At 47.1% G+C, this 57,671-nt stretch carries 50 protein-coding genes (1 of these 50 cut by a window edge); 41 read left to right on the top strand and 9 right to left on the bottom strand.

Annotated features, from left to right (window positions below):
• Positions 1–145 precede the first annotated feature (145 nt).
• A complete protein-coding gene (locus MH117_RS09370; RefSeq protein WP_239328379.1) occupies positions 146–3,319 on the bottom strand; it encodes a penicillin-binding protein 1A in 3,174 nt (1,057 codons plus the stop codon).
• Between the two features lie 277 nt (positions 3,320–3,596).
• The gene (rpsD, locus tag MH117_RS09365) at positions 3,597–4,196 is read right to left on the bottom strand and encodes a 30S ribosomal protein S4 (protein ID WP_239328378.1); all 600 of its coding nucleotides are present in this window, start codon (positions 4,194–4,196) and stop codon (positions 3,597–3,599) included.
• A 501-nt stretch (positions 4,197–4,697) separates the two neighbouring features.
• Between rpsD and MH117_RS09360 the strand changes: the two genes are divergently transcribed.
• From MH117_RS09360 to MH117_RS09340, 5 genes are all read left to right on the top strand, one after another.
• Positions 4,698–6,662 (top strand): GGDEF domain-containing protein, encoded by a 1,965-nt coding sequence (locus MH117_RS09360; RefSeq protein WP_239328377.1) that lies wholly within the window; start codon positions 4,698–4,700, stop codon positions 6,660–6,662.
• 125 nt (positions 6,663–6,787) lie between these two features.
• Positions 6,788–7,600 (top strand): hypothetical protein, encoded by an 813-nt coding sequence (locus MH117_RS09355; protein WP_239328376.1) that lies wholly within the window; start codon positions 6,788–6,790, stop codon positions 7,598–7,600.
• A 111-nt stretch (positions 7,601–7,711) separates the two neighbouring features.
• Positions 7,712–8,827: an aminopeptidase gene (locus MH117_RS09350; protein ID WP_239328375.1), complete on the top strand. Its 1,116-nt coding sequence runs from the start codon at positions 7,712–7,714 to the stop codon at positions 8,825–8,827.
• 132 nt (positions 8,828–8,959) lie between these two features.
• The gene (locus MH117_RS09345; RefSeq protein WP_028545041.1) at positions 8,960–9,205 is read left to right on the top strand and encodes an HPr family phosphocarrier protein; all 246 of its coding nucleotides are present in this window, start codon (positions 8,960–8,962) and stop codon (positions 9,203–9,205) included.
• Positions 9,206–9,344: 139 nt separating this feature from the next.
• Entirely contained in the window at positions 9,345–9,641 is a 297-nt protein-coding gene (locus MH117_RS09340; RefSeq protein WP_239328374.1) for a DUF1507 family protein, read from the top strand.
• Positions 9,642–9,825: 184 nt separating this feature from the next.
• Here MH117_RS09340 and cax read toward each other — a convergent pair whose 3' ends face one another.
• A complete protein-coding gene (gene cax / locus MH117_RS09335) occupies positions 9,826–10,878 on the bottom strand; it encodes a calcium/proton exchanger (protein WP_481857261.1) in 1,053 nt (350 codons plus the stop codon).
• Between the two features lie 224 nt (positions 10,879–11,102).
• Here cax and MH117_RS09330 point away from each other — a divergent pair, with 224 nt between their 5' ends.
• Positions 11,103–11,489: an Asp23/Gls24 family envelope stress response protein gene (locus tag MH117_RS09330; protein WP_239328372.1), complete on the top strand. Its 387-nt coding sequence runs from the start codon at positions 11,103–11,105 to the stop codon at positions 11,487–11,489.
• 21 nt (positions 11,490–11,510) lie between these two features.
• Here the strand turns inward: MH117_RS09330 and ftsW are convergent, their stop codons facing one another.
• Positions 11,511–12,737, bottom strand: coding sequence for a putative lipid II flippase FtsW (gene ftsW / locus MH117_RS09325; RefSeq protein ID WP_239328371.1), 1,227 nt, complete (start codon positions 12,735–12,737; stop codon positions 11,511–11,513).
• A 35-nt stretch (positions 12,738–12,772) separates the two neighbouring features.
• Positions 12,773–13,120 (bottom strand): YugN family protein, encoded by a 348-nt coding sequence (locus MH117_RS09320; protein ID WP_239328370.1) that lies wholly within the window; start codon positions 13,118–13,120, stop codon positions 12,773–12,775.
• A 225-nt stretch (positions 13,121–13,345) separates the two neighbouring features.
• On the opposite strand from MH117_RS09320, the gene MH117_RS09315 reads away from it, so the two are divergent.
• From MH117_RS09315 to MH117_RS09275, 9 genes are all read left to right on the top strand, one after another.
• Positions 13,346–14,551: a M20 metallopeptidase family protein gene (locus MH117_RS09315; protein WP_239328369.1), complete on the top strand. Its 1,206-nt coding sequence runs from the start codon at positions 13,346–13,348 to the stop codon at positions 14,549–14,551.
• Positions 14,552–14,609: 58 nt separating this feature from the next.
• Entirely contained in the window at positions 14,610–15,035 is a 426-nt protein-coding gene (locus MH117_RS09310) for a CBS domain-containing protein (RefSeq protein WP_239328368.1), read from the top strand.
• 296 nt (positions 15,036–15,331) lie between these two features.
• Complete coding sequence (locus MH117_RS09305) at positions 15,332–17,023, top strand: DNA repair helicase XPB (protein ID WP_239328709.1); 1,692 nt, start codon at positions 15,332–15,334, stop codon at positions 17,021–17,023.
• Positions 16,989–19,085, top strand: coding sequence for a helicase-associated domain-containing protein (locus MH117_RS09300; protein WP_239328367.1), 2,097 nt, complete (start codon positions 16,989–16,991; stop codon positions 19,083–19,085). The genes MH117_RS09305 and MH117_RS09300 overlap by 35 nt, the downstream gene beginning before the upstream one ends.
• Before the next feature lie 31 nt (positions 19,086–19,116).
• Entirely contained in the window at positions 19,117–19,557 is a 441-nt protein-coding gene (locus MH117_RS09295) for a YlbF/YmcA family competence regulator (RefSeq protein WP_239328366.1), read from the top strand.
• Positions 19,558–19,630: 73 nt separating this feature from the next.
• Positions 19,631–19,894, top strand: coding sequence for a YlbG family protein (locus MH117_RS09290; protein WP_028545050.1), 264 nt, complete (start codon positions 19,631–19,633; stop codon positions 19,892–19,894).
• 234 nt (positions 19,895–20,128) lie between these two features.
• Positions 20,129–20,566, top strand: a complete 438-nt coding sequence (locus MH117_RS09285) for a hypothetical protein (RefSeq protein ID WP_239328365.1) — start codon at positions 20,129–20,131, stop codon at positions 20,564–20,566.
• A 150-nt stretch (positions 20,567–20,716) separates the two neighbouring features.
• A complete protein-coding gene (locus MH117_RS09280; RefSeq protein ID WP_239328364.1) occupies positions 20,717–21,628 on the top strand; it encodes a selenium metabolism-associated LysR family transcriptional regulator in 912 nt (303 codons plus the stop codon).
• On the top strand, positions 21,629–22,528 hold the full coding sequence (locus MH117_RS09275; RefSeq protein WP_239328363.1) for a PHP domain-containing protein: 900 nt from the start codon (positions 21,629–21,631) through the stop codon (positions 22,526–22,528).
• 83 nt (positions 22,529–22,611) lie between these two features.
• Here MH117_RS09275 and MH117_RS09270 read toward each other — a convergent pair whose 3' ends face one another.
• Complete coding sequence (locus MH117_RS09270) at positions 22,612–24,408, bottom strand: Rqc2 family fibronectin-binding protein (protein ID WP_239328362.1); 1,797 nt, start codon at positions 24,406–24,408, stop codon at positions 22,612–22,614.
• 237 nt (positions 24,409–24,645) lie between these two features.
• Here MH117_RS09270 and MH117_RS09265 point away from each other — a divergent pair, with 237 nt between their 5' ends.
• The 19 genes from MH117_RS09265 (at position 24,646) to spoVM (ending at position 46,783) form a co-directional block, all read left to right on the top strand.
• Positions 24,646–27,456 carry a calcium-translocating P-type ATPase, SERCA-type gene (locus MH117_RS09265; protein WP_239328361.1) on the top strand — a complete coding sequence of 937 codons (2,811 nt, stop codon included), beginning with the start codon at positions 24,646–24,648 and terminating at the stop codon, positions 27,454–27,456.
• Positions 27,457–27,662: 206 nt separating this feature from the next.
• The gene (dapF, locus tag MH117_RS09260; RefSeq protein WP_239328360.1) at positions 27,663–28,508 is read left to right on the top strand and encodes a diaminopimelate epimerase; all 846 of its coding nucleotides are present in this window, start codon (positions 27,663–27,665) and stop codon (positions 28,506–28,508) included.
• A 201-nt stretch (positions 28,509–28,709) separates the two neighbouring features.
• Entirely contained in the window at positions 28,710–30,629 is a 1,920-nt protein-coding gene (locus tag MH117_RS09255; protein ID WP_239328359.1) for a bifunctional homocysteine S-methyltransferase/methylenetetrahydrofolate reductase, read from the top strand.
• A gap of 32 nt (positions 30,630–30,661) precedes the next feature.
• Positions 30,662–31,546 (top strand): YicC/YloC family endoribonuclease, encoded by an 885-nt coding sequence (locus MH117_RS09250; protein ID WP_239328358.1) that lies wholly within the window; start codon positions 30,662–30,664, stop codon positions 31,544–31,546.
• A gap of 32 nt (positions 31,547–31,578) precedes the next feature.
• A complete protein-coding gene (gene remA / locus MH117_RS09245) occupies positions 31,579–31,839 on the top strand; it encodes an extracellular matrix/biofilm regulator RemA (RefSeq protein WP_005548256.1) in 261 nt (86 codons plus the stop codon).
• A 13-nt stretch (positions 31,840–31,852) separates the two neighbouring features.
• Positions 31,853–32,419 carry a guanylate kinase gene (gene gmk, locus MH117_RS09240; protein WP_239328708.1) on the top strand — a complete coding sequence of 189 codons (567 nt, stop codon included), beginning with the start codon at positions 31,853–31,855 and terminating at the stop codon, positions 32,417–32,419.
• Between the two features lie 82 nt (positions 32,420–32,501).
• Complete coding sequence (gene rpoZ / locus MH117_RS09235; RefSeq protein WP_028545060.1) at positions 32,502–32,708, top strand: DNA-directed RNA polymerase subunit omega; 207 nt, start codon at positions 32,502–32,504, stop codon at positions 32,706–32,708.
• A 416-nt stretch (positions 32,709–33,124) separates the two neighbouring features.
• Positions 33,125–34,381, top strand: a complete 1,257-nt coding sequence (coaBC, locus tag MH117_RS09230) for a bifunctional phosphopantothenoylcysteine decarboxylase/phosphopantothenate--cysteine ligase CoaBC (RefSeq protein WP_239328357.1) — start codon at positions 33,125–33,127, stop codon at positions 34,379–34,381.
• A 70-nt stretch (positions 34,382–34,451) separates the two neighbouring features.
• Entirely contained in the window at positions 34,452–37,085 is a 2,634-nt protein-coding gene (priA, locus tag MH117_RS09225) for a primosomal protein N' (protein ID WP_239328707.1), read from the top strand.
• A 192-nt stretch (positions 37,086–37,277) separates the two neighbouring features.
• A complete protein-coding gene (def, locus tag MH117_RS09220) occupies positions 37,278–37,754 on the top strand; it encodes a peptide deformylase (protein WP_239328356.1) in 477 nt (158 codons plus the stop codon).
• A gap of 4 nt (positions 37,755–37,758) precedes the next feature.
• Positions 37,759–38,721, top strand: coding sequence for a methionyl-tRNA formyltransferase (fmt, locus tag MH117_RS09215; protein ID WP_239328355.1), 963 nt, complete (start codon positions 37,759–37,761; stop codon positions 38,719–38,721).
• Positions 38,718–40,106 carry a 16S rRNA (cytosine(967)-C(5))-methyltransferase RsmB gene (gene rsmB / locus MH117_RS09210; protein WP_343224450.1) on the top strand — a complete coding sequence of 463 codons (1,389 nt, stop codon included), beginning with the start codon at positions 38,718–38,720 and terminating at the stop codon, positions 40,104–40,106. Before fmt ends, rsmB begins: the two co-directional genes overlap by 4 nt.
• A gap of 223 nt (positions 40,107–40,329) precedes the next feature.
• Positions 40,330–41,382, top strand: a complete 1,053-nt coding sequence (gene rlmN, locus MH117_RS09205) for a dual-specificity RNA methyltransferase RlmN (RefSeq protein WP_239328354.1) — start codon at positions 40,330–40,332, stop codon at positions 41,380–41,382.
• Between the two features lie 5 nt (positions 41,383–41,387).
• A complete protein-coding gene (locus MH117_RS09200) occupies positions 41,388–42,155 on the top strand; it encodes a Stp1/IreP family PP2C-type Ser/Thr phosphatase (RefSeq protein ID WP_239328353.1) in 768 nt (255 codons plus the stop codon).
• A complete protein-coding gene (pknB, locus tag MH117_RS09195; RefSeq protein WP_239328352.1) occupies positions 42,152–44,377 on the top strand; it encodes a Stk1 family PASTA domain-containing Ser/Thr kinase in 2,226 nt (741 codons plus the stop codon). The genes MH117_RS09200 and pknB overlap by 4 nt, the downstream gene beginning before the upstream one ends.
• A 34-nt stretch (positions 44,378–44,411) precedes the next feature.
• Positions 44,412–45,329, top strand: a complete 918-nt coding sequence (gene rsgA / locus MH117_RS09190) for a ribosome small subunit-dependent GTPase A (protein WP_239328351.1) — start codon at positions 44,412–44,414, stop codon at positions 45,327–45,329.
• A 1-nt stretch (position 45,330) separates the two neighbouring features.
• The gene (gene rpe, locus MH117_RS09185) at positions 45,331–45,993 is read left to right on the top strand and encodes a ribulose-phosphate 3-epimerase (RefSeq protein WP_239328350.1); all 663 of its coding nucleotides are present in this window, start codon (positions 45,331–45,333) and stop codon (positions 45,991–45,993) included.
• Between the two features lie 25 nt (positions 45,994–46,018).
• Positions 46,019–46,279, top strand: coding sequence for a hypothetical protein (locus MH117_RS09180; RefSeq protein ID WP_239328349.1), 261 nt, complete (start codon positions 46,019–46,021; stop codon positions 46,277–46,279).
• A 423-nt stretch (positions 46,280–46,702) separates the two neighbouring features.
• Positions 46,703–46,783 carry a stage V sporulation protein SpoVM gene (spoVM, locus tag MH117_RS09175; RefSeq protein ID WP_036696910.1) on the top strand — a complete coding sequence of 27 codons (81 nt, stop codon included), beginning with the start codon at positions 46,703–46,705 and terminating at the stop codon, positions 46,781–46,783.
• A gap of 182 nt (positions 46,784–46,965) precedes the next feature.
• On the opposite strand, the gene rpmB is transcribed toward spoVM, so the two are convergent.
• On the bottom strand, positions 46,966–47,154 hold the full coding sequence (gene rpmB / locus MH117_RS09170; RefSeq protein WP_239328348.1) for a 50S ribosomal protein L28: 189 nt from the start codon (positions 47,152–47,154) through the stop codon (positions 46,966–46,968).
• A 183-nt stretch (positions 47,155–47,337) separates the two neighbouring features.
• Between rpmB and MH117_RS09165 the strand changes: the two genes are divergently transcribed.
• The 6 genes from MH117_RS09165 to MH117_RS09140 all read left to right on the top strand — a co-directional run bounded on the left by MH117_RS09165 (position 47,338) and on the right by MH117_RS09140 (position 54,400).
• Complete coding sequence (locus MH117_RS09165) at positions 47,338–47,697, top strand: Asp23/Gls24 family envelope stress response protein (RefSeq protein ID WP_239328347.1); 360 nt, start codon at positions 47,338–47,340, stop codon at positions 47,695–47,697.
• Between the two features lie 54 nt (positions 47,698–47,751).
• Positions 47,752–49,479 carry a DAK2 domain-containing protein gene (locus MH117_RS09160; protein ID WP_239328705.1) on the top strand — a complete coding sequence of 576 codons (1,728 nt, stop codon included), beginning with the start codon at positions 47,752–47,754 and terminating at the stop codon, positions 49,477–49,479.
• Between the two features lie 48 nt (positions 49,480–49,527).
• Complete coding sequence (locus MH117_RS09155; RefSeq protein ID WP_239328346.1) at positions 49,528–50,400, top strand: DegV family protein; 873 nt, start codon at positions 49,528–49,530, stop codon at positions 50,398–50,400.
• Positions 50,401–50,419: 19 nt separating this feature from the next.
• On the top strand, positions 50,420–52,468 hold the full coding sequence (recG, locus tag MH117_RS09150; RefSeq protein ID WP_239328345.1) for an ATP-dependent DNA helicase RecG: 2,049 nt from the start codon (positions 50,420–50,422) through the stop codon (positions 52,466–52,468).
• A gap of 161 nt (positions 52,469–52,629) precedes the next feature.
• Positions 52,630–52,917: a stage VI sporulation protein F gene (locus MH117_RS09145; protein WP_239328344.1), complete on the top strand. Its 288-nt coding sequence runs from the start codon at positions 52,630–52,632 to the stop codon at positions 52,915–52,917.
• A 196-nt stretch (positions 52,918–53,113) separates the two neighbouring features.
• A complete protein-coding gene (locus MH117_RS09140) occupies positions 53,114–54,400 on the top strand; it encodes a globin-coupled sensor protein (RefSeq protein WP_239328704.1) in 1,287 nt (428 codons plus the stop codon).
• 87 nt (positions 54,401–54,487) lie between these two features.
• Here MH117_RS09140 and MH117_RS09135 read toward each other — a convergent pair whose 3' ends face one another.
• The gene (locus tag MH117_RS09135) at positions 54,488–55,183 is read right to left on the bottom strand and encodes an SOS response-associated peptidase (protein WP_239328343.1); all 696 of its coding nucleotides are present in this window, start codon (positions 55,181–55,183) and stop codon (positions 54,488–54,490) included.
• A 476-nt stretch (positions 55,184–55,659) separates the two neighbouring features.
• On the opposite strand from MH117_RS09135, the gene MH117_RS09130 reads away from it, so the two are divergent.
• The gene (locus tag MH117_RS09130) at positions 55,660–57,489 is read left to right on the top strand and encodes a DNA/RNA non-specific endonuclease (protein ID WP_239328342.1); all 1,830 of its coding nucleotides are present in this window, start codon (positions 55,660–55,662) and stop codon (positions 57,487–57,489) included.
• Positions 57,490–57,614: 125 nt separating this feature from the next.
• Here MH117_RS09130 and MH117_RS09125 read toward each other — a convergent pair whose 3' ends face one another.
• Positions 57,615–57,671, bottom strand: partial view of a YhjD family protein gene (locus MH117_RS09125; protein ID WP_239328341.1) — the final stretch only. It continues 426 nt past the right edge of the window; the window shows 57 of its 483 coding nt (coding positions 427–483); the start codon falls outside the window, past its right edge; its stop codon occupies positions 57,615–57,617.

Here is a 57,671-nt window from a genome sequence, read left to right as displayed (position 1 = left end):
CATTATATAGCTGAGTCATTTGACAGCTATATAATGTGTGTCTTTTTATATTGGCTTGAGGAGGGACTAGCGCATAAAAAAAGTGGCTGAGCGCCTAGATTTAGGCTGCTCAACCACTTGCTCAGCAGTGCTGCATGTCTTGCTGCTATTTTTCAACGTTAACTTGTCTTGAGCCCTTGGATTCGCCCTTACTGTTAGCCGCGGTTACATAGTACCACCCTGATGGGTTCATCGTAATCATTTCGAATTCAGGAATCGGCACAGAGCCGATTCGTTCGTACTTGCCATCACGAGCAGCACTATAATACACGTGATACTCCGTCGGGCTGTTATTGGAAGCTTTCCAAGCCAGACTTACACCAAGATCCGTTAACTTCGCTCTTAGTTGAGCAGGGGCATCTGGTAACTCAGCAACTGGTGGAGATTGATCTCCCGGTTGTTGAGTAGAGCCGTTGCCCCCAGTCTCTGGTGTAGTCTGGTCGCCTGGCTCTGCAGCTTCTCCACTGCCTGGTGGAGTTGTTTGTCCTCCTGAGCCTGGTGTGCCAGTACCGCTTGAAGGTGGTGTAGTACTGCTGCCTCCACCCAAAGTAACAATAGCGGATGGAGCCGACTCTTTGCCTACAACGTCAACAGCAGTCACATAGAAGCTGTAGTTATTGCCAGCTGATACATAATTGGTGAACCGAGTGTCATCGCCTGATAACACAGTTGCATCCATCTTCTGATAAGCCCCACCATTTAAAGAACGGTATAAACGATAACCAACGACATCCCCCTGCGGGCTCTTACTAAATGATATACGCGCGGATGTACTGTTGATTGATTCTGACCGAACGGACGTTGGTGCGCTAGGTGCCGCTCCGTCATCTTTGCGTGGGTCTTTTTGGGATGGAGCATCCAACTTGGCATCTGCAGGCAGATAGTTATCCAATGAACGTCTTCTGCTGCTTGACGACAACCGATCTAAACCTCTGCGAAGCTCTTCAATCAACTCTTGAATTGGCTTCTCCCGTTTCACAACAACTTGTTCATGAGTGAAGTCATCAGGAGTAGCCGGATTAGGAATGTAATTGACTCCGTTATAGGTAATATACTTCATCATAACGAGCGCATCTTCTTCTTTGGTAGGAATATACTTGCGGTTGAAGATATCGGTTACTAGACGATTGGCTGCTCTCGTTAGTGCGTTAGGCAGCTTGCCGCTGAAGCCTGACACGGTCATCCTAACAATTCCATCCGGACGTTCAAAGTTCTTGTTGTGAAGCAGGCCAGGCTTCGCCTTCATTACTTCATTCATCACTTTGGACCATATTTCCGTTGATCGTGAATATGCGCTTTTGTTAAGGACGTGAATTTGCTTTTCATAACCTATCCAGATTCCCATTGTGACATCAGGTGTATATCCAATAAACCAGGAATCTGCATAGTTCTGCGTAGAACCCGTTTTGGCAGCTACATCATATTCACCATATCCATTAAATAATGATTTAACTTTTCTGCCTGTTCCACGTGAATCGCTGATTACGGTCTTCATCATATCAGTCATTAAATATGCACTTTGCTTGGATACGACCTGATTCGGTTCTGACTTATGCTTATACACTTCGGTTCCAGTAGGCCCATAGATCTTACCAATAAAATAAGGTTCATTATACTGGCCCTGATTCGCGATAGCACCGAATGCATTCGTAATCTCTTCTACGGTGACACCGTATTTTAAACCGCCGATAACACCAGTCTGCGCTTGATAATCTTCGGGTTGAATCGTTGTAATGCCTAACTTTTGCACGAAATCCCAAGACTTTTTAATCGTTACCTTGTCTAAAAATATTTTTAGAGCAGGCAAGTTCAAGGATTGGTTTAAGGCATCCCGAGCCGTTACAAGTCCTTGGTAACGATTGTTGGCATTACCTGGTATATGGAATCCCTTAGAGCCGTCCTTTAGAACGATAGGTGCATCATCCAGAATCGAAGCAGGTTGAACTAAGCCCAAATCGATAGCAGGCAGATAAGCAGCTAACGGTTTCATCGTTGATCCCGGCTGGCGCATCATCTGTGAAGCCAGATTCATCTGTTCTTCATAGAAATCACGGCCTTCGATCATACCAAGAATGGCTCCAGTCCGGTGGTCAATCATGACACCTGCGACTTGCTCAATACCTCTTGTCTCGTCAGTTTTTGTAAAGTTGTCTGCATTCTGTGAGACTCGCTTCATTGCATCGTATACCTGTTTGTCAATCGTCGTATAGATGCGATATCCGCCGCGTAACAGTTCCTGGCGAGCATCTTCTACCAATTGATTGTTCTCGCGCTTGCGAAGATCCGCCTTGGTTAGCTTCGGATTGCGCTGAAGCAGGAGAGTCTCAGCTGCCACGCGCTCAGCTTCAAGCATGAGATACGGGTATGTAGAATAAGCTTTCTCTTTAGGCTTGGCAAGCTTGGCCCGAATATCGTAGGCGAGAGCGTCATTGTATTGCTGCTGCGTAATTTTATTCTCTTCCAACATACGTTTTAAAACGAGCTTTTGGCGTTCAATTGCCCGGGCAATACCTTTCTCATTGTATTCCCCTTTGCCAGTAAAAGCCGTATAAACGGATGGAAGCTGCGGCAATCCTGCTAAATAAGCGGATTGCGCTATTGTAAGCTTACTCAGGTCTTCCACATTAAATATGCCTTTTGCGGCTGCTTTGATCCCGTACACATTGTAACCATTGGATCCGTTACCGAACGGCATCTTATTTAAATAGGCTGTAATAATCTCTTCTTTACTTAGCATTCGTTCAATACGAAGTGATAAAAATATTTCTTTTGCTTTCCTTGCATCTGTCTTATCCAAGCTGAGGAAAACACGTCTTGCAAGCTGTTGCGTTAGCGTACTTCCGCCGGTTTGAACCGGTTGATTCATCACTTTCTGAACGACGGCGCGGGACAAGCCACGAAGGTCAATGCCCGGATGATCAAAGAAACGGTTATCCTCTGTAGCGACGAGCGCGTCTATAACAGACTGTGGAATCTTGTCATATGTGGTTAGGGTGCGGTCTTCATCGGTTCTAAGCTGTCCGATTGGGGTACCGTCCTTGAAGAACACGTATCCGGTGATCGCGTTCTCTGCTATCTTCTCCTGTATCAGTTCCTTCGAACGTATAGGTTCATCTTTGACGAGAGAAGTTACATATCCGAGGACAACTCCTCCTGCAAGAAAGCCACAGAGCAGACCAAAGAACAGGATCCACTTTGTTACACCCCAAAAGCGACGACCGAAGGAGCGCTTCGGCTTAAGCTTGGGAGTTTCTTGTTTCGTCAATTTCTCCTCAACCATGCATAATATCCTCCTTAATAATTGCAGCGCTTTCCATTATACCACATAAATAGATTTGATAGCTCTACCTATAGACGAATATCCTTGCAATATGTTCCATAGTTCGTACAATTTGTTGGCGATAGTTGTCGTTACATACAGATTTTCCACCCGAAAAATGGGAGTGAAATACAACTCAAAGTAGTGTTGTTTAGTGCGGGGAAGGTATAAGTATATGTATTTGGCCATAAAAAAACGTTGGAGCCAGAGGCCCCAACGTTTTTGATGTTCGTTAATATTAACGGCTGTAGAACTCGACGATTTGTTTCTCGTCGATATCTTGGGACAACTCACCGCGGTCAGGAAGACGAATGAACTTACCTTCCACTGCAGCTTCGTTGAACTCCAAGTAGCCTGGCAAGTGATGACGGCCTTCAATAGCCTCTTTGATCACTTTCAAGCCACGGCTTCTTTCACGCAAGCCGATAACGTCGCCAGTGCTTACCAAGTAGGAAGCGATGTCGACTTTCTTGCCGTTTACAGTCACGTGACCGTGGGATACCAATTGACGTGCGCCTGCACGGGAGTTGGAGAATCCAAGACGGTATACAAGGTTGTCCAGACGGCTCTCAAGCAAGAACATGAAGTTCTCACCAGCGATACCTGGCAACTTCGTTGCACGATCGAACAAGTTGCGGAATTGCTTCTCGTTCAAGCCGTACATGTGACGCAATTTTTGTTTCTCTTGCAATTGAACACCGTAACCACTCAGTTTCTTGCGTTGGTTAGGACCATGTTGTCCTGGTGGGTACGCGCGTTTCAATTCTTTGCCAGTGCCGCTCAAGGATACGCCAAGACGACGGCTTAATTTAAATTTAGGACCTGTGTAACGTGCCATATTAAAGTTGACTCCTTCTCATTCATGATATGGTTTGAATGTGGGTCTCTTTGCGCCGATTCTCATACTATAGCCAATTAAGAAATAGAATTCTTATCCAGCTCATCCTTGGCTCAGGCACGAAATGTTTCAGCCGCAGTCGTGCCTGCGATGGAAGTCGTGAGGGGTGACACAACAGTTCGCCCATATACATCAAGTAATTTTATAAGATTGGGTATAGAAATGTCAAGTTGTAAAATCTTTCTTTATCACGACAATGCTTCAAATAAGTGAATTGCCCATGGATATAAAATACATTTAAATTACAAAATAAAACTATATAGATGTAAATTAACAAAAATAAAAAGCAGATCGACATAATACGACAGAACTATACCGCAACGTTCGACATAGTTCTATTGTCCTAAAAAATATGGTTGATAACCCTCCGAAGTAGTACCTTTTGAGTTGATTTTATTGTATGATACAAATAGATAAACCTTAGTTTTGAAGGAGAAAAGGATGACGGATAGCCAGCACTCACTTCAGAGAACATTGCCACTGTTCGTTATTGGCGGACAGCCCGGAATTGAGCATAAGTCCTTAGACAGAAGTCCGGATAATTGGCTGTTGCAGCGTGATATTACGGTGCACGATTTGCCATACATACAATTACTTGTGCGGACGGCTTATGTTCAATGGCTTTCGGATATTCCTGTTCACGTGCACGCCCAATTGGGCAAGACAGCATTGTTTGATTACAGGGGCGAGTGTCTGGAAAGTGATTTGTCGCCGATCGGCAGCAATGAGCCATTACTTCTATCGTCATTTGTTAACAGCGTGCTGTCAGAACAGAGTACACAACGTCATATTATAGATGACGTATCTGGATATATCGGAGTTCCAATTGTCTCCAGACATAGCAAGTTGGTAGCAGCTGTCATTGTATTTGATACAAAGCTTGCAGTAAGTGATCACGGTCAACTGGCGGTTGAAGGATGGATGACTCAATTCCACTCTGCTTTCTACAGAGAATTCGAGCATATGTTTATCAATGAAATTTACTATTCCCAGCGTCTTGCAGAACGCGAATCCAAACGAAGAGACATTCTTTACGATGTGGTGCGGCACATTCATGATCATATAGATGTAGATTCTGTTATTTCACAGATTATAGAAGGTATAGATAAACTTGTTCCAGAAGCAAAGCTGGAAGTGTACTTGTCGCAAGATCATAGGAGCGAGAATCCAAATGTAAAGGCGTTGATATTTAAGTCATGGAGTGACCCGCTCGTGATGCAAGCCTTTATGAATGGAGAAGCTTGCTACGCGGAAACGGACGACAGTGGTCTTGAGGTGGCTGTTGCACTGACAGGCAAGCAAGGTTCATATGGTGTGCTGAAGATGATATTTTATCATGAACGGCCAGATCCTTCAGACATTCAACTCATTCAGCTTATTATTGAGACGGCTGGAACGGCGTTTGAGAATGCGCGCTTGCATGAGCAGGCCAATGCTGTGATTCAAGAACTGCGGTTCATTAATGATTTGACCAAGCGGATTAATCAAAGCTTAAGGTTGAGAGATGTGTTCCACGATGCGACACACGAATTGTTGCGAGTGTTCCGGGCAGACTTCTGCATGCTGTTGCAGTTAAGCGAGGATAAGAGCAGGTTCGAGGTTGTATCTTCCAATATGGTTGAATACAATGGTGCGACGCTGCCGTCCGAATCTGGTTTGTTCGGGTATATGTTCTCCCTTCGAGAACCTGTCATCGTATCTGACAGTCAAGAGCAGATTCAAGATCGGATGCAATTTTTTGAACAATTGAATTTACGTTCTGTTATTGCTTCTCCACTCTTCGGCGGAGGGGAGATGGTGGGGATAGTAGTAGTGGCGGACAAACGTCCTCATTTCTTTACGTATGACAACTTTAAGCTTCTGCAGATGCTTGCGGGTCATATGGGGCTTGCAATCGCAAATGCTACGCTGCATGCGCGTGTCAAACATTTAGCCAACAAAGACCAACTAACGGGGCTGTACGCCCGTCATTATTTGGACAAGCAAATCAATCGGCAACAGAAGAATGACTTTTGCGGTTCTTTAATTGTGGTGGATATTGACTATTTCAAACAAATTAATGATAAGCATGGGCACCAGATTGGCGATAAAATATTAAATCAAGTTAGCGAGATCATACGTTCTTCAATTCGTGAAGCAGACATTGCCGCCCGCTGGGGTGGTGAGGAGCTTGCTGTCTACTTGCCGCAGTTGAACGTGAATCAGACTGTGCGTGTGGCGGAACGGATTCGGGCACGTGTGGCAAATGAGACCTCTCCTCATGTAACGGTATCCTGCGGCATTGCAGAATGGAATTGGCAGGATGAGAAGATAAGTGTGGAATCTTTGTTTTATCGTGCAGACATGGCGCTCTACGATGCTAAAAATTGCGGACGTAATCAGATTCGCATCAGTTCGTCGTCATAAGCTGTACTAACTTTTAGATGTATAACGGAATGAAGGTTGAGTTACGCTAATACGAGATAGGTGATCCTTGCCTATCTCGTTTTTTTGTTTCCTAAAGTGTTAGTAAAGGACAGGATGTGGAAGCGATGATTAGACGATTGCCTCATAAAACTTGGTGGTTGTCCATATGTATAATGCTGCTGAACATTCAAGGTTGTGTAATGCCGATGACTCATGATCCTGAGGATGTTCTTACACGATCAATCAGTGGATTGTCGGGCAAGGATCAATTTTTATTCCGAGGACTTGCTGAAATCCGTACGGGAGAGCGGCAAGTGTTGACGAAACAGCTGCGCTTTGATGGTGAAGTACGTCAACATAAAGGTGTCTCTATGCGTATGAGCAGGGTGCAGGATGAAGTGCCTACAACACCACAACGTTGGAACCCGCTGCGTGTGCTGGAAGAAATTCGTCTCGCGCGTAAGCACGTTAGCCGATGGGAGGAGGGGAAGACAACTCTTCTCGCTCAATCTGTGGAGTGGGGTGCCAACACAGCTAAAGGGGAGCAAAAACCGACTTTTTCAACAGATCAAACGTTGCCATACTTTGTACAGCTTCATGAAGAGGACGCTAAGCGGATATTCAAGCAGAGAATTCTGGATGAGTACGATAGTCTCATTATTCCTCATCAAAAAGTAAATCAAGTTAAAAAGAAGCTAACCCCAACTCAGATTACTGCGCTTGAAGGAAAGCTGAATGGGGCTGCTCAGGACTACCGCAAGCAGCTCTTAAGTATGCTGCACAGCTCACAGGTAAGTGCAGAGTACATCATATGGATTGACCGACGGTCACAGCTTCCGCTTCGTCTAGAAGGTGTGATGCAAGCGCATTATCAAGACGCTGGAAAACTGGCGGCAGAGACAATCAGGACGGTGGCCGAGTTCAGCCAGTATCGCTGACTTCCCTCATGATACGTGATACAATATCGTTGCCATGGTAACAATAGCCATGGGGGGACAGTGAAATGTGAGCCGTACAATAGTTATGATTGAGTTAGAGGAGGAGCAATAATGAAAGACCCAAGAATACAACAATTAGCGCAAAATTTGGTCAATTATTCGATTGAAGTTCAACCTGGTGAAAATATTCTTGTTGAAATGATCGGTTCTGAACGTGATCTTGTAAAATGTATCGTTGATGAGATTGGTAAGCGAGGAGGCCGTCCATTCGTGCAATTGACGGATCGTACCGTGCTCCGATCGCTGCTTATGAACGGTTCGAAGGAACAGATGGAGACGTGGAAAGAATTTGACTTGCTCCGTATGGAGCGTATGCAAGGGTACATCGGTATCCGTGCTGGCGAGAATGTAAATGAGCTGTCCGATGTTCCTAGTGATAAACAGAAGCTGTTTGATTCGATCTATTCCCACCCGGTACACATGGAAGAGCGTGTTAAGCGCACAAAATGGGTTGTACTCCGTTATCCAAATGCTTCAATGGCACAGCTTGCTAATACGTCAACTGAGGCATTTGAAGATTTCTATTTCAATGTCTGTAACCTGGATTATTCCAAGATGGATCGAGCAATGGATGCACTTAAGGCACTCATGGAGAAAACAGATAAAGTCAGACTGGTCAGTCCTGGAACCGACTTGACGTTCTCTATCAAAAACATTGCGGCAGTCAAATGCTCTGGGCAGCGCAACATTCCAGACGGTGAAGTATACACAGCGCCAGTTCGCGATTCTGTCAACGGTACTATTACATATAACACACCAACGTTGTACAGCGGCACAACGTTTGAAAATGTATCGTTCCGCTTTGAAAACGGTAAAATTGTAGAAGCAACAAGCAACGATACGAAGCGTCTGAATGAAATTCTGGATGCAGATGAAGGTGCTCGTCATATTGGTGAGTTCGCAATTGGCGTGAACCCGTATATTTTACATCCAATGAAGGATATCCTGTTTGATGAGAAGATTGCAGGCAGCATCCACTTTACACCTGGACAGGCATACGAAGAGGCGGACAATGGAAACCGTTCTTCCATTCACTGGGATCTGGTGCTGATTCAACGTCCTGAATATGGTGGCGGTGAGATGTACTTTGATGATGTATTAGTACGTAAAGATGGATTGTTTGTACTATCTGAGTTGGAGCAATTAAATCCTGAGAATTTGAAGTAATTAGTGAGTAAAGGAAATATTGTCTTTAGCACTATTTTCATCCGAAATATCCTTGCGTCGTTGATTTGGTTCAAGGTATGATGGTATTAGAAATTGAACATCAATTCCAGCATTTATATTGGAGGGTTAACAATGGCGGATAATAACGCGGCAGTTGTAGAAATTTCGCAAAGAGCGAACACATTCCGTTCCTCAATCGTGTTGCAAGCAGAGAATAAATACATCGACGTTAAAAGCATATTAGGCTTGTTCACAACGCTTCTCGGCAATCATGCATATGAGCTTCATGTCCATGGACCAGATGCTGAAGAAGCAAAAGAAGCAATGGCAGCTGTATTCGAAAAATACGGTTTAAATGTAACCATTATAGGTGAATAATACTAAATAAGAGGGTAAAAGCCGGGTGACGATTCTCGTTCTCGGCTTTTTCTGTACGTGCATCTTGTGTTCATAGTCAGATTCGTCTAATATGATAATAGAAGATTCGTGACTACAGGTCATAGGGGGGAATATAGGCATGACTTCGTCGAATGTGTTGCAACAATTAAATGATAAAGCGCTCGCGTTGCTAGAAGAAGAGGCGCTTCAAATAGAGAAGCTGATACAAGTTCAGATGGAGAACTTGGCGACACGTTATTGCCCTCTCTATGAGGAAGTGCTGGACACTCAGATGTACGGTTTCTCACGTCAGGTTGATTTTGCCGTTAAGGCTGGACTTGTGGAAGAAGGTCTTGGCAAGCAGATCGTAAGCAAGCTGGAACGGAATCTTGCTTCTTTGTATGAAGCATTAGAGAAGTCGGTCCGCAATGCTTAATGCATAAATATAGCTTGGATGACATTTGTCGTCCAAGCTTTTTTTCGTACACAGAATCATAACGGATTCCAACGTAATGCATACACATGAGATACTGATTATACGCAAGAGCTTGAAAATGAATAAGTTATTGCCCTTCGCTGATTTAGGTCAGAGCGATGAGCTGGTGTTTTTCCTGCTTGCTTTAGGGGACCAGGTAAAATGAAGCCCCCAGAATCAAATAGACAATAAGCAGCATAAGCCCCTTATACCAGTTGGATCTACCATCCTGTGATATTGATTTAGCAATAAAGACTGCTACTCCAATCGCCACAATTTCCAGCACAGAGAACACAAAATCCATCGTGTTTCCGAAAGCAGCACTGACAAATACAAGCATTGGTGCCACAAATAAAGCGATCTGCAAGCTGCTTCCGATGGCGATCTCTATAGAAGCACCGACCTTGTTTTTCATCGCGAGAATGACTGCTGCGGCATGCTCTGCTGCATTACCAACAATTGCAATGACAAATGCCCCAATAAACAGTTCAGACCATCCGAATTGTGTTGAGAAGGTGTCGAGCGTATCGACAAGCCATTCGCTGGCGAAAGCAACCATAACGGTAGCGATAACAAGCATAAGGATGGACGTACGTTTGCTCCAGTCAGGCTGCTCAGCTTCGCCTGATACTTCTTTTGCTTCCTCAGCGAGCAATTCCTTGTGGGTGACCATAGAGAAAATAAGCCAGAGTATGTATGCGGTAATTAACAGACCAGCTACGATTAGACTAAGGGTTTTTGTGGCTTCATCGCTGATCGCATGGGTATTAAAGAAAACGGCTGGCACAAAAAGTGCAATCACGGCTAACACCATCAGTGACCCATCCATATTGGCTAGTGTTAAGTTAAAGGATTGTTCTTTGAATTTAAAACCGCCTAGCAGTAGGCTCAGACCAAGCACAAATAACAAATTGCCGATGATCGACCCAGTGAGGCTAGCTTTGACCATATCGAACATGTTTGCTTTAACGAGGAAGATGGCGATGATAAGTTCAGTAGCATTGCCAAAGGTAGCATTAAGAAAGCCCCCTACACGTTCACCGGCATAAAACGCGACATTTTCAGTTGCTTTGCCCAAAAATGCTGCGAGAAATACGATTGCTGCTGCGGAAAGAAAGAAGTTTAACACCATACTCCATTCTAGGAAATGTCCCATCCCGCTTAATACAAACATTCCAATCAGCATCCAATTAAACATTCGTGCTTTCAAATTGCTCACTCCTATTCTCTCTCTAACTCCTCACGGTATCATCCGTATGACTCGCTGCAGTAACCCCAACCTAATTTATTTACCCCAAATACCCAAAGTTAATAACAGGAGGGTTTGATTTCATGAACATGGATAGTTACAATAGTATCAAAGATAACCATGCTTTTGCAGTGAGGTATTGCTGTGAATAATGTGTAGGAGGATTGACGACGATGACGGAAGAACAATTGTTAAACAAAGAAGGTAACATAAGGATCTCTAATGATGTCGTCGCCACCGTTGCGGGTCTGGCAGCTTTAGAAACTCCTGGTATTGCTGCAATGTCTGGTGGACTGTCCGAGGGCTGGGCGAAGCGTCTTAGCGGCAAGAATGTGCAAACCGGAGTTACGGTTGAGGTTGGTCAAGTGGAGACTGCCGTTGATCTGCGTGTCATCGTGATGTATGGAATGCCGATTCAGGAAGTATGCCGTCAATTACAATTAAATGTTCGTGAGTCGGTACAGAATATGACAGGATTGGCAGTTGTTGAAGTGAATGTGAAGGTGGAAGGCGTAGCTTTCAAGGACGAAGAATTGGATGATCTGCAGCGTGTAAAATGATAGGCTGTAAAGAAAAAAAGACTACACAGGCCGCAAGGGCTGGTAGTCTTTTTTGTGTGAAGAGCCTGATTTACGATTGGGCGTCTTGGATTGTGCTGCACGCATGTACTCTCGCGATATACTAAGCAGTATTCCGATACTTCCCATCGTAATAAGAAGTGATGTCCCGCCATAGCTAATAAAGGGAAGTGTGACCCCTGTTATGGGAATCGTCCGAGTGACGCCACCAATGTTAATGAAGGCTTGTACGGCGATATTACCGATAATGCCGACGCCTACTAATGTTCCGTATATGTCTGGACAGCGAAGTGCAATAAGCAAGCCGCGCCATATTAAGTAGGCATACACAATGAGGAACATAGTCGTGCCGATAAAGCCTAACTCTTCTGCGATAACAGCAAAAATAAAGTCATTGTAAGGATAAGGCAAATAGAGAAGCTTCTGAATGCCTTGCCCGAAACCGGCACCTGTCCAGCCACCATGCGAGATTGCCTTGAGCGACTCGACCAAGTTGTAGCTTGAAGCCTGAATGTCATGCAATGGATCAAGCCATGACTGAATCCGGCCAAACTTATAACCTGAAGTAAGTTTATCGGGCGAGATGAGATAACTCATACCGAGAACTGCTCCAACACCGAGTAGACCAACAAATGCACAGTTAAATATATGCTTCATGTTGGCTCCGCCTGCAATAACAATAATACCTGCTGTCATCGCCAAAATCATTGCAGAGCCAAAGTCCGGCTGCAGCATGATCAGCCCAACGACAACCCCCACGATGATCATGACAGGGAACAAGCCGCGTTTAAAGTCACGGAATACCTCACCCTTTTTGGTAATGAGGGCAGCCAAGTACAAGACCGTGGCGATCTTCGCTAATTCGGAGGGCTGAATGCCGATACTCCCGACGCCGAACCAACTTTTAGCACCATTCAAATCTTTTCCTATATAAGGAACTAAAGCAAGCATAATTAAGGTCACGATAAAAAAGGGTATAAACCATTTCTTATAAAAGGAATAAGGGATGTTCATTGCGACGAGCATCGCAACAAATCCAATGACGGCCCACATCATTTGGCGTTTTACGAAGTATAGAGCATCATAGTTGTATTTTTCTGAAACGGCAGCAAGACTGGAACTCGCACTGAATACCATGACAACACCGAACCCGACAAGCAGCAAAGTAAGCACGAGTAATTGGAAGTCAGGCGTACCTTTACTTAACAGGGGCGGGGTATCTCGTTTCATGGGTTTATAGGTTGTTCGATTCAATGATGAACCCTCTAGGCAATCAGAGCTTGCTTGAATTGCTCAAGCTTCTGTGTTGCGGCATTAACGATCGCTTGCGGGATAGGAGATTCATAATCCAGTCCATGCGGGAACGTCGCTTTGCCCATATATACCGCTTCAATGGCGAGCAGCGTATCGGGCTTTTCCAGTTTGCCTTCCGTAACCCGTGTATTTACACGTACGAAATATTCCGCGCCATTCTGCGTATCTTCCAATTTCAGATCGTATGTAGCTCGATAGTATTCCCATTGCCAGCGAACAAAACCAAGCGATTCGGACACTTCATCGAGATGTGCCAATTCAGAGACAATACCGTTCAGGCCTGAATTTTCAATAATCATGTGCCAGTTCCTCCTTATTCTATAAAACGCCAAGTTCAAATCTCTTTTCCATGATAGTATGTTTCCAGTTCTTCTGCAAGAGATCGGCAGGGGTCAGACCGAGCAAAGAGAAGTGAATGTTGTGTGACTAAATTGTGACAAGCATCTGACGGTAGAGGTATGTTACAATATGGTACAACAATAGGCAGGGTATATCACGGCTTGGGGGAGAGGACGTGAAGTCATATGAACAACGAATGGTCAGTTGATAAAGCGGAGTGGCACTTTGATGAGATGGTGGAATGGCGTCGATACTTACATAGGCATCCAGAGTTATCTTACGAAGAGGCAAATACGTCCGATTATATCGCGGAGAAGTTAACATCTTTTGGCATTCCAATTAAGCGGAATATAGGTGGCCATGGAGTAGTGGGCATCGTTAAATCAGGTGAGGGCAATGTTATTGCACTCCGGGCTGATATGGATGCGCTTGCGATACAAGACGGTAAGCAATGCGATTACCGGTCTACAGTGCCTGGTGTGATGCACGCTTGCGGACACGACGGTCATACGGCCACGCTGCTCGCCGTCGCTAGGCTGTTGCAGGAGCATCGCGACAAGTGGCGGGGAGAAGTAAGACTGCTCTTCCAGCCAGCTGAAGAGGTGAGCCCTGGCGGTGCGCAGGCTATGATCAAGGACGGGGCTCTTCAAGGCGTGCAATCCATATATGGCGTGCACTTATGGACACCGCTACCTGCAGGGAAGATAGCTACACGTCCAGGTCCTATGATGGCAGCTGTTGATGATTTTTTCTTGACGATTCATGGAAAGGGAGGCCACGCGGGTATGCCGCATGCATGCATTGACGCTGTTGTCATAGGCGCTGCATTAGTGCAGCAGCTGCAAACAATTGTCAGTCGCAACGTATCCCCGTTGGAATCGGCAGTGATCTCCGTAGGTTCGCTTCAGGCAGGAACTACGCAAAATGTCATTGCAGACTGTGCCATCTTAAAGGGAACTGTGCGCTCCTTTGATCCTACGATTCGATCGTTGTTAAGAGCGCGCGTGGAATCCATGATTGAACATACGTGTGCTATGTATGATGCGGAATATGAACTGGAATATAGAATAGGTTATCCGGCACTCGTAAATGATAAGGCAGAAGCAGAGCGGGTTCTCCGTGTAGCGGCAGCATGTTTTGGCGAGGCGGCTGTACATACAGCGGAAATGATGATGCCTGCGGAAGACTTTGCTTACTATAATAAAGTCGTTCCCGGTTGTTTTATCTTTGTTGGCGCAGGCAATGAGCAGAACTGCCGTTACCCGCATCATCACCCGATGTTTGACTTTGAAGAAAGCGCGATGCTGCAAGCAGGCCAATTGCTGCTGGCTATGGCTTTGGATGCGCTGAAAGTAACGCGGGTAAGCGACTCGGAACTTAATACAGTATAATCTAAAGTATGAAATAACGTTAGGATGGGAAGTATATGCCTGAACAGGAGGGATATCCATGTCTAACGTTAGAGAAGTAATGACTGATTCATGCTCGACCTTGACGCTGCTAGATAATGTATACGAGGCTGCTGTACTGATGAAACAGCAGGATATCGGCTTCGTACCGATTGTAGATCAAGGGCGGGTTGTTGGTGTGGTAACAGATCGTGATATCGTTATACGCGGCGTTGCAGAGAAGCACCCTAATTCCGCACATATTCGCGATGTCATGACAGAGCATATTATTTCGGTGCGCTCAAATATGTCAGTCGACGAAGCGGCAGAAGTGATGGCAGAGCATCAAGTTCGCCGCCTCCCAGTAATTGACGACGGTCAATTGGTAGGTATAGTATCCTTGGGTGACTTGGCTGTTCGCAGTCCTCTGGCAGATGAAGCTGGTCAAGCGCTTAGTGAAATTTCTGAATCGCCGTATACTCATTAAGCAGATTTTAACTTTGGAGTTCATCTTTCTCTCTTCCGCCAATGTATGCGTCTAAAGCGCTGGTGGGAGAGCGGAGATGAACTTTTTTGCAGTGAACATTCAAGGACAAAATGGTGTAATTATACATAGCTGTTGTGATAAATATCGGACTTGTATTAGACAGAAGTAAGGCAGGTGCAGCCTGCGAGATCAAAAAGATATGAACTGAAAGTGATATAACAGAAATTTTGAAGTAAACAAATCATAAATCTATCGCTTGTCCCGATGAGGAGGTGACAGTTTTGTCCATTTTTGAAATGGTCGTTCAACAAGACTTAACTGTACTGGTACATGATAGTAGTTCGCGTTATACGGAGATTCGCCCGAAGCTGCAGCGCTTCGCGACACTGATTAAGCATCCTGCGGGGATACACACTTTTAAGATGACTCCGCTTACGTTGTGGAACGCTGCTGCTGCGGGGATGTGTGCAAAAGATATTACTGATACGTTGGAACAGTATGCTAGTTGGCCGATACCGACACGTGCGAAGCAAGAAATTGCGTTATGGATGGGACGGTATGGATTATTTATTCTTGTTGGGGAAGACAATGCGGAAGCGCTTCGTCTCAATTGCAGTGATCAGAACTTGCTGACTCGCTTTATACACGACAGCGAGATTGGCACATTATTTAGCGGGACATTGGGAGCCTGTGCTGTCAGCGTACCCGCAAAGTTCAGGGGGCGAATCAAGAAGGAGCTTGCACGAATCGGCTATCCAGTCATAGACCAGGTAGGATACCAGGATGGAGAGCCGCTTGTATTTGCACTGGCAGCTGCAGTGGAAGACGATGCTGCATTTCAGCTGAGAGACTACCAGCAGGAGGCGGTAACAGCGTTCACGGGAGGCGCTGATAAGCTGGGTGGCGACGGTGTTATCGTGCTTCCCTGCGGGGCAGGCAAGACGGTTGTAGGCATTGGAACGATGGCACAACTGCAAAGTGAGACGCTGATTCTGACTTCAAATACGACATCGGTTAAACAGTGGAAACGCGAAATTCTAGAGAAGACTACGCTGGCGGATAATAAGGTCGGAGAATATACGGGCCAATCAAAAGAGGTTAGGCCGATTACCATTGCGACCTATCAGATGATGACTTATCGACATGCGGAAAATGAGGAATTTGTCCATATGCGGCTGTTTCATGAGCGGAATTGGGGGCTTATCATTTACGATGAAGTCCACCTGCTGCCTGCGCCCGTATTTCGAACGACAGCCGATTTACAAGCGACGAGACGTCTTGGCTTGACTGCAACGCTGGTGAGAGAAGATGGATGCGAGCAGGACGTGTTTTCATTAATTGGGCCGAAGCGGTATGAGCTGCCGTGGCGTCAGTTGGAGGAAGCGGGCTGGATTGCGAAAGTTAGCTGTGCAGAGCTGCTGGTCCCGATGTCTGCTCCATTAAATGAAAGGTATATACGCGCGGAGTTAAGAGAAAAAGCTCGTTTGGCAGGGGAAAACATAGACAAGTTGCGAGTAATCAAAGAACTGCTTGCACGCCATAATGAACTGCCTACACTTATTATCGGACAATATTTGGATCAGCTCAGGCTTATAGCTGCAGGAATACAAGCGCCGCTTTTAACTGGAAGTACCCCTCAGGAAGAACGGCAGCGCTTGTACCAGCAGTTCAGAAATGGAGAAATTCATGTATTGGTTGTATCTAAGGTGGCCAACTTTGCTGTTGATCTCCCTGATGCCACGATCGCAATACAAGTGTCGGGAAGCTATGGCTCTAGGCAAGAGGAAGCACAAAGACTGGGACGACTGCTGAGACCAAAGTCAGACGGCAGGCGCGCTTATTTCTACACGCTCGTATCGGAACATTCGAAGGAGCAGGAATATGCGATGAAGCGTCAGCTCTTTCTGATTGAACAAGGGTATCAATATGACATCGTGAAGGAGGAACAACTGCATGAATACGGCACAGCTGCTTGCGCGGACAGTTGAAATAGGCGGGCATCCTGCACAATCGTATTGGCGGAAATATGCGGCTTCAGCCGAAGAGATTAGGCAAGTTGTACTTAAACTGCCGCCTGATCTGCTTCGACAATTCGAAGTCATTGTCAAGCGTGCAGGTTCCCTGCCTTTTAACGAAGATAAGATTGGACAGTGGCATAGTGCTGAGGCGGCAGGCGCATACTTGCTTGCAGCACTGCCGTATTTACAGCAGTTGGGCTTAATAGCAGCTTTGCGCAAATCATGGGGAGAACGGATCTATTTCATACCACGTGATGTTTATTTCGTAATGATTGATCTATATTGGAGCAGGGCAGGCGCCTCTCATTTTGAGGGGCGTAATGATTTGGCATTAACCATGAATACGTCGTTGCAGCTGGAGGCACTTCCTGGCAGCGACCGAGTTGAAGCTGGAGAAGGAGCTGCAGGAGATGTATTCCGCCTGCTTGTATGCGCCGTCAAGGAAGGATTGCCCATAACTGCTAAAGGCGTGCTGCATAAGAAGAAGATGCAGCGGCTCTTCGACGTCATGGAGATGTCAGATGAAGCCCTTATGGCAAGTGGATGTGAGTATCCCCATTCCTCGATTCTTGCGCCTTCATTAGCAGTAACGTTAGATATTGCTCTGCGGTTTGGGTTGCTGCGAAAGGAAGCACAACAATACGCAGTTCGTCCGGATATGCTCCAATATTGGATTCAACAGCCGCTCTATAAATGGCGTGCGGCCATTTTTGAGATCGCTTTTGAGCACTTTATACCAGGACAAAGTGGATTAAAGCATGCTATTGCAGCGCTTGCGATGATGGGACACACTGCTGACTGGCGGCAAGTTGATGCCAGCTTGCAGGTTCTTGCGCATGATAAGTGGTTGCATGCAGATGAAATGCCAGCATATCGCAGCTGGCTGCTTATGGCACACACGATGGGGTTTTGCGATCTTGGCACAGATGTGGAAGGTAACTGGTGGTACAGGTGGAAAGAAAGTTATTTGAGTTGCAGATATGCTGCTTCAACAGTACAGAATAAGAATGAATCTGAATCATTTTCTGGGTTGTTTATTCAGCCTGACTTTGAGATTATAGTGCCACCTGACTGCCCGTTACATGTACGGTGGGAGTTAGAGATGATGACTGAGCGCGTCAGTTCAGATGCAATGCACACGTTCCGCCTCACAAGAGATTCATACACAGCGGCTGTGGAGCGGGGCTACACAATAGATAGAGTTGTTTCTTTTATGGAAAGCTATGCATTTACAGGAATTCCTCACAATGTAATGGATGCTGTGGAGCGTTGGCATGCTCAGTACGGCCGTGTGCAGTTTGCCGAAGTTGTGCTGCTGCGCTGCGCCGACGAGGAGGCTGCAGCTGCACTCCGATCGGTCTGGGAGGCGACTGGAGAACAAGCTGTACTTACTCCAATTGGCACGCAAGATTTTATCGTTGACCGCCAAGAGGTGGATCGCATTCGCCGCAGGCTGGAGCAGATTGGCATGGCTCCAATGCAACGTTGGGGCCAACAAGAGGTTCTTGGTTCGAACCTAACGCCGATCGCGTGGAACGTGGGGGCTCTTGGCCGGGAAGCAAACGCGGGAATGATAGGTGTAAGCTCCAACGAAGAGGTGCTGCAGGATGAGACTTCGACAGCACTTGGAGGTTATGATGCAAAAGGGATGGTTTACAGTCCAAGTTCATTGCAGTATTATGAAATGGATACAGATATTTTACAACAAGATGCTGTATTATCGCCGTTCTATCGCCTGCCAGTCATGTGGACGAATGCTGTCCGCTCGTACCATGCATCTACGATGAAAGAATTAGTTCAGACCGCGATCGAACAGATGCTGCCGCTCGAAGTCGAGCCGGGTAACGCCGGCAGTGAAAGGGAAGTAATTGTTCCATTTCGAGTACAAGAACTGCCAGAGTCAGCCTGGTTGCTGGAAGCTTCAATCTCACGGGATGGCACTACGAATCAGACGAAGGTGCAGCCGGATCAGTGGAAAGGCGTTCGAATCCTATTGCCAGAGTGGCTTGAACGAGTACGCGGGAATGAATAGACCGCAAATAGAGAGTTGAGCGTGATAACAAATGCCACAAGAACATGAACCTGTTGACATGGCCGCTCTGCTTATCCAAGCGTACGAATTAGGAGACATGATTAAGGATTCAGCCGAGATGGCTTCTTATTTATATTGGAAAGAGCGCATGGCAACTCAACAAGATGTGCAGCAATTAGTTCTTGAATTTGCTCGCAAGAAAGAGACATTTTCCGAGACGGAACGCTTCGGACATTATCATCCGGACTATCATGAGGCGAAGGCTGCCGTGAAGGCGGTTGAACGTCAACTGCACGAATATGAGGAAGTGCGTCAGTATAAACAAGCGGAGGAGCAATTGGACGAGATGTTATATGAATTGTCCAAGACGATAGCTACCGCGGTATCAGACACGATCAAGGTACCAAGCAACTCGCTTAAGTCTACCGGTGGCTGTGGTAGTGGCTGCAGCGGAAGTTGCGGAAGTTGTTAATGAATGCATTGCAGTCTATCGATATTCGCTCTCTTGCGAAGCGTAATGTAATCGGAAAGCGAGGGAAAGCAGCATGTTTCCAGATCGTACAGGTTTTATCATTTGGGTGAGCGACGTAAAGGCGGCTCGTAATTTGGAGAAATACGGTTCGCTGCACTATGTGTCACGTAAGATGCAGTATGCCGTTCTTTATGTAAATGCTGAACGTGCGGAAGAGACGATGAAGAATATTAAACGTCTTAATTACGTAAAGAAGATTGAACGCTCATATCGTAATGAAATTAAAACAGAATATAGCGGCGAGTTTGAAGAGAAAACAAGATTTTACGGAATGTAAATTTATAATCCTACAAGGTTAAGTTACAAAGAAAACACAAGGCAACGGCATGTGAAACCACTATCATGGTTCCACTACCGTTGTCTTTTTTGTCATAACCTCGACATCTTGTTAAAGATTTCCTAAAAACAGCTAGTTATGGCCCGTATGAACTTGAGAATCGTTTACGCATCATGTAATATTATGGGTAAATATACATAGAGAAAAAGACCTATCTGGTGGAGAGTGGTACCGGTGAGAGACAAGGTAATGGAGCGTTGGAGCACATATGAGCCATTTTATGTCTGGCTTGGTGACAAGAAGATCGCAGACATCGTTATTACTAATCATGCAAAGACACGCTGGATCGATCGTATTGCGAAATCGGATACCGATGTGGAGAGTATTGCAACGTTAATGTGGGAGTATTTGAAGAACCAAAGTATGACGTCGTATTATCGCCATGAGGAAGATGTATATTTAATTGATGAAGATATCGTTATGGTGGCTGAGTTGGTAGAGTCGGATCGCGACTTCGACATTACGGGCTGCCCGATGATGAAGATGGTTGTGGTAACTTTTTTAGGACGCATGTCAGAAACGATGGAGCTGCGCGATTTGAAGACTTATTATTCGTGGCTGCGCCATTCCAGACGGATGACCTTAGTAAAGAATTCGCGGAAGCGCAGGTAGGTAGATGCCCCCCGTTATACGTATGAAGTGATGCCGCATCCTGATAGTCAGGATGCGGCTTTTTGTATGACTGGTTATGTGACCTGTGCGACCTGTGTATGAGGGCTATGTTATAATAGTTCTATATATAAGTGAGGGGATGCGGGAGTAATGGGGGTTAGTTTTCATCAACTGCATATTTTTTACACGGTAGCGTCACGGGGCAGCTTTTCGGCTGCGGCTCAAGTGTTACATATGACTCAACCCGCTGTTACGATGCAAATTCAATCCTTGGAGGATTACTTCGGTTCGAAACTGTTCCACCGCTCTACAAAGAAGCTGCAGTTGTCTGATGCGGGGCGTACGTTGCTGCCTTATGCCCGCCGCAGTTTAGATCTTGTACAGGAGACAGAGCAGGCAATGGTTTCGTTTACGAAAGAACTTCATGGCAAGCTGCAGCTCGGTGCAAGTTTAACCATTGGTGAATATGTGCTTCCTCATTTGTTAGGTAGGTTCGGGGTGGAACATCCCCAGATGTCCCTAAGTATGAGAGTAATGAATACAACGCAGATTATGGAAGGGATCCGTGCGCACCGCCTTGACTTGGGTTTGGTGGAAGCTCCTGTAACGGACATCGACATGGTTGTCGAAGCGGTCATGGAGGATGAGATGATGCTGATCGTACCTGGCAGCCACCACCTGGCAGGAAGAGAACAAGTCACTTTGCAGGAGGCATTAGCTTGTTCCTATGTGCTGCGTGAGGAGGGCTCTGGTACGAGAAGTGTGATGGAGGATGCGCTGCAGCAGCAAGGAGTGGATCTTAGAAACCTTCAGGTAGCAATGGAGTTGGGCAGCACTGGTGCGGTTAAATCCGCCGTGGAAGCTGGACTTGGTGTGACGATGTTGTCTCCGTCAGCGGTCCGACACGAACGCCAGCTGGGATTGGTGAAAGTGTTACGGGTTAAGGGGCTGTCGCTTAGGAGGCAGTTCTACGTCGTTCACCGTAAGGAAGGCGTGTTGGCTTGGCCGGCAGCGTCGTTTTTAAATTTCTTGCGGCAGCACCGAGAGAAGGAGAGTGAATAGATGACTACAGGTGGATGTGCAGAAGTTGGTTTTCCGATCCAACGTGGAGGGGCTGATCTGCATTCTCATACGACGGCGTCTGATGGAATGGAATTGCCGCGTGATAACGTTCGTTTGGCTCATCGTGCGGGGTTAGAAGCATTGGCGGTAACCGATCATGATACGGTAGCAGGTATTGCAGAGGCTATGGCAGAGGCGAATAAACTTGGCATACACTTAGTTCCAGGTGTGGAGATCAGTACTGTGGAAGCAGGCGTGGATATTCATGTGCTGGGCTACTATGTTAATGACCGCGATCCAGTATTGTTGGAACGTTTGAGCGGTTTACGCAGGACACGTGATCGTCGTAATGTTATGATGACAGACAAATTGACAGAGCTTGGCATTCCTATCACGATGGAGGAAGTGGTGGCCGAGCTTGGCAGGCCGCTTGCTGATGGAGAAACCGTTGGGCGGCCTCATATTGCAGATGCACTGGTTCGTAGAGGTGTCGTCCAAGATATGAGAGAAGCATTTGATAAATATTTAGGTGCGAGGGGTGCTGCTTATGTCAATCCACCCCGCATTAGACCGCATGAAGCGGCAGATTGGATTCGTGATGCTGGAGGGGCTGTTGTGCTTGCGCACCCCGTGTTGTACGGCAGTGATGAGCTTGTAGAACGAATTGTTTATGAGATGAAGCCTGATGGTATTGAGGTATGGCACTCGGATCATGACGAGCAGGACGTGCAGCGTTACACTGCTCTGGCGCAGCGATTCAACTGCATCATGACAGCTGGCTCTGATTTTCATGGCGCTCGCCAAGGAAAAGTGTTTCATGGTCAATTAGGCAGTCGCCGTGTGAGTATGGATACGGTAAACGAACTGTATCAGATTGCAGAGCGCCGCCGACTAACCTAAGGACCTCACGAGGGAACAAACGCTTGTATATAAAAGGCCGGTATCCTGTTGTAAGGGCAGGATACCGGCCTTTAGTTGTGTGATTAAGCGTTGCCGCTTTGCTTCATCTGGAAGGGCATGCTCGCGATTCTTTGTGCATCAGGTGTGATGTAGAGCGTTTTCTGTCGCTCATAGATGACAAAGCCTGGCTTAGCCCCGTTTGGCTTGCGTACATGGCGTACAAGCGTATAGTCGACAGGAACTTGGCTTGAATGTTTGGCCTGGCTAAAGTAAGCTGCAAGCTGCGCGGCTTCTTCCAAAGTGGAATCCCCAAACTGCTCGCTGCGGATGACGACATGTGAGCCGGGAATATCCTTGGTGTGAAGCCAAGTGTCGTTGGCGTTGGCCAGCTTCGTGGTAACATATTCGTTCTGCTTATTGTTTTTCCCTACATAAAGCGGGATGCCTTCAGAAGAAGTATAACAATATACAGTCGGTCGCCCGTCCTTCTTCTTGCGTCTTGACTTGCGATCACGATCTCGAACGAGGCCCTGTTCAATCAATTCTTCTCTAATCTCTTGCGCATCCTGTACGTTTGCTTCAGACAGCTGTTGGAGCAAAATATCATAATAGTCGTTTTCTTTTCGTGCTGCAGCCATCTGTTCTTCTACGACCTGCATACTGTTCTTTGCTTTATTGTATTTCTTGAAATAACGCTGCGCGTTATCTGAGGGATGCAGCAGCGGGTCAAGGGTAATATGCATCGTTCCGCCGTTCTCATCATAATAATTGACAAGCTCAACAGTGCTGTCGCCCCGTTTAAGCTGATGAAGAGAAGCAAACAGAAGCTCACCCATAATTCTATATTTATCCGCATCCTGCGCTTCATCCAGCGTCTCTTGCAGCTTTTTCAGCTTCTTCTCGTTCTTGACTCGTTCTTGCTGCAGAAAGCGGGTTAGGTCTCCTACACGCTGCTTGACCATATCTCTGATGGCTTTCTCGCCATAAAAGGCTTCCATACAAGTGCTCATCGCTTCATATTGAGTTGATTTACCTTGTATGTGTGTGATTGGCAGCGCTGAAAAGTATACTTTTTCCGCTTCATCTTCCAAAATGGTAGGAACGTATTGGTGAAGCCGGACGGATTCCATTAACGCGTGAAACGCATTCCATGAACGAGTCAAGCGTGACTCTGCCATTCCTTGCTCCGCGCGGTACTGCCACTCGTTTGCAATGCGCGGACTAATACCGGACATGTGCTGAACAAGCCATTTGGCAAGCTGATTAGGACCATCTCCTATATGAGTGGAGATGTCAGCCTCCCCGTGTGCTTCTCCATCTGTTTGCTGCCACAATTCCTCAAACGTTTCGAAGTCAACCTCTAAAGGATTCGCTTTTTGCTGTTCAGGCGGCTCAACATAACCAAATCCGGGCATGACAATCCGGTAACTGCTGATTGAAGGTGTAACATGGTGGATGCCATCAATAATCTGATTGGTTGCGGGGTCAACCAGAATGATGTTGCTGTGACGTCCAGTAAGCTCAATAATCAGCTTCTTGACAGACTCGTCCCCCAACTCGTCCCGCTGCCTAATGTACATATGAATGATTCGTTCCATGCCGACCTGTTCCACTCGTTCAACGAATCCGCCTTCACAGTATTTACGCATCAACATACAGAACATCGGCGGTTCTGCAGGGTTGGAGAACGTCTGCTCTGTAAAATGAACACGCGGATAAGTAGGATTGGCTGATATAAGCAGCTTGTGGTTAGCTCCTCCAAACCGCACATGGAAAATAACGTCGTGTGGTGATGGTTGGTGAATTTTATGGATGCGGGCGCTCACCGTTTGCTCAAGCTCATGTGTAAGCGCACGGGTAACAATACCGTCTAATGACATATTGGCTTCTCCTATTCCTGTTGCGTTCTTATCTCCCTATGATGCCATACTTTCAAGTAAAACTTAAGAGTACGTTTTTAGATTGGGATATTTTTAGTCTCGTCCGAATAACTTTAATCTAAAGGCTGTCCGTATGAGCACTTGAATGGTTCCTCACGGGTTACTACGCTGTTCAAGAATATTGGATTCACACGAAATCATCGGTGCAGCACAATTGGGTAGAAAGGGGAACGGAACATGGAACAAATCAAGTGGCACCGGCTGACGTGTACACAACTGCTGGATACGCTGGGCGTCCACGCAGACCAAGGAATCACAGAAGAGGAAGCCGCACAACGTCAAGACCGCTATGGAGCTAACGAACTGTCGGAAGGTAAGCGAATATCCCCCTTGGCTTTATTTTTGAATCAGTTTAAAGATTTTATGGTACTTGTCCTGGCGGGGGCGACACTTGTATCCGGTATGCTTGGCGAATATCTGGATGCAGTGACGATTATCGCCATTATCATTTTGAACGGGGTGCTTGGCTTCGTCCAGGAGTTCCGAGCGGAGCGCTCGCTTCGTGCACTGAAGCAGTTATCAGCCCCGATAGCCAAAGTGATTCGCTCTGGTCAACTACAGCATCTTCCAGCAAGAGAGCTTGTGCCTGGGGATATAGTCGTGTTGGAGAGTGGAGATCGTGTGCCTGCTGATATTCGTTGGTTGGAAACGAACAGTTGTTATGTCGAGGAATCTGCTTTAACAGGTGAATCGGTGCCAGTTAATAAGCATTTTGAGGTCATCAATCGGGATGATATTCCACTGGGTGATATGAAAAATATCGGCTTTATGGGTACGATGATGTCCCGCGGCACGGCCAGAGGGATCGTTGTACGGACAGGCATGGACACGGAGATGGGCAAGATTGCGCATTTGATCGAGAGCACGGAGTCGATGGAGACACCGCTGCAGCACCGTTTGGAACAATTGGGTAAAATTTTGATTATCGTAGCTTTGGTACTAACCATTATGGTTGTTGTGGCAGGTATTATGCATGGTCAACCAGCTCTTGGCATGTTTTTGGCTGGCGTAAGTCTTGCGGTTGCAGCCATTCCTGAAGGTCTGCCTGCCATTGTAACCATTGCACTGGCTCTTGGGGTGCAGCGAATGATCAAGCGTAAAGCGATCGTGCGCAAATTGCCATCTGTTGAGACATTGGGCTGCGCATCTGTCATTTGTTCTGACAAGACAGGAACACTGACGCAAAACAAGATGACGGTCACCAATTTGTGGCTTGGCGGCCGAACGCTTGAGGTGAGCGGTGAGGGGTATGAGCCAATCGGTCATATTTCGGAACAAGGCCAACCGTTGGACTTGAAAAATGACCAGCAGCTTCGTCGCCTGCTGCAAATTAGTGCGTTATGTAACAATGCGGTGCTTGATGAGGTTTATCCAGAGGAAGCGGAAATGGAGAAGTCGGGTAAAGGCGCGAAACGAAAGGGGCGCGATGATGTTCAGCCTGTGTGGGGCATTAAGGGAGATCCCACAGAAGGAGCTCTGCTTGTTATGGCGGCCAAGCTGGGCGTGACGGCGTCTTCAATTGGCAGCGCCTATCAGCGCGTACAGGAGCTTCCGTTTGATTCGGAACGGAAACGTATGTCTGTAGTTGTTGAGCATCAGGGTGGCAGCATACTGTTCACAAAAGGCGCGCCAGACGTACTAATGGATCGGTGCGCGTATGTATTATGGGATGGCAAAGTGGTTCCCTTTACAGGCAGTCTCAAGCAGAAAGCTCAGGCTGCTAATGAGCAGATGGCGAAGCAAGCACTGCGTGTGCTTGGCACAGCTTATCGTGAGTTAAAGCCGAGTGAACAGGTTGACAACGAGAATGCTGTAGAATCTCAACTTATTTTTGTTGGGTTGGCCGGTATGATGGATCCACCGCGGCGCGAAGTGCGTGATGCGATCAGCCAATGCCGTAGGGCAGGTATTAAAACGGTGATGATCACTGGGGATCATCAATTGACTGCCGAGGCTATCGCAGGTCAGCTAGGCATTATGCCGAAGGGTGGTATCGCAGTAAATGGTGCGCAGTTAGCCCATATGACAGATGACGACCTGGATAAAGTTGTCGATCAGATTTATGTGTACGCGCGTGTATCACCGGAGCATAAGCTGCGTATTGTGAAGTCGCTGCAGCGACAAGGACATGTCGTAGCGATGACGGGGGACGGTGTCAATGACGCACCTGCTATTAAAGCGGCAGATATCGGCATTGCAATGGGGATAACCGGCACCGATGTGACAAAGGAGGCTTCCTCCCTTATTTTAAGTGATGATAATTTTGCGACAATTGTCTCTGCGATTGAAGAAGGTAGAGGAATCTACGAAAATATTCGCAAGTTTATCCGTTATTTGCTCGCGTCCAACGTTGGTGAAATATTAGTGATGTTCTTTGCGATGATGCTAGGACTGCCGCTGCCGCTCATTCCGATTCAAATATTGTGGGTTAACCTAGTGACGGATGGTTTGCCGGCAATGGCACTTGGTGTAGATCAAGCAGAGAAAGACTTGATGGAGCATCGACCGCGTTCTGCAAAGGAAAACATATTTGCAAGACGGCTTGGCTGGAAGATTATTAGCCGCGGCTTGCTGATCGGTGTCTGTACGCTGGCAGCATTCTGGATGACGCTTAAAGCCAATCCAGATAGTGCTGAGCAGTTGATGAAGGCGCAGACGGTTGCTTTTGCGACGCTGGTCATGGCTCAGCTTATTCATGTGTTTGATTGCCGCAGCTCACGTTCTATCTTCCATCGTAATTTGTTCCAGAATAAATATTTGGTGCTGGCTGTCCTCTCATCCGTGCTGCTTTTGCTGGGCGTATTGTATATTGAGCAGCTTCAGCCTATATTTAAAACCGTTCCGCTAGGCTTGCGTGATTGGGCCATCACATTTGTAATGGCTGGAATTCCAACTTTCTTGCTTGGCATCGGCTCTGTAATGTCTGGCAAGAAGTCGACCAATAGACGGAGAAAGGCGACTTATCCACCGCGCCGCCGTGCTGCTTAGGTGTTCGTTGGTCTGTTCATTTTTACGTGATAAAGTGCAAACATTTTTTCAGTTCATCAATATACATTTTTGTCCTTTTACGGTATCCTTACTTTATAAGTTGCATATCTAGTTATCTGATGTGAATAGGGGAGATTAATCTCTTCTGCTTTAAGTAAGGGGAGACACATTGACGATTTGCGGCGAAGTAGAAGGAGTGACAGTCGATGCAGTTTACGAAGATGAACGGTCTTGGAAATGACTTTATCGTGGTACATGGCGAACAAGCGCTGCCTGATCAAGTATCGCAGCTTGCGATAGAGACTTGCAACCGATTCTTCGGTATCGGTGCTGATGGTCTCGTATATATTCTTCCATCTGAGCGTGCCGACTTTAAGATGCGAATCATTAATTCTGACGGTACAGAAGCTGAACAGTGCGGCAATGCGATTCGTTGTGTAGCCAAATACGTAGCAGACCGCGGATATGTAACATCAGACGAGCTAACAATTGAGACAATCGGCGCAGGTGTACAGCGGGTTCAGCTCAATACAGATAACGGGATCGTGCAATCTGTACGAGTCGATATGGGTTCACCGATCTTGGATGGTCTCCAAATACCCACTACAATCGATGCTAAGCCAGTGGTGAACATGCCGGTTGAAGTGGCTGGTCATACGTTTCATTTTACAGCGGTGTCGATGGGCAATCCCCATTGTGTGATCTACGTAGAGGATGCCACTACTTTTGATGTTCAGCAGTGGGGGCCTGTATTGGAACGGCATCCACTATTCCCGCGCAAGATCAACGTTGAATTTGCTTCCGTTCAGCGTCGTGACTTTGTGGATATGCGGGTGTGGGAACGTGGTGCGGGACCAACACTTGCTTGTGGAACAGGCGCTTGTGCGACACTTGTAGCAAGCGTACTGAACGGCAAAACCGAGCGTGAAGCCACGATATCGCTAGCTGGCGGAGATTTGTTTATCGAATGGAATGAGCAGGATAATCATGTCTATATGACTGGACCTGCCGAAATTGTATTTACAGGTCAATGGGTAAAAGGAAATCTTTAAAAATAGATGAATACTAGGCTTTTTTTAACGCATTTTTGGGAATAAAGCGGTATAATGGAAAGAAGTCAAGCAGCTAGAAGGTTGGATCATGGATTCCAGTTCTAGTTGTCTGATGTTGCATGAGAAGCGTGACGCCCCGCTCGGGGCGTCTTTTGTTCATAAATAAACAGGTATCCAATAGTGTGGAGTGGGGTGGCTCATATGATAGGGAAACTGAAGGACTTAAGACAAGCTGTGCAGCAGGGTATTGTAGTTGGTGACGGTGCTATGGGAACGTATCTATATCATTTTGGTTACCCGGTCGGGATTTCTTATGAAGCGCTTAACATTACGGAAGCTGACGTTATCCGTAACATTCATCGCGAGTATGTAGAGGCAGGGGCGCAGCTATTAGAGACCAATACCTTTACAGCGAACCGAGAAAAATTGTATAAGCATGGACTGGAATCTAAAGTCAAAGATATTAATAGAGCTGGTGTTCGCTTGGCGCGTGAAGCGGCTCAAGGTAAAGCCTATGTAGTCGGTGCTCTCGGCTCCATTCGTGCGGGTAAGCGAGAAAATATTCACACCTCACTTGTAGCGCGAGATTACGAGGAGCAAATCTCAGCCATGCTGGAAGAAGGCGTGGATGGTATTATGTTTGAGACCTTCTATGACCTGGAAGAAATGAGATTGGCATTACAAATTACACGTCGCTTGGACGCGCAAGTTCCGACAGTTTGTCAATTCGCAGTAGAAGAATCTTATCGTACCAAGGATGGATTTACGCTCGCAGAGGCGTTCCGTGTACTGCGTGAAGACGGGGCGGACATTGTCGGCCTGAACTGCCGTATGGGACCTAACGGTATATTACGTGCATTCGAAGCGGTGAATGGACGTGTCGGCCTGCCAATGTCTTCTTTCCCGAATGCAGGTCTTCCGGATTATGTAGACGGTCGCTATAACTTTGTCGCTTCCGCAGAGTACATGGCGCAAAGTGCGGTGGAGTTTGCTAAGCAAGGTGCCCGTATTATTGGCGGCTGCTGCGGTACTACTCCTAATCATATTCGAGCTATCGCTGATGCGCTAAGTCAGGTGAAGGCTGAAGAGCTTCCTGATATAAGCCTAATGGTAGAGGACGAGACGACCATAGAAAGTGGATCTGCGCTGGAAGTCAGCGGGACTGTGTCCACCCAAGATCGTAATGATGGCGCAAAGCGCGAAGACAGTATTGTGGATCTGGTCGCGAAGCGTCATACCGTTATTGTCGAGCTTGACCCGCCACGTGATCTGGATACCGCCAAGTTTATGAAAGGCGCGCATGCGCTAAAGCTTGCGGGTGCGGATGCTGTTACGTTGGCAGACAACTCACTTGCAGTGACTCGAATGAGCAATCTGGCGCTTGGCCATTTAATTCAGAAGGAAGCGCAGATTCGGCCTTTAATTCATATCGCATGTCGTGACCGCAACTTGATCGGCACACAATCACATATGATGGGATTGGATGCGCTTGATATTGATCATGTGCTTGCCGTCACCGGAGATCCTGCGCGCTTTGGAGATTTGCCTGACTCGAGTTCGGTGTACGATCTAACTTCATTTGAGATAATAAGAATGATTAAACAGCTAAACGCTGGGGTAGCGTTCTCAGGCAAGCCGCTCAAGCAGCGCGCTAACTTTGTTGTTGGAGCTGCATTTAACCCCAACGTGAAGTATTTGGAGAAAGCGGTTGACCGTCTCGAACGCAAAATTGAAGCCGGGGCAGATTATATTATGACCCAACCTGTGTATGACGTTGAACTGATCGCTCGAATTGGCGAGCTTACGCGTCACTTGAATATTCCGATCTTTATTGGGATTATGCCGCTTGCAAGTGGAAGGAATGCAGAGTATCTTCACAACGAGGTGCCAGGCATTACGTTATCGAATGAGGTTCGTGCCCGCATGGCTGGGCTAGAGGGTGCGGCTGGGCGAAAGGTCGGAGTTGAGATTGCCAAAGAACTGCTCGACGAAGCCATGAAACATTTTAATGGGATTTATTTGATTACTCCTTTTATGTTCTATGAGATGACAGTAGAATTAACATCCTATGTATGGGAAAAAGCGGAACGCCCGGCCGACCCCTTGTTTCGACTAACATAATGAATTAGAATAGAATAATGGATGTGGTTCCGATGGTTTTCAGTATGACCGGATATGGTCAGTCCACCCAAGAAATCGGTGGATATAAGATTAGTATGGAAATGAAATCCGTAAATCATCGATACAGCGAGATCGTGGTTCGAATGCCGCGGGAATGGACTTGTTATGAAGATCGGCTGCGTCGTATGGTGCAGCAGCGAATCGTTCGCGGTCGTGTAGACGTCTTTATTAACAAAGAGCGTGCAGGCGAATCCACAAGTTCGGTTGAAATCAACATGCAAGTTGTTGATGCATACATGCAAGCAGCTGAGCAGCTTCGTCAGAAGTACGGCATGTCTGGTCATGTAGATGTGAATGAATTGCTCCGTCTGCCGGATGTGATGACGGTTCGTGAAGTGACGACTTGGTCTGATGAACAGCTGCAAGCTTGCTTGGAGGACGGATTAAGCGAAGCATTGGAAGGTCTATGTCGGATGCGTGCAATAGAAGGCAGTCACTTGGAGCAGGATACCAAGGAAAGACTGGCCCGTCTTGAAGCCATTCATGCCGAACTAGTAGAATGGGCGCCGGTAGTAGTAACGGATTATCGGGCGAAGCTGAAGCAGAGACTCGAGCAGTTGGCGGATCAGCATCTTACGTTTGATGATGCGAAGTACGGTATGGAGGTCGCGATTTTTGCGGAGCGCTCCAACGTCGATGAAGAACTAACCAGGCTGAAGAGTCATTTACAGCAATTCAACCAACTGCTCTCCAGCAACGAACCGATTGGACGGAAACTTGATTTCCTGATACAGGAGATGAATCGCGAGACGAACACGATAGGTTCAAAGGCGAATCATCTGGAACTGGTCAATCGGGTAGTAGAGATGAAGGCAGAGTTAGAGAAGATTCGCGAGCAAGTAGCGAACATGGAGTAACATGGAGCGTCGAATTAGAGGGAGGACCAGGAATGGCAATTAAGCTGATTAATATCGGTTTTGGTAACATCGTATCTGCCAACCGCATTATTTCGATTGTGAGTCCGGAATCGGCTCCGATCAAGCGTATTATCCAAGAAGCACGTGACCGTCATATGCTGATCGACGCGACTTACGGACGACGTACGCGCGCGGTTATCATTACGGACAGCGACCATGTCATTTTATCGGCGGTTCAACCGGAGACGGTGGCTCATCGCTTATCAACGAAGGATGACGACAACGACGAATAAAATGGAGAAGAACATGAAGAAGGGTTTATTGATTGTGCTGTCCGGTCCATCCGGTGTTGGAAAAGGGACGGTATGTAAAGCATTGCTGAAGAAGACATCGAATCTGACGTATTCGGTGTCCGCTACAACTCGCCAGCCTCGTCTTGGCGAAGTAGATGGCGTGAATTATTTCTTTAAGTCACGTGATCACTTCCTCCGTATGATCGAAGAGGATGCTCTTCTGGAGTACGCAGAATACGTCGGTAACTATTACGGAACACCACGTGACTTCGTCGACACGACATTGGAGCAAGGTAAAGATATTATTCTTGAGATTGAAGTGCAGGGCGCACTGAAGGTCAAGGAGAAGTTTCCGGACGGTATTTTTATTTTCCTCTTGCCACCGTCGCTGGACGAGCTTAAGGATCGAATTATTGGTCGTGGTACGGAAAATGAAACGGTTATCGACCATCGTATGAATGTAGCGATTGAAGAGATCGCGTTAATGGAGCATTATGATTATGCTGTCGTTAACGATGAGATCGACATGGCTTGCAAACGTATAGAAAGTATTATTATAGCCGAACATTGTAAAATTTAAGTCTACCGCGTAGACTTTAGGAAGGCGCACTTTTCAAGTGTGCCTTCTCACGGTTTGAATTTGCCAAAAGGGGTGCGGAACTATGTTATATCCATCTATCGATGAATTGGTAAGAAAAGCCGACAGCAAGTATTCTTTGGTTGTTGCAGCTTCTCGTCGTGCACGTCAGCTTCGTGAAGGGGAGCGTTCGGAGTTGTTGCAGCCGAAATCTCACAAATATGTAGGGATGGCGCTCGAAGAAATTTACGATGAATTTATTCGTATCGAGCAGGACCCGCAACAGCAATAAAGCTGCAGGAGCATCGCGTATTGAATCACCTGCGGGAGATTCAGTAGGCGATGCTCTCGCATGTATGATGGCATGGTACAATAGGACAGGCTTATTGCCCAGAAATGGTTCAATGAACGTCAAGGCACCATTAACGCTTAATCGGCTTGTTACATAGCAGTGCAGGATGCCTTGTTATACATGTGCTGTTCCTACGGCACTTATGATGGAGAACATTAAACAACCGCAAGGTTGTTATTTTTTTCATATGGACGATTGTTCTTTAACCAGGTTGGCTTATAGAGTGTCGAGTTTATAAATAACTGTTGCATTTGCAGACAGTGGTTTATGCAACTAGTGATATATACAACTAATAGTGATTTATCGAGTATTGGTGTACAGCTTGAAGAGATTTAGATCACGAAAGGCGGGAGCTTATGTTGCACGGGAAGACGATTGTGCTGGGCATAACCGGAGGGATTGCGGCCTATAAAGCGGCAGCGCTTTGCAGCAAGCTGACTCAAGCGGGAGCTGCAGTCCATGTTATCATGACAAAGAGCGCTACTCAGTTCATATCCGAGCTGACGCTGCAGACATTGTCGCGTCAGCCGGTGTACACGGACACCTTTGATGAACGTGATCCATCAGTTGTGTCGCACATCAATTTGGCCGATAGTGCGGATCTGTTTCTGATTGCCCCAGCAACCGCCAACATTATCGCAAAGATGACTTATGGTCTAGCTGACGATATGTTATCTACATCTTTACTGGCGACAACCGCGCCGATTATGGTTGCCCCGGCAATGAATGTTCATATGTACGCACATCCGGCTGTCCAGCAGAACTTGAATACGCTGCGTGAGCGAGGCGTATTTATGGTGGAGCCTGGCGAAGGACTGCTTGCCTGCGGATATGTAGGTAAAGGTCGCTTGGCGGAGCCGGAATACATCGTTGAACAAGTGGAACGTTTTTTTTCTAGCAGCGAAAAACACATAAATGTTGATAGCACACAGCAAGAACAACAGAAGTCATTAACGGGCCGCTCAGTTATCGTTACTGCGGGTGGTACTATCGAACGAATCGATCCTGTGCGTTATATTACGAACGATTCATCTGGTAAGATGGGCTTTGCTGTAGCAGCGGCTGCTCGTGACATGGGGGCTAAAGTTACTCTGATTGCGGGACAGACACAGGTCGCACCTCCTGAGGGTGTACACCTGGTCCGAGTAGAATCAACACAAGATATGTATGATGCTGTCTTGGATCTGTTCCCGACTGCTGATGTTGTCGTGAAGGCTGCAGCAGTAGCGGACTACAAACCTGTCGTACGTGCAGATAAGAAAATGAAGAAAACAGCTGACAAGTTGATGCTGGAATTAGAGCGCAATCCGGATATATTGGCAACGCTTGGCGAACAGAAACAGCAGCAAGTGTTAATCGGGTTCGCCGCCGAGACGAATGATGTACAGCGATATGCAATGGATAAGCTGCATCGCAAGAATTGTGATCTTATTGTAGCCAATGACGTGTCTCGCGATGATGCAGGCTTTGGAACAGACAATAATGAAGTACAAATATATGATCGTAATGGCCTTGTAGAGTCTATTGCGTTGACCTCAAAGTCAGCAATCGCCCATCGCATAATGGAACTGGCTGTGGAACGCATCGTACAAGAGGTGCATGCGATTGAATGATGAACTCTTATTCAAGCAGGACTTCGATCAAGCTGCGGAAGTTAAAGACGAGGCGGATGAAGTAACTTGGATTGCGCGTGTCATTGTTGATATTCCCAGCAAGCAGACGAATCGTCCGTTTGATTATAGCGTTCCTGAATCGATGCGCCCTTGGTTAGAAGTGGGCAGCCGTGTAGGCGTTCCTTTCGGGCCAAGAACTGTGCAGGGTTTTGTGATTGGGCTGACAGTGGGTTCGGATATTCCTTCTGCCCGGTTAAAGGCTGTCCAGCAAGTACTTGATCTAGTCCCGCCATTACCTGCGGATTTAGTCATGCTGGCGGAATGGATGAGCCATCGATATGTGTGTACACATACGGCAGCACTACAAGTTATGATTCCTAGTGCTTTAAAAGGGAAGAGTGAAAAAGCGCTTCGTCTTGGAGAAGAAGCGCGGGCTTACCTGTCCTCAACCAGATCTCAATTGATGGATTGGGAAGATGAAGGGCCTAATGAATCGATAATCAGCGAAGAATCAATGGGGATCCGAGATGCTGGGGACCAGCATGGTGTTGGAGACCAGACGCTAATCGGGTGGCTTTCGCAGTCGATGCTAGACGAGCCGACTGTAAGAAGGCTTCTTCATTATGTAAAGGAACACGAACCTGTAGTTACAGATAAACTATTGCAGGCCTATCCCTATGCGGCAAGAGCGATCAAGGCTTCGTTACTTGCCGGATGGTTAGTCGAGACGGAACGTATTAAAGATCGCATCGGAGTCAAGAAACTAAAGCGAGTAATGCTTCAAGTGTCGTCTATTGAAGCGGAATCATTTCTGGCGTCGCTAAAAGCTAAGCGGCAGCGAGAGACCATGGAAGCGCTGCTGTTGATGGATGGAGAAATGCCGCTTAAAGACCTAAACGCTGCGGCCGTTAAAGCACTTGCTGACAAAGGTATTGTCGCAATAGATGAAGTTGAGGTACTGCGAGACCCTTACGCAGATCGAAGATTTAAGCCGTCAGATCCTTTGCCATTGATGGAAGAGCAACAATCCGTGTTCAATCAGTTGGCACTGGCGCTGGAGGAAGGCAAAGCCCGTTCTTTCTTGCTGCACGGTGTTACCGGGAGCGGGAAGACGGAAGTATATTTACAAGCGATTGAACGGAGTCTAAAAGCCGGTAAAGAGGCGATCGTGCTTGTACCTGAAATATCGTTGACTCCTCAGATGGTAGAGCGGTTTAAGGGCAGATTCGGCTCAAGGGTAGCCGTTATGCACAGTCGTCTCTCTCAGGGAGAGCGGTATGATGAATGGCGCAAGATTAGAGAAGGTCGAGTACAGGTAGCGATTGGCGCACGATCAGCTGTATTTGCTCCTTTTCGACATATAGGTCTTATTATTATTGATGAGGAACACGAAACCTCTTACAAGCAGGAAGAAACGCCAAAGTATCATGCTCGTGATGTAGCAATTGAGCGTGCCAGATTACACGATGCTGTGGTGGTGCTTGGTTCAGCTACGCCTTCCATGGAATCCTATTATGCTGCGAAGATGGATCGATATGATGACATTCCGCAAGGGTTAGAACAACCAAGATGGAAGCTTGCACCACTTGCGATGCCTACTCGTGTAGAGGGGAGGGAACTGCCTCCCGTCACAATCGTTGATATGCGCGAGCAGCTTAAAGTGGGCAACCGCTCCATGTTCAGCCAGCAGTTAGAAGCGGCGTTGGAAGCAAGATTGGAGCGAGAAGAGCAGACTGTGTTGCTCTTGAATCGGCGGGGTTACTCTACATTTGTAATGTGCCGAACGTGTGGGTACGTAGCCCAATGTCCAGAATGTGACATCTCTCTGACCTATCATATGAAGACAGAGCACATGCGCTGCCATTATTGTGGTTATACAGAGCGAGCGCCTTCCGTTTGCCCATCCTGCGAAAGTGAGCATATCCGCTTCTTTGGAACCGGTACACAGCGGGTAGAAGAACAGTTGGCGCGTCGTTTCCCAGGTATTCGAGTCATTCGTATGGATGTGGATACGACAACTGAGAAGGGATCGCATGAGCGGATGCTGCAGCAGTTCCGTGAACGGCGTGCTGATGTACTGCTTGGTACGCAGATGGTTGCTAAAGGATTAGATTTTCCTTACGTCACGCTTGTAGGTGTCATTGCGGCTGATTCTGCATTGCATATGCCGGACTTTAGAGCGGCTGAGAAGACATTCCAACTGCTTACGCAAGTTGCTGGTCGTGCAGGCAGGCATCATCTTCCAGGTGAGGTTGTCGTACAGACGTATGCGCCTGAGCACTATTCGATCATCCATGCGTCGCAGCATGATTACAGCGGCTTTGCATCTGATGAGCTTCGTCATCGCCGGACTCAGCTCGTGCCGCCATTTTGTCGTCTCGCGCTGCTCACGATGACACATGAACAGCTCCCGCTGCTAGTTAGAGCTGCAGAGAACGCGGCGATTCGAATCAAGGAGCTGGCGGAACGTCAAGGGTGGCTGAAGCCGCTGCACACTACAGCAAAAGCTGTTGACGTATTTGGTCCAGTCGCGTCTCCAATACCGCGCATTAAGAACAAATACAGGTTCCAATGTACTGTCAAATGCAAGGGAGACATCGATTTGTCGGCTTTAATGGCCGAAGTGCTTGTAACGCTTGAACCCATGTCGCGTGAGCAAGGAGTCTTGTTTAGCGTGGATATAGATCCGCAGATGATGATGTGATGAGCGTGGGGTTATTGAATTATGCTATATTTGATTTAAATTTGATTTAAACCTAGATTTAAAGTCTACGGTTGATCGCCTGCTATCCACACGGGTAATGTAAACTGGGCTTATTCAATGATAACTGCTCATATATGCCCATATAGATAGGGGTATAACGTAAATAGATCATTAAAAGGACGGTGCTTTAACATGGCAATTCGTATTATTGTACACGAACCAGATCCGGTTCTCCATGAAGTGGCTAAAGAAGTAACCAAATTTAACGCAAATCTGCACAAGCTTCTCGACGATATGGCAGATACGATGTACGATGCGGAAGGTGTGGGGCTGGCTGCTCCGCAAATTGGGGTATTAAAGCGCGTGATCGTTGTGGATGTCGGAGACGATAACGGACTTATTGAAATGGTAAATCCAGAGCTGATTGAGATGGAAGGGGAACAACTCGGTCCAGAAGGCTGTCTGAGTATTCCCGGTTTAAATGGTGATGTGCGACGTCACCAGAAGATTAAAGTAAAGGGCTTGGATCGCAACGGTGAAGTGTTCGAAATGATCGCAGAAGACTTCCTGGCACGAGCATTCCAACATGAAATTGACCATCTGAACGGTATTCTGTTTACGTCGATAGCGGACAGTGTATATGAAATTCAGCGTCAAGGCAAGGAGTAGTCGCATGACAAAAATCGTATTTATGGGTACACCGCAATTTGCGGTGCCTTCCCTGGAAATGCTGCTCGCTGAGGGATACGAAGTGGCAGCGGTTGTTACCCAGCCGGATCGTCCCGTGGGCCGCAAGCGGGTGCTGACACCGACTCCAGTCAAGCAGGCGGCACTGGATAAGGGGATAACTACGGTATGGCAGCCAGAGAAGCTCCGTACCTCTGAGACTATTGAGCATATTCGCGAATTGGCTCCTGATCTGATCGTAACGGCGGCTTATGGACAGATTCTACCGAAGGTGCTGCTCGATATTCCGCGTTTAGGCTGTATTAATGTACACGGATCACTGCTGCCGGGCTATCGCGGTGGAGCGCCAATTCAACGTTCCATCATGAATGGTGAGCCAAAGACCGGCGTCACGATTATGTACATGGCGGAAGGCATGGATACTGGTGATATGATCAGCGGTGTAGAAGTGCCGATTACTGATGCTGACAACGCAGGGACTATGTTCGATAAGCTTAGTGCCGAAGGTGCCGAGCTGCTGCGTCGTACCTTGCCTGAGCTGCTTGCTGGTCATGTACAAGCAGAAGCTCAGGATGAAACGCTGGCGACATATGCACCGAATTTGAAGCGAGAAGATGAAAGATTGGATTGGACTCGCTCTACGCGTGAGTTGTTTAATCAGGTTAGAGGTCTTGTTCCTTTCTCTGGTGCTTTCACAACCTGGAACGAAGAAGTATTTAAGGTGTGGGCGACGGCAGTTCCTGTAACTTCAGATGCAAAAAGCAGCATTGCTGCTGGGCTGGATGTAGTACCCGGCACTGTGTTGACGGTGAGCGAAGAAGGAATCGAAGTAAAGACCGGCGACACTTCCATTTTCTTAACTGAAGTGCAGCCTGCGGGGAAAAAGGCGATGTCAGTTCGTGACTTTGTTCGTGGAGGCAAAATGACGCCAGGGACGGTGCTGTTGTGAGCCATAAAGGAACGGAAGTACGTCCTAGACGAAAGACAGCACGTGAGGTAGCACTTGATGTGCTGATCATGGTCGATAAAGAACAGTCTTATAGCAATTTGCAGCTCAATGAGGCGCTAAATGAAGCAAAGCTGGAACGTGTGGATGCGGGTCTGGCGACAGAGCTCGTGTATGGCACTATTCAGCGGCTCTACACGATAGATGGTGTGCTTGCGCGCAAAGTGTCCAAGGGCACGAGCAAGTTAAAACCTTGGATGCGCAACCTGCTCCGTATGAGCTTGTACCAATTGCAGTATTTGGATCGTATCCCTGCTCATGCAGCAGTTAATGAGGCTGTATCCATTGCCAAGCGACGTGGTCAACAAGCGATGGCCGGGTTTGTGAACGGGGTGCTGCGCGGGGTCATGCGTGATCCGCAAGTATGGGATGCACCTCAGAATGCCAATGCGGTTGAGCTTATCTCTTGGAATCATTCGCACCCGGAATGGCTTGTTGCTCGCTGGATTAAGGCTTATGGCGAGAAGGAGACTGCTAAAATGTGTGCTGCTAACAATGAAGCACCACATGCAAGCGGTCGAGTGAATCGTCTGCACGGTACTCGCGATCTGCTGCTCGAGGAGATGAGTGAGCTTGGATTGGAGGTTATGCCGTCCGCGCTTAGTCCTGACGGAATAATCGGGTACGGCGTTGGTAACTTAGCGCAGACCTCATGGTATCAGGATGGGAGGCTGTCGGTACAGGATGAAAGCTCCATGTTGGTGGTTGAGGCTGTGCGTCCAACAGCAGGCATGCGAGTACTGGATTGCTGTGCAGCCCCTGGTGGCAAGACGATGCATATTGCGGAGCGCATGGGCAATCAAGGTGAAATTGTCGCTAACGATGTACATGCGCACAAGATTGCACTTATTGCGGAGCAGGCGTCTCGCCTTGGCTTGACTGCTGTACAAACGATCAATGTTGATGCGGCGACGTTAAGTCAAGAATTGGCTGAAGCGAGCTTTGACGTGGTTCTGCTTGACGCTCCTTGTACCGGCTTTGGTGTCATTCGCCGCAAACCGGACTTGAAGTGGCGCAAGGACGCACAAGATGTTGCTTCGATCTCAGTCCTACAGAGCCGATTGATTCAGGAGGCTGCCAAGCTGGTTCGTCCAGGGGGCAGACTAGTATATTCCACTTGTACGATCGAGCGTGAGGAAAATGACGAGGTTGTAGGTCAGTTTCTTCAGCAGCATACGAATTGGAGCCTTGACGATTCGTGGAAGCTTCATTTGCCTGCGGACAAGCTTGCGGCTGCCCTTGACCGCAGCGCGGAAGGGATGCTGCAGGTGCTGCCGCATGATGCTGATTCCGATGGTTTCTTTATCGCGTGTTTACAGCGCGACTAACAGGATACACAGTTACAGATAATACAAAGTTTACGATACGGAGAACCCGCGCTGTAAGGGACTGCATGGACCCTGTATGGTGCGGGTTTTGTTAGTTGGGCAGAGTTATTTTTGCAAACTTGCCATTTGTGGTAAAATAAATCGACTACAACGTTATAATGGGTGAGGTAGATCTTTCATATAATCGTTGTAAGCTATAACAGAATAGGTAGTGTGATAATTAATGAAACCATTTATATACGATCTGTCGTTCGACAAGCTGCAGGAGTGGCTGAAGGAGAACGATGAACCGGCATTTCGTGCCGGGCAAATCTTTGACTGGATTTACGTGAAGCGAGTGACAGACTTTGAGCAGATGTCCAACCTGTCTAAATCACTGCGCACCAAGCTGAACGAGCAATTCCAATTTGTAACCCTTAAAGAAATAACCCATATGAAATCACAGGACGGAACGATTAAGTTCTTGTTTGGATTACATGACGATCATGCCATCGAAACAGTCGTTATGAAGCATAACTATGGCAACAGTGTTTGTGTGACTACGCAAGTGGGATGCCGGGTCGGATGTACGTTTTGTGCTTCTACTTTAGGGGGACTCAAGCGTAACCTTACAGCAGGGGAGATTGTAGCCCAAGTGGTTGCAGCGCAGAAAATATTGGATGAAACAAATGAGCGTGTGAGCAGTATCGTTATTATGGGCACAGGTGAACCATTTGAAAACTATGAAGCAACTATGGACTTTTTACGAATCATGATCTCGGAGAAAGGTCTTCATATTGGTCAGCGTCATATTACAGTGTCTACAAGCGGAATCGTGCCTAGTATTTATAAGTTTGCAGATGAGAACACGCAGATTAATCTGGCTATTTCGATTCATGCTCCTAATGACAAGCTGCGTTCTAAGCTGATGCCCGTTAACCGTCGTTTCCCGTTTGAGGATGTAATGAATTCGCTCAAATATTATCAGGACAAGACAGGCCGTCGGATTACGTTTGAATATGCGCTTATTGGCGGCGTCAACGATCAGGTGGAGCACGCTGAAGAGCTGGCTGATGTGTTGAAACGGATGGAAATGATGGCGCATGTCAACTTGATTCCGGTTAACTACGTCCCGGAGCGCAACTATGTTCGTACGCCTCGTAACGAAATATTTAAATTTTACAATACGCTTGTGGATAAAGGAATTAATGCGACGATTCGACGTGAGCAGGGTCACGATATCGCGGCGGCCTGTGGTCAGTTGCGTGCGAAGCATATGGAATCTAATGCGAGGTGATCATAATGAAAGCTGTAGATCGATCCGATATTGGGCTGATCCGGGCAGTAAATGAAGATCGTGCCTACACAGCTACACTTACGAACGGTTATACGCTCGCAATTGTAGCTGATGGTATGGGCGGACATCAGGCAGGAGATATCGCAAGTACCTTGGCGGTAGATACTGTTGTGAGGGAGCTATCCTCTTTACCGGAGCATTTAGAAGAGAAAGAACGCGGGCAGGCGCTAAAGCATGCTATTTTACGTGCCAACGACACGGTCTATCAGATTGCTTCTCAGGATGAAAAATACAACCATATGGGAACGACCATTGTGGCGGCTTTTTTGAAAGGGCAATCAGGTGTAATCGGTCATATTGGCGACAGCCGTGCTTACCTAATTAATCGGAACCGGATACAGCAATTAACGGAAGATCATTCCTTAGTCTATGAATTAATGAAGTCTGGTCAAATATCGGCGGAAGAAGCAGAGCGACACCCGAGACGGAATGTGTTGACTCGTGCGCTAGGCACCGATAACCAGGTGCAAGTAGATCTGAATGCATTAAAGTTGACCGAAGGGGAGTCACTGCTCTTATGCAGCGATGGTTTGACCAATATGGTGAGTGTATCTGATATTTGGTCTACTGTCATTGACCCGTCCTTACCGCTAGAAGTGAGAGCTGATCGTTTGATTGACCAGGCTATCGAAGCGGGCGGAGAGGACAACGTTACGGTTGTGCTCTTGCAAGGATCAGGTGCGGGCACCGAGAAAGAGGGGTGGAACGCATGATTGGCACTACGTTAGCTGGAAGATATGAGATTATCGCTCGCGTTGGCGGAGGCGGCATGGCATTGGTGTACAAGTCGCTTGACGTGCTGCTGAATCGTTATGTAGCAGTTAAAGTGCTGCGGCAGCAGTTTGTGCACGATGAGGAGTTTATTCGTCGTTTTCGCCGTGAGGCGCAATCTGCTGCTTCGCTGTCCCATCCTAACGTCGTCAGTGTGTATGACGTGGGACAAGAAGAGGATATTCATTTTATCGTGATGGAGTACGTGGAAGGCTATAATCTGAATGAAATTATTAAAGAGCGGGCACCGTTGCAATCTGACGAAGCCGTGCGCATTGCCATGCAAATCTGCGATGCGCTTGACCATGCACACCATAATCATATTATTCATCGCGACATTAAACCGCATAATATATTAATCGGCAATAATGGCCGTGTAAAAGTAACAGACTTTGGTATCGCACGAGCGGTTACTTCCTCTACGATTACACAGACTGGTTCTGTGGTGGGGTCTGTCCATTATTTTTCACCTGAGCATGCGAAAGGTGTCTCGACCGGGGAGAAGTCTGACTTATATTCGCTCGGCATTGTGTTGTATCAAATGCTGACAGGCAAGCTTCCATTCCTTGGGGAAAGCCCGATCAGTGTGGCATTAAAACATTTGCAGGAGCCTTTTGAAGAGCCGAGGCTTGTGAATCCGTTAATCCCGCAAAGTGTGGAAAATGTGATTTTGAAGTCCATGCGGAAAAACCCGATTGAGCGATACCAATCGGCCAAAGAAATGTTAAACGACCTGGACACTTGTCTTCAACCTGAGCGGATGTATGAGCCTAAAGTTACATTTGCAAACGGCGGTGCAATATTCGATGATGAGCAGGAAACGCGTGTAATGCCAGCCATTCGTCCTGACGTCTCTACTGGAGCGGCAGAATATCAAGGTCCGGACAAGGAGCGGTACGCCCCGTCGTATGACAAATCAAGAACAGCAGCACCTGGGAGTCTGTCATCACGTGCTAGTGGGCGGGATGAGGGCAGCAATAGCAAGCATGGCTCTAACAAGCCTCCTGTTAAGAAATGGGTGAAACCAACGATCTGGATTGGCTCAACGCTTGTATTTCTAGGCATCCTCATCAGTGTTGTGTTCTACGTCAAAAGCTTACTCGTTGTCGATGAGGTTAAACTTCCTGACCTAGTCAAGTTGACAGAGGAAGCGGCGCTGCAGGAGCTTGCTAAGATCGGCATTCATGCGGAGGACCCGATTATTAGAGAGCCTAAGGAAGGCTTTGCGAAAGGGATTGTATTTAACCAAAGCAAAGCGCAGGGGACAATGGTTAAGGAAGGATCATCGATTAAGTTGTATGTTAGTGAAGGTGAACCTGCCAAGCCGCTGCCAGACTTAAAAGGCCTGACCTTTAACGAGGCCGTAAAGAAACTGCTGGAGATGGGCTTCGACAGTTCACGGATCTCAGAGAAACCTGTGTTTGATGAAGATGCGGAGATCGGTGTTGTTGTGGGTATGACGCCGGAGGCGGGAGCAAAGCTTGATCCTCGAACAGGGACGGTAAAGCTCGATGTCAGCAAGGGTAAGGAATCGTTTGGGATGCCAAACCTGGTAGGAATGACTAAAGATGCAGCGATTGCACAGATCGAAGCAAGCCAACTCAAGCTGGCTAAGGACGGTATTATTGAAGAGGCAAGCTTTGCGGCGCAGGGTTCTGTTATTAAGCAATATCCATATGAACCTAATGATCCGGTTATAAAGGGTGCTGAGGTGAAGATTTACGTTAGTTCTGGCTACCCTCCCGAAGCGATCAACTATACATTTAATTTGCCTGTAACCCCAGCGGAGGAAGGCAAGACAAGTACGATCCGCATTGTGTATACAGATGCGCGCGGCGAGAATATGGAGTGGGGCTCAAAGAAGATCAATACCACTCAAGTCTTCTCCATCCCGCTTGTGCTCGCTCCTAATAAGGATGGTGTAGTCTCATTACATCGTGATGGGAAGTTTGTAGATACGTATCCGATCTCATATTCGGACGCGAAGCAAGGTACGGTACCTATTCCAGAAGTGCATCCTGTTGATGGCAAACCAGATGACGGGGCCGGCCAAGCTGAAGAAGGTCATGGACAGCATGCAGAGGGCGGAGCGGGGCAAGGTAATGATTCTGGAGGCAATGCTGGAACTGATACTGGAACCGGCTCCGGAGCAAATGGCGGTTAAGTATAAATAAGCATCAGACATTGGAGGATGAAGTATGCCGGAAGGTTTAATCGTAAAGGCGCTGAGCGGCTATTATTACGTTCGACCGGACGGAGAGTCGATGCAAGCAACGGTTCAGTGTCGAGCAAGAGGTATATTTAAGAAGAGAGGCGTGTCCCCGCTTGTCGGGGACCATGTCGTCTTCTCTTTGACTGATAATGGCGAAGGTACGGTTGAAGAGATTAGATCGCGTTCCACGGAACTTATACGTCCGCCAATAGCCAACGTTGGTCTTGCGCTGCTGGCATTTTCGGTATTAGAGCCGGATTTTAATACGCAGTTGCTAGACAAGTTTCTTGTACATATTGAACATGCAGGACTAGATGCGGTCATTGTGCTTACCAAATGGGACTTGTTAGATCGTCTTCCCGCAGCAATCGGTCAGAGGCAGCGTGACGAAGTGCAGCAGTATATCGAGACGTATCGCCAAATCGGTTATAACGTGATCGTAACCAGCTCAAAACATGGCTTTGGCTATCAGGAGCTGGAGCAAAAGTTGTCTCACGATGTTAGTGTGTTTGCTGGTCAGTCTGGTGTAGGCAAGTCATCCTTGCTAAATGCCATGATTCCAGGAATTACGCTTGAGACGAATCAGATCAGTCATCGCCTAGGGAGAGGGAAGCACACAACCCGTCATGTGGAGTTGATTGCACTGCCAGGAGGAGGCTACATCGCAGATACTCCCGGCTTTAGTCAACTGGATTTCTTGGAGCTTGGCGTCGAGCAGCTTGGGGCGTGTTTCCGGGAGTTCCAGCAATATGCTGACGAATGTAAGTTTCGTGGCTGCACGCACACACATGAGCCGGGCTGTAAAGTAAAAGAGGCGCTGGAAGCAGGCCAAATCGCGGCTTCACGTTATCATCATTACACCCTCTTCTTGGAAGAGATGAAAGACAAAAAGCGGAGGTATTGATATGTTAAAGATTGCTCCATCCATATTATCAGCAGATTTCTCACGCCTGGGAGAGGAAGTGGCGGATGTCACTCAAGGCGGAGCCGATTGGATACATATCGACGCGATGGATGGTCGATTTGTGCCCAACTTGACATTTGGGCCGCTTGCTGTACAAGCTGTTAAGCCGCATACAAATTTGCCGCTTGACGTGCATTTAATGATTATCGAGCCTGAGAAATATGTAGCAGACTTTGCTAAAGCGGGAGCCGATATTATTACTGTACATGCAGAGGCTTGCTCGCATTTACATCGTGTCATTTATCAGATTAAAGAACAGGGTGTGCGGGCTGGTGTCGCATTAAATCCGCATACACCGATATCTGCAATTGAAGAAGTGATCATGGACATCGATCTGGCATTGGTAATGACGGTTAACCCTGGTTTTGGCGGCCAACGCTTTATTAGCAACTGTGTAGACAAGATTCGTCGCCTCAGACAATTAAGCGACCAACGCGGGCACAAGGGCCTCCATATTGAAGTAGATGGCGGCATTACAACTGACACGGCCCGTTCCGTTGTTGAGGCAGGTGCAGACGTGCTCGTTGCGGGTAGTGCGGTATACGGCAGCAAGGATCGTGCTGCAGCCATTCAAGCCATACGCCAAGCAGGCACACACATCTAGGATTACGGAAAAGGGGAGATACCGTATGACATGGAGAACAGCGTTAACAACCGGTTTTTTTAGCTTTCTGTGCGGCACACTGGTAGGCTGGTACGCATTTCTGCCAATGCCGTTTAATTTGCTTAGCTCTGTAGGAGCACTTATTGCAGGTGTGTGGTTCTTCCGAAAATTCGATTCCCGAAAGATGCGGATTGCTTTTATTGTGCTCTCTATCTTTTATATGGTGTTGTTCCTTATTTTAATGTCGTTATACATTACGGTATCCCAAATGCCGATACCTTCGTAAATAAGTGTTAGCGGTGTCTCGCTGGCTGTAAGGCCTGTCCGACTGTAGACCAACGAGTTGGATAAGTCCAACTCTAGACAGCGGCAGGGAGTTAGGGAATTGATGCTGTGACACGCATACCATGCCAGTACTCGGCATATGATGGTTACATGAGCAATGGACTCATGTAACCTTTTTTTGTCCGGATAGGAAAGTATAAGTTCGCTGTAGCTTTGGATGTGTTGCGAGAACTGCGTTCCTGATGGGGAATAAGCCAAATCTGTGCTTTCGAAGCGGAGCAGCTTCGTATCTTCTAGGTGCTCATCCTCCGATAGCCTCGTCAGCGTGAAGTTCCAGTATAGGTGGAGTGAAGCGATGAGAGGACTGAGAAGGAAGGCAATATTCGCTCTTAAGCATAATTGAGAACAACGAGGAGGGTGGAAGATGAAATTTTATACGTTTAAGCTGCCTAAGTTCCTGGGAGGATTTGTGAAGGCGATCTTAAACACATTCAACAAGAGCTGATGTTGCAGGCGGCCCTTTTGCTGAATCCGTCACCTTCCATCCGACACGATCATTCCGCGAGAGCGGTATAAATGACTCAAAGGCGGCACGTACGTTAAGTGTATGTACACGGGTTTCGGCACGCGCACGTAAAAAAGCACCTGATTCGAGTTCAGGTGCTTTTTGTATATTGAAGCTAGGGATTAGACGCGAGTCACTTTACCTGCCTTCAATGCGCGCGTGCTCACGTATACGCGTTTCGGTTTACCATCGACCAAGATGCGAACTTTCTGAACGTTAACGCCCCAAGAGCGACGAGTCTTGTTGTTCGCGTGTGATCTAGAGTTACCCGATCCAGGGTTCTTACCTGTGATATAACATTTGCGAGCCATGCCTAACACCTCCTTATCCCATAGCGACCAAGCGTACAATCAAATACTCAAATATCATAACATAGGCTAATTTACCTCGTCAACTGAAACGATAACTTTGTTTATTTCTGTTGTTTATTTCTGTTTTCTCTTATAGTACAATGGTGAATAGTCTATAATACTCAAAAAAGGAGTGAACGAACCATGGCCATTGAACTTGGAATGGAACTAGGTAAAGTAAGCATCTCCGAAGAAGTCGTCGCTGTGATCGCAGGTTCAGCCGCAATGGAATGTTACGGTCTAGTGGGCATGGCTTCGCGCAAGCAATTGAAAGATGGTATAGCTGAATTGCTCGGTCGCGAGAATCTGACACGTGGCGTTGAAGTTCGCCGTGTTCAGGATGCGCTGCATATAGATTTGTATATTGTCGTTAGTTACGGAACGAAGATTTCAGAGGTAGCGCATAACATTCAAGTAAAAGTGAAATACGTGTTGAATGAGGTTGTTGGTCTTACCGTAGATCAAGTGAATATCTTTGTACAGGACGTACGTGTATTAAGCTAGGAAGGGGAATTTTCGTTGAACATGCGTTCTTTAAGTGGGACACAATTTGCCAATATGGTGCTAAGCGGTGCGGACTCTCTCAACCGCCATGCCGAGTACGTTAATGCTCTTAACGTGTTTCCGGTACCAGATGGAGACACAGGCACTAATATGAACTTAACGATGACGGCCGGAGTGGCGGAGATGAAGGCTAAGATGTCCGCCTCGATCGCCAAGACGGCAGAGGTGTTGTCCAAGGGACTGCTTATGGGAGCCCGTGGCAACTCTGGTGTTATCTTGTCCCAGTTGTTCCGCGGTTTTAGTCGCGGTGTAGCTGGACTTGATGAGGTGAATGCCATTCAATTCGCTAATGCGCTGCAAAGTGGTGTCGACACAGCTTACAAAGCAGTTGTAAAGCCAGTCGAAGGAACTATTCTGACCGTTGCCAAAGAAGCGGCCAAGCATGCGGTACATATCGCACGCCGGACACCTGACGTCCGGGAGCTTGTAGCTGAAGTAGTTGCAAAAGCAAAGGATGCACTTGCCAAGACCCCTGATTTGCTTCCGGTATTAAAGCAGGTAGGAGTAGTAGATTCAGGTGGACAAGGCTTGGTGTATATTTACGAAGGCTTCCTCCGTTCCCTAGAAGCAGGGGCAACTGAATTTGTTGCGGATACCAGCGAAGTTCAATCGGTGACATCTCCTGCGGCACCTGCAGCTCCAGTCGTTAAAGAGACGGCGAAGCGCGAGCAGAACACATCGGCTCAAGCCAAGCTGCATACGGAAGATATTGAATTTTTATACGATATGGAATTTTTTATCGATCTTTCGCGTGGAGCTAAGCGTCCCTACAAGGAAGAGGAGTTCGAGAAAGCGCTCGCAAAGAACGGCGATTCCATCATCCTGATTGCGGATGACGATATTGTTAAGGTTCATGTGCATTCCCGCCTTCCTGGCGAAGTGTTGGATTTAGCCATGCAGTATGGAGAATTGATTCGTATTCATATTTTAAATATGCGTGAACAGCATCGTGAGCTGCTGCATGGTGAACACGGCGAATCTGCGATGGCTGACGTGTTCGCAGATATGCCTGTAACAAGCTCTGTGTCGGAGCCTGTTGCGGTAGAGCCTCCTGCAGATGAGATTGCACCATATGGCTTTATCGCCGTTGCGATGGGCCAAGGCATCACGGATATTTACAAGAGCTTGGGTATTGACGTCGTGTTGTCTGGAGGACAGACAATGAACCCTAGCACACAAGACTTTATCGATGCGATCGAGTCTATCACGGCACAGCATTTGTTTATTTTGCCTAACAATTCTAACATTATTATGGCTGCGAAGCAGGCGGCAGAGATTGTTGAACGTGACGTAACTGTGCTTGAGACAAAGACGATCCCGCAAGGGATATCCGCTGCGTTTGCCTTCCAGGAAGAAGAGTCCGTAGAGATCAACACGGAGCTTATGCAAAGTGCAATCGCTCATGTGAAGTCTGGTCAAGTCACGTATGCAGTACGTGATACCAGCATGGACGACCTAGAGATTAAAGCGGGTAATTTCATCGGTATCTCAGGTGGCAAGATTGTAGCCACGACCGCAGAACTGACAGGAACCTGTGAGCGGCTGCTCGATAAGATGTTAGAAGATGGCGGCGAGATTATTACGATCTTAACGGGCGAGGATGCGAAGGAAGAAGAAACGGAATCCCTGCTGGAGTGGCTGTCGCTGCATCATGCGGATGCAGAGGTAGAAGTTCATCAAGGTGGACAACCTATTTATTCCTACATTATTTCTGTTGAATAAGCAACTGAAATAAGTATCATAATTGCAAGTTGAAGGGGAGGCAACGACATGGCTCAAGTTCGAATCGTGACCGACAGTACCGCTGACATTCCACTCGAATTACGAGAACGATATGGCATCGAGATGGTGCCGCTCAAAGTTCATTTCGGGCAAGAGATGTACAAGGATGCCATTACGATTGAACCGGATCAATTTTATGATAAATTAGTCCAGTCTTCCAAGTTGCCAACTACATCTCAACCTTCGCCTATAGAATTTGTAGATGTGTTTAAACGTCTGAACGAAGAACCGGAAACGTCTATCATTTCTATCCATTTATCATCTGCTTTAAGTGGTACGTATCAATCGGCCATGCTTGCTAGCAATATGATGGAAGAAGAAGCTGATATTACGGTAGTTGATTCTCGTTCTGCTTCATACGGTTTCGGTTTGTTTGTTGTTGAAGCGGCCAAGATGGCTCAAAACGGACAATCGAAGGAAGAAATTTTAGAGATGATCGCACGGATGCAGCAGGCGCGTAAGTTGTTCTTCCTTGTTGATTCTCTTGAATTTCTACAGAAGGGCGGTCGTATCGGGAAAGCGGCCGCAATGTTTGGCACTTTGCTTAACATTAAGCCCATACTGTCCATCGATCCGGTAGGCGAAGTATACGCGATGGAGAAGGTACGCGGCTATAAGAAAGCTCTTCAGCGAATTATTGAAATATTAAGCAGCGATTTTGCAGAGAAGCCTATTCATCTTGCCATTGGTTATGGCAAAGTAAAAGAATCGGCTGATGAAGTGGTAGCAGCCCTTCAGACGCAATTTGATATCCGTTCTGTACAATATACGCGCATTGGCGCAGTTGTTGGAACTCACGTCGGACCCGGAGTCGTCGCCATGTTTGTATGGCCTGCGGAAGTGTCCGCAGATAAGTCCTAGTCGGAGTGTGCGCTGACTTATGATTGACTATTCTCAAATTCCAGTAACGATGATTAAAGGCGTGAGCACTTTGAAACAACAAGAGCTTCACGCCTTTGGCATCTCTACTGCTCAGGATATGCTGCTATATTTCCCATTTCGCTATGAAGACTTTCGAGTACGGCAATTAAGTGAAGTAAAAGACGGCGAGAAGATTACGGTGGAAGGACGCATCGTAAGTGAACCTGTCCTACAGCGGTTCGGCAAGAAATCACGCTTATCGTGCCGAATCATGATCGAGAGCTGGCTGGTGACCGCGACTTGGTTCAACCGGCCTTATCTGCGTGAGCAATTATCTCAAGGTCGGGATATTCTGGTTACCGGCAAGTGGGATCAGCGCAGATTACAGCTTACAGTCTCTACCTCTGAATTTCCGGATCGAGGAGTATTCCGCAAAGATACGCTTCAGCCGGTCTATTCCGTTGGCGGAAAGATTACACAGCAATGGATGCGCAAGACAATCGCTCAGGCACTTACTCAGTTTGGGGAGACGATCCCTGAGATTTTGCCGCAGGAGCTTGTGCGGCGCTATCAGTTAGTGCCGCGCAAGCAGGCGATTCGTACGCTGCACCAGCCACAGGATGCGGAGGAAGGCAAGCATGCACGGCGCAGAATGGTATATGAGGAGCTGTTCCTATTTCAGCTCAAACTTCATATGTTTCGTGCACTGACGCGCAAGCGAGCAGATGGTGTTGTACATGAGGTTGCTAATTCCACTGTGCGTGAATTTGTACACTCGCTTCCCTTTGAACTTACGGAAGGGCAGAAGAAGTCCGTGACGGACATTTTGCAAGATATGCGTTCTCCATTCTGCATGAATCGTCTATTGCAAGGCGACGTTGGTTCAGGCAAGACTGTAGTAGCAGCGGTTGCGTTATTCGCAGCAGTTCGCTCCGGTTATCAGGGAGCCCTTATGGTCCCGACAGAGATATTAGCTGAGCAGCATATGCGTTCGCTTACGAAGTTGTTCGAACCGCATGGTATACAGGTTGCGTTATTAACCGGCAGCGTGTCAGCACGCAAGCGGCGTGATTTGCTGGGCGCTTTGCAGATGGGAATGGTCGACATACTGGTTGGAACGCATGCGCTTATTCAAGACGATGTTTACTTTCGCAAGTTAGGGCTTGTGGTAACAGATGAGCAGCATCGTTTTGGGGTTAATCAGCGCAGCGTGCTTCGCCGTAAAGGGCTTAATCCGGATGTGCTGCTGATGACAGCAACGCCGATTCCGCGTACGTTGGCGATTACCGCATTTGGAGATATGGACGTCTCCTCTATTAAGGAGCGGCCAGCAGGTCGGAAACCAATTAAGACTTATTGGGTGAAGCATGAACTGCTGGATCGAATCTTGAACTTTATTAGGCGCGAAATTGCAGATGGCAGGCAAGCCTATATCATATGCCCCCTTATTGAAGAATCGGACAAGCTGGATGTTCAGAACGTAATTGACGTTCACGTCCAGATGCAGCAGGCATTTCCTGATCTGCAGGTAGGTCTGCTGCACGGCAGGTTAAGCGCTGTAGAGAAGGACGCTGTGATGCGTTCTTTTGGTGAGGGTGAGACCCATGTACTCGTCTCCACGACGGTCATCGAGGTTGGTGTAGATGTGCCAAACTCTACCCTGATGGTCATTATGGATGCGGAGCGCTTTGGTTTGTCCCAACTGCACCAGCTGCGTGGACGTGTTGGACGGGGACAGCATCAGTCGTATTGCGTGCTGATTGCCGATCCGAAGTCTGAGATCGGACAGGAGCGTATGCATATTATGACCGAGACGGAAGATGGCTTTGAGTTGTCACAGCGTGATCTCGAACTGCGTGGTCCAGGTGATTTCTTTGGAACCAAGCAAAGCGGCATGCCGGAGTTTAAGCTCGCTGATATGGCGAGTGACTTTGCTGTTTTGGAGCAGGCACGCGATGATGCAGCTGAGCTTATTCGTGCGGAAGAATATTGGACCTCACCGATGTATTTGTTGCTGCGGGAGGAAATGCAGAAGGATCAATTATTCCAAGGTGAGTTAATGGACTAATAACCTCCATTTTTTTGGACGGTCAGTTGACAAGCTGTCGGGCATACAATGGTACAGATTATGTGCAGTGCAGTGTTTGTTTCAGCAATATGCACTGGGCATGTAAAGCAGCCTACTTTTCGTTGTAAGGGCTGCAAGATGCACCGGAGGTGTGCCCTACTATGAGTTATGTCAAATATGGGATTAGTCCGCAGTTGGTTGAACGGATCAAAACCAAGCTGCGCAATCCTGCGTTAAAAGATCGAGTTAAGCGTCATTTGGATGGCGTGACCAAGTATGATTTGCAGGATCGTACCAAAGTACGTTCACTTATTCGTCAGGTGGCCAAATCTCTTAACGAGCCGTTGACGATTGTACAGGAAGATCAACTAGTCAACTTTGTTATTTCACTTAAGATAGACCCGAACAATACGTTTCATTTGCTTAAACTATGGGGAATGTTTCGTTAGCATTGCAGTAGAACCGGGTGGATGTCGCCTGGTTCTTCTTTTTATTTCTCCGCAGCTGTCGTCATATGGAAAGGCCATGTGCCTTGTTTGATTATTTACTGTGTAAATATATCCATATTAAGGGAGTTGTGGTATGATCGATGTATAGAGACCAGCAGGAACCAACTGCATAGGGGGAATTCGATTCGTGTTATCCATGTTACGTAAGAAAAAAAGTTCTATGTTCGATAGCCTTGATAGTGGTTCGTGCCGTATTGATGTATCACAGGCGATGTTGAGTCAACTGCGCATGATTGGGTTGACTACACATGACCTCGCTATGCTAAAGCAGCTGAAGCCTCATGTAGAGGACAGCATTGCCAAAACAATTGACTCATTTTATGACACGGTGAATAAAGAAAAACTGTTAAGTGACATCATCCGCAAGCATAGCCACACAGATCGCCTGAAGCTTACGCTGCGGCCGCATCTGATGCAGCTGTTCGAAGGAAAGATCGATGAACTATACATAGAGAGACGCCGCATTGTAGCGCATGTTCATGTCCGCATTCATTTACCGACCAAATGGTATATCGCCTCTTTTCATACGCTCCAGCAATCCATTTTAGAAACCGCTTACAAATTAGGAATATCTTTGGATGAATATAAGGCCCTAGAACAGGCGATCACTCGCATGCTTAATCTGGAGCAGCAGCTTGTGTTGGAAGCGTACGAGCAGGAGCATAGTCGTCTTCGCGCCGAGGCAGAGGTGGAGAAGGAGAAAGTTCGCCGTATGGTGTCTGAGGCAAGCGCAGCTTTATCCCACAGCACGGCCGAAACACAGCAAGCCTTAAACGAAATGGTCCAACGATCTCAGTGTATGTTTGATAAAGTACGTTCTAGCAACCAGACTTCTGACTCAGTAGCCGTGCTTTCTCATGATGGCAGCCTGATGTTAGGTGAGCAGCAAGCACGTATGGAGAATATCGTGTCCGCGATGAATAATGTAACTGGCCGTATGACGGAGCTAATCTCTATATCTGAAGAGATACATCAGATTATGGACATCGTACAGGGGATATCGCAGCAGACGCAGCTTCTTGCCTTGAATGCAACAATTGAAGCCGCACACGCTGAAGAACATGGAAAAGGCTTTGCCGTTGTGGCGCGTGAGGTTCGTCGTATGGCGGAGCGGACCAATGAATCGTCAACTGTCATTCAGCATTTGATCGGCAAGACACATGAGAAGATTGCTGTAATCAATCAAGTGATGCAGGAGGTGGACAACCGTATTCAGACGGGCAACGGGGAGACGGGTAAAGCGTTTGAGTTTTTCTCGTTTATTTATGAGCAGATTCAACATCACCAACAGCAAAGCCAGGAGGTACTAATCGACGTTGAGTTTCTTGGCACGATGCTGGAGGAGATTCGCGAAGCCTCGGATGCGGTTAATCATCAAGCCGATGTGCTGATGGACATGATTCAGCAAGAACAGAAGGCTTGATCCACAGAAGGCTGTCAGTCACTACGATGAAGGTAGACGACTTACAGCCTTTTGCATATACATCAGTAGTTGAAACGTAACCTTAATTTAGAATAACAGCGGGGGATCACTAATCGCCGTTATACATTCAGGCGAATCATTTTTGACGCTGCCCACTTTAGTATCTACAGCATACATCTCCAGCCACTCAGGCGGGCAAGGTTTTAATAAGCGTTGCAGCTTATCCACTTCTTCTACACTTCTGTCCAGCCATATGACAGCCTCTTCAGGGCCCAGTATGACCGGCATTCGATCATGCACTTGCTCCATGGCCCGATTCGGAGTTGTCGTTACGACGGTAAAAGTGCTGATCTTCTCTCCCTGTTCATTCCTCCAGGTGTCGTATAGACCCGCCATACTGAACAAGCCTCCATTTGCGGGTACGATACGCAGCGGTTGTTTCTTGCCATCGGGAGCAAGCTTCCATTCATAGAAGCTGTCTGCTGGAATCAGGCAGCGCTTGCGCTGGAATGGTTGACGAAACGCAGGCTTCTCTAGCAGCGTCTCAGCACGAGCATTAATGGTGCGCCATCCCATCTTGTCATCCTTAGCCCAAGAAGGTATTAATCCCCACCGCAGAGGCCCTGCTTTAAGTTTCTCCCCATCATGAATAAGGGCGGGTGCGGTTTGCCCGGGCGCTATATTATAGCGCGGTTGATGGCAGGGAATGGACGGGCCTTCCTCCAACTCGTAATAAATGAGAAGTTCTTCCCACGTTATGGTTAGTGTATAACGTCCGCACATCTATTTAACACATCCTTTGCTTTACAGCTTGTGCAACGGGGGATGCAGCGTTAGGTGAATATGTCTGCATTGTAGCATATCGTGAATTGATTCGACTAATGAAACGGGGGAATCGCCGCAGATACCTAGTTTTTGAACACTCCGTGATAAGTCAAGCAAACAATGACGATAAAGATCGATATGCTGTATGCCAATAGACCCTAGTTATCTTTCAAATGCTGAAATCTATTAGATGTTTGACAGAATCTTGTCATATTTCATAGCTTTGCCGCATATCATAGAGTATCAGTGCAAAGAGCACTGTACTTATAGAACTGAAAAAGCATAGGTTGTCTCGATGATTTTTCAGTTATCCCAGCACTAAGTAAGCTCAATTTTAAGGGGATTTCTCAAACTATTAAGCTGCGATACGTCAAAAGAGTAAGGGTAGGACGATTAAGATAGGAAGCTCATAAAAGATTAGGAGGTTGAGCTTTATGTTTATCCATCCGATCAACAAGGCTTCATCCGAATTTATTGGTATTTCATTAAAAGCAAAACAGAATGATCTGACTGCACAACGGTATCAACAGCGGTCTAACGAGCGGAATAAACATCTGTCAGAACTGCAACGCAAAAATCCCTTTGAAGTGGATAGTCCTGAAAGGGCTGCGCAACGCCAAGAGTTTATTGATCCAAGAGACGGCATGGCGCTGGAACGTATTTTAGGAAAAAGCGACTTATTTCCAATCAGTTTTTTTGAAAAGGGGCTGCAAGTCAGTAAGGCCATCTGCAGAGTTGAGATCCGTGATCGAACCGGAAGAGTCGAAGGTTTTGGGACAGGCTTTCTGGTGACCCCTAATCTGCTGCTAACGAATAATCATGTCCTTCCTAATTCGGATACTGCGTTATCCAGCATTGGCCAGTTCAACTATGAAATCGACCTGAACGGGAAAGAACGAGTGATTCATAACTTTCGACTGATGCCGGACCAGTTTTACATGACGAATGAGGAATTGGATTTTACATTGGTAGCAGTCGAGGAGCAAGCTTCTGATGGAACAAAATTAGCTGAATTCGGTTATTTGTCTTTGGTTAAACAAACAGGTAAGGTACTGATTGGAGAATACGTATCGATTATTCAGCACCCATCCGGCGCACCCAAAGCAGTGGTCGTAAGGGAGAACAAAATAACAGATATGTTGGATAATTTTATTCACTATTCTGCTGATACATTGCCAGGTTCATCAGGTTCTGCCGTGTTTAATGATGAATGGATGGTAGTTGCTCTCCATCATTCGGGTGTCCCTGATCCGCAGAACCCAGCGGAATTTATTGCGAATGAAGGTGTTCGAATAAGCAGTATCCTCAAGTATATTGAAGATAAGAAGCCAAGTCTAACAGCTCAGCAACAGCAGTATGTTGATCGTTTAATTTTATCTGCTGAAGGAGTTGGCCCAGAAGGAGAAAGTCTTACGGTAGGAGAGGAGTTAAGCTTAGTTTGGTATGAGGGTTTAACTGGCCATGACAGCAAGTTTCTAGGTGACTCCCATGAAGTTCTACATCCTTCGTTTCGTATTGATCTTGAACCAGACCTGGTTAGGTTGAAACAAGGTGGCACTATTCTCCATTACACGCATTTCTCCATTGCCATGAGCAAATCCCGGCGATTAGCTTATTACACTGTGGTCAATATTGATGGCAGCCAATTAACCGATTATGAAAGGGTAGATTGGCGCTATGACCCTCGTATCGACCGGATGTATCAATGTGGCAATGAATTGTACAAGGACAACCCTCTAGATCGAGGACATTTAGTAAGAAGAAGGGATCCAGTCTGGGGGGGAGCTGGAGCACAAGCCAACATTGATTCCTTTCATTTTACAAACTGCTCACCGCAGCATGAGAAATTTAATCAGCATATTTGGCTGGGGCTAGAGGATTATATTTTAAATCATATGAGTAACATGAAGCGCAAAGCAACTGTATTTACAGGGCCAATATTCCGCAAGGATGATATCTGGTATCGAAATGTCCAAATTCCTTCTGAATATTGGAAAATTGCTGTTATGATCGATCATAACGACTGGCTATCGGTCACGGCATACCTCACATCCCAGTGGAGTTTAATTAAATATCTAGGAACGGCGAAGGAAGAACAACCTGTGCTGGGCGCCTACAAAACATTTCAGGTTAAAGTCTCCTTGCTTGAGACTTTGACGGGGCTGGATTTTGGAAACCTGCGTATATACGACCGGTTAGATCTTAAGGAGTCCACATTTGGACAAGTTCCGATTGAACGCTTTGATGATATACAGCTGATCTGATGGCTTTCTTCTGGCTCAATTCGGGCTGAAAATAGAAGTGTGCTGCACTGACAGTCAGATGAGGTCAACCAGAACACTGGCTGGCCTCTCATCACTGTGACCGATAGATTCAGCCAAAATACTCTTTATAAGTTACTTAACTTGGAGATAAGACTGTCCGTATATCGAGCTAATCGCTTACT

The organism is Paenibacillus sp. ACRRX (assembly GCF_022346885.1).
GTDB lineage: Bacteria > Bacillota > Bacilli > Paenibacillales > Paenibacillaceae > Paenibacillus_B.
This window is presented reverse-complemented; position numbering and strand designations above follow the sequence as displayed.

Excerpts from the sequence above, each read along its gene's own strand:
- rsgA (WP_239328351.1), top strand. The coding sequence starts at position 44,412 with ATGCCGGAAGGTTTAATCGTAAAGGCGCTGAGCGGCTATTATTACGTT.
- rpoZ (WP_028545060.1), top strand. The coding sequence starts at position 32,502 with ATGTTATATCCATCTATCGATGAATTGGTAAGAAAAGCCGACAGCAAG.
- MH117_RS09165 (WP_239328347.1), top strand. The coding sequence starts at position 47,338 with ATGGCCATTGAACTTGGAATGGAACTAGGTAAAGTAAGCATCTCCGAA.
- MH117_RS09280 (WP_239328364.1), top strand. The coding sequence starts at position 20,717 with ATGGGGGTTAGTTTTCATCAACTGCATATTTTTTACACGGTAGCGTCA.
- dapF (WP_239328360.1), top strand. The coding sequence starts at position 27,663 with ATGCAGTTTACGAAGATGAACGGTCTTGGAAATGACTTTATCGTGGTA.
- MH117_RS09340 (WP_239328374.1), top strand. The coding sequence starts at position 9,345 with ATGACTTCGTCGAATGTGTTGCAACAATTAAATGATAAAGCGCTCGCG.
- gmk (WP_239328708.1), top strand. The coding sequence starts at position 31,853 with ATGAAGAAGGGTTTATTGATTGTGCTGTCCGGTCCATCCGGTGTTGGA.
- rpe (WP_239328350.1), top strand. The coding sequence starts at position 45,331 with ATGTTAAAGATTGCTCCATCCATATTATCAGCAGATTTCTCACGCCTG.
- MH117_RS09330 (WP_239328372.1), top strand. The coding sequence starts at position 11,103 with ATGACGGAAGAACAATTGTTAAACAAAGAAGGTAACATAAGGATCTCT.
- MH117_RS09160 (WP_239328705.1), top strand. The coding sequence starts at position 47,752 with ATGGTGCTAAGCGGTGCGGACTCTCTCAACCGCCATGCCGAGTACGTT.
- MH117_RS09200 (WP_239328353.1), top strand. The coding sequence starts at position 41,388 with ATGAAAGCTGTAGATCGATCCGATATTGGGCTGATCCGGGCAGTAAAT.
- MH117_RS09135 (WP_239328343.1), bottom strand. The coding sequence starts at position 55,183 with ATGTGCGGACGTTATACACTAACCATAACGTGGGAAGAACTTCTCATT.
- MH117_RS09370 (WP_239328379.1), bottom strand. The coding sequence starts at position 3,319 with ATGGTTGAGGAGAAATTGACGAAACAAGAAACTCCCAAGCTTAAGCCG.
- MH117_RS09300 (WP_239328367.1), top strand. The coding sequence starts at position 16,989 with ATGAATACGGCACAGCTGCTTGCGCGGACAGTTGAAATAGGCGGGCAT.
- def (WP_239328356.1), top strand. The coding sequence starts at position 37,278 with ATGGCAATTCGTATTATTGTACACGAACCAGATCCGGTTCTCCATGAA.
- MH117_RS09250 (WP_239328358.1), top strand. The coding sequence starts at position 30,662 with ATGGTTTTCAGTATGACCGGATATGGTCAGTCCACCCAAGAAATCGGT.
- MH117_RS09315 (WP_239328369.1), top strand. The coding sequence starts at position 13,346 with ATGAACAACGAATGGTCAGTTGATAAAGCGGAGTGGCACTTTGATGAG.
- MH117_RS09305 (WP_239328709.1), top strand. The coding sequence starts at position 15,332 with ATGGTCGTTCAACAAGACTTAACTGTACTGGTACATGATAGTAGTTCG.
- fmt (WP_239328355.1), top strand. The coding sequence starts at position 37,759 with ATGACAAAAATCGTATTTATGGGTACACCGCAATTTGCGGTGCCTTCC.
- MH117_RS09290 (WP_028545050.1), top strand. The coding sequence starts at position 19,631 with ATGTTTCCAGATCGTACAGGTTTTATCATTTGGGTGAGCGACGTAAAG.
- MH117_RS09355 (WP_239328376.1), top strand. The coding sequence starts at position 6,788 with ATGATTAGACGATTGCCTCATAAAACTTGGTGGTTGTCCATATGTATA.
- rpmB (WP_239328348.1), bottom strand. The coding sequence starts at position 47,154 with ATGGCTCGCAAATGTTATATCACAGGTAAGAACCCTGGATCGGGTAAC.
- spoVM (WP_036696910.1), top strand. The coding sequence starts at position 46,703 with ATGAAATTTTATACGTTTAAGCTGCCTAAGTTCCTGGGAGGATTTGTG.
- MH117_RS09350 (WP_239328375.1), top strand. The coding sequence starts at position 7,712 with ATGAAAGACCCAAGAATACAACAATTAGCGCAAAATTTGGTCAATTAT.
- MH117_RS09130 (WP_239328342.1), top strand. The coding sequence starts at position 55,660 with ATGTTTATCCATCCGATCAACAAGGCTTCATCCGAATTTATTGGTATT.
- rlmN (WP_239328354.1), top strand. The coding sequence starts at position 40,330 with ATGAAACCATTTATATACGATCTGTCGTTCGACAAGCTGCAGGAGTGG.
- coaBC (WP_239328357.1), top strand. The coding sequence starts at position 33,125 with ATGTTGCACGGGAAGACGATTGTGCTGGGCATAACCGGAGGGATTGCG.
- MH117_RS09310 (WP_239328368.1), top strand. The coding sequence starts at position 14,610 with ATGTCTAACGTTAGAGAAGTAATGACTGATTCATGCTCGACCTTGACG.
- MH117_RS09295 (WP_239328366.1), top strand. The coding sequence starts at position 19,117 with ATGCCACAAGAACATGAACCTGTTGACATGGCCGCTCTGCTTATCCAA.
- remA (WP_005548256.1), top strand. The coding sequence starts at position 31,579 with ATGGCAATTAAGCTGATTAATATCGGTTTTGGTAACATCGTATCTGCC.
- MH117_RS09275 (WP_239328363.1), top strand. The coding sequence starts at position 21,629 with ATGACTACAGGTGGATGTGCAGAAGTTGGTTTTCCGATCCAACGTGGA.
- rpsD (WP_239328378.1), bottom strand. The coding sequence starts at position 4,196 with ATGGCACGTTACACAGGTCCTAAATTTAAATTAAGCCGTCGTCTTGGC.
- MH117_RS09255 (WP_239328359.1), top strand. The coding sequence starts at position 28,710 with ATGATAGGGAAACTGAAGGACTTAAGACAAGCTGTGCAGCAGGGTATT.
- ftsW (WP_239328371.1), bottom strand. The coding sequence starts at position 12,737 with ATGAAACGAGATACCCCGCCCCTGTTAAGTAAAGGTACGCCTGACTTC.
- MH117_RS09265 (WP_239328361.1), top strand. The coding sequence starts at position 24,646 with ATGGAACAAATCAAGTGGCACCGGCTGACGTGTACACAACTGCTGGAT.
- MH117_RS09270 (WP_239328362.1), bottom strand. The coding sequence starts at position 24,408 with ATGTCATTAGACGGTATTGTTACCCGTGCGCTTACACATGAGCTTGAG.
- MH117_RS09360 (WP_239328377.1), top strand. The coding sequence starts at position 4,698 with ATGACGGATAGCCAGCACTCACTTCAGAGAACATTGCCACTGTTCGTT.
- pknB (WP_239328352.1), top strand. The coding sequence starts at position 42,152 with ATGATTGGCACTACGTTAGCTGGAAGATATGAGATTATCGCTCGCGTT.
- recG (WP_239328345.1), top strand. The coding sequence starts at position 50,420 with ATGATTGACTATTCTCAAATTCCAGTAACGATGATTAAAGGCGTGAGC.
- MH117_RS09145 (WP_239328344.1), top strand. The coding sequence starts at position 52,630 with ATGAGTTATGTCAAATATGGGATTAGTCCGCAGTTGGTTGAACGGATC.
- MH117_RS09140 (WP_239328704.1), top strand. The coding sequence starts at position 53,114 with ATGTTACGTAAGAAAAAAAGTTCTATGTTCGATAGCCTTGATAGTGGT.
- MH117_RS09155 (WP_239328346.1), top strand. The coding sequence starts at position 49,528 with ATGGCTCAAGTTCGAATCGTGACCGACAGTACCGCTGACATTCCACTC.
- MH117_RS09180 (WP_239328349.1), top strand. The coding sequence starts at position 46,019 with ATGACATGGAGAACAGCGTTAACAACCGGTTTTTTTAGCTTTCTGTGC.
- MH117_RS09345 (WP_028545041.1), top strand. The coding sequence starts at position 8,960 with ATGGCGGATAATAACGCGGCAGTTGTAGAAATTTCGCAAAGAGCGAAC.
- MH117_RS09320 (WP_239328370.1), bottom strand. The coding sequence starts at position 13,120 with ATGATTATTGAAAATTCAGGCCTGAACGGTATTGTCTCTGAATTGGCA.
- cax (WP_481857261.1), bottom strand. The coding sequence starts at position 10,878 with ATGTTTAATTGGATGCTGATTGGAATGTTTGTATTAAGCGGGATGGGA.